The sequence below is a fragment of the Propionivibrio sp. genome (genome assembly GCF_049316945.1).
Classification (GTDB): Bacteria; Pseudomonadota; Gammaproteobacteria; order Burkholderiales; family Rhodocyclaceae; genus Propionivibrio.
The window spans coordinates 1-43,820 of record NZ_JBMOJE010000031.1; the positions used below are offsets into that span (position 1 = coordinate 1).

Annotated in this window: 48 protein-coding genes, 2 tRNA genes and 1 pseudogene; 21 read left to right on the forward strand and 30 right to left on the reverse strand. The window is 59.1% G+C overall.

The features are described from left to right. The first annotated feature begins 131 nt into the window (after window positions 1-131). A tRNA-Arg gene (locus tag ACOYNV_RS09185) sits at window positions 132-206 on the forward strand. 110 nt (window positions 207-316) lie between these two features. Here the strand turns inward: ACOYNV_RS09185 and ACOYNV_RS09190 are convergent. The 13 genes from ACOYNV_RS09190 to ccmA form a co-directional block, all read right to left on the reverse strand. Further along, window positions 317-1,306, reverse strand: a complete 990-nt coding sequence (locus tag ACOYNV_RS09190; RefSeq protein ID WP_422899465.1) for a hypothetical protein — start codon at window positions 1,304-1,306, stop codon at window positions 317-319. 171 nt (window positions 1,307-1,477) lie between these two features. Continuing rightward, window positions 1,478-1,873, reverse strand: coding sequence for a hypothetical protein (locus ACOYNV_RS09195; protein WP_422899466.1), 396 nt, complete (start codon window positions 1,871-1,873; stop codon window positions 1,478-1,480). A gap of 257 nt (window positions 1,874-2,130) precedes the next feature. Further along, window positions 2,131-2,772: a c-type cytochrome gene (locus ACOYNV_RS09200; protein ID WP_422899467.1), complete on the reverse strand. Its 642-nt coding sequence runs from the start codon at window positions 2,770-2,772 to the stop codon at window positions 2,131-2,133. 92 nt (window positions 2,773-2,864) lie between these two features. Beyond that, the gene (locus ACOYNV_RS09205; RefSeq protein WP_422899468.1) at window positions 2,865-3,206 is read right to left on the reverse strand and encodes a zinc ribbon domain-containing protein YjdM; all 342 of its coding nucleotides are present in this window, start codon (window positions 3,204-3,206) and stop codon (window positions 2,865-2,867) included. 18 nt (window positions 3,207-3,224) lie between these two features. Further along, window positions 3,225-4,460 carry a c-type cytochrome biogenesis protein CcmI gene (gene ccmI / locus ACOYNV_RS09210; protein WP_422899469.1) on the reverse strand — a complete coding sequence of 412 codons (1,236 nt, stop codon included), beginning with the start codon at window positions 4,458-4,460 and terminating at the stop codon, window positions 3,225-3,227. Further along, window positions 4,460-4,903, reverse strand: a complete 444-nt coding sequence (locus ACOYNV_RS09215) for a cytochrome c-type biogenesis protein (RefSeq protein ID WP_422899470.1) — start codon at window positions 4,901-4,903, stop codon at window positions 4,460-4,462. Before ACOYNV_RS09215 ends, ccmI begins: the two co-directional genes overlap by 1 nt. A 113-nt stretch (window positions 4,904-5,016) precedes the next feature. Next, window positions 5,017-5,601 carry a DsbE family thiol:disulfide interchange protein gene (locus ACOYNV_RS09220; RefSeq protein ID WP_422899471.1) on the reverse strand — a complete coding sequence of 195 codons (585 nt, stop codon included), beginning with the start codon at window positions 5,599-5,601 and terminating at the stop codon, window positions 5,017-5,019. Window positions 5,602-5,610: 9 nt separating this feature from the next. After that, window positions 5,611-7,602 (reverse strand): heme lyase CcmF/NrfE family subunit, encoded by a 1,992-nt coding sequence (locus ACOYNV_RS09225; RefSeq protein ID WP_422899472.1) that lies wholly within the window; start codon window positions 7,600-7,602, stop codon window positions 5,611-5,613. 231 nt (window positions 7,603-7,833) lie between these two features. Next, entirely contained in the window at window positions 7,834-8,313 is a 480-nt protein-coding gene (gene ccmE / locus ACOYNV_RS09230) for a cytochrome c maturation protein CcmE (RefSeq protein ID WP_422899473.1), read from the reverse strand. 3 nt (window positions 8,314-8,316) lie between these two features. Beyond that, entirely contained in the window at window positions 8,317-8,514 is a 198-nt protein-coding gene (gene ccmD, locus ACOYNV_RS09235) for a heme exporter protein CcmD (protein ID WP_422899474.1), read from the reverse strand. Between the two features lie 3 nt (window positions 8,515-8,517). Beyond that, on the reverse strand, window positions 8,518-9,276 hold the full coding sequence (locus ACOYNV_RS09240; RefSeq protein WP_422899475.1) for a heme ABC transporter permease: 759 nt from the start codon (window positions 9,274-9,276) through the stop codon (window positions 8,518-8,520). Then, entirely contained in the window at window positions 9,276-9,944 is a 669-nt protein-coding gene (ccmB, locus tag ACOYNV_RS09245; protein ID WP_422899476.1) for a heme exporter protein CcmB, read from the reverse strand. Before ccmB ends, ACOYNV_RS09240 begins: the two co-directional genes overlap by 1 nt. Window positions 9,945-10,092: 148 nt before the next feature. Next, window positions 10,093-10,719, reverse strand: a complete 627-nt coding sequence (gene ccmA, locus ACOYNV_RS09250) for a cytochrome c biogenesis heme-transporting ATPase CcmA (RefSeq protein ID WP_422899477.1) — start codon at window positions 10,717-10,719, stop codon at window positions 10,093-10,095. A gap of 209 nt (window positions 10,720-10,928) precedes the next feature. Between ccmA and ACOYNV_RS09255 the strand changes: the two genes are divergently transcribed. From ACOYNV_RS09255 to ACOYNV_RS09285, 7 genes are all read left to right on the forward strand, one after another. After that, a complete protein-coding gene (locus tag ACOYNV_RS09255) occupies window positions 10,929-12,986 on the forward strand; it encodes a cache domain-containing protein (RefSeq protein ID WP_422899478.1) in 2,058 nt (685 codons plus the stop codon). Beyond that, on the forward strand, window positions 12,986-13,636 hold the full coding sequence (locus tag ACOYNV_RS09260; protein ID WP_422899479.1) for a response regulator: 651 nt from the start codon (window positions 12,986-12,988) through the stop codon (window positions 13,634-13,636). The genes ACOYNV_RS09255 and ACOYNV_RS09260 overlap by 1 nt, the downstream gene beginning before the upstream one ends. Window positions 13,637-14,019: 383 nt before the next feature. Continuing rightward, entirely contained in the window at window positions 14,020-14,364 is a 345-nt protein-coding gene (locus ACOYNV_RS09265) for a c-type cytochrome (protein WP_422899480.1), read from the forward strand. A gap of 30 nt (window positions 14,365-14,394) precedes the next feature. Then, window positions 14,395-14,985, forward strand: a complete 591-nt coding sequence (locus ACOYNV_RS09270) for a NapC/NirT family cytochrome c (RefSeq protein WP_422899481.1) — start codon at window positions 14,395-14,397, stop codon at window positions 14,983-14,985. 34 nt (window positions 14,986-15,019) lie between these two features. Further along, window positions 15,020-15,490, forward strand: coding sequence for a hypothetical protein (locus tag ACOYNV_RS09275; RefSeq protein WP_422899482.1), 471 nt, complete (start codon window positions 15,020-15,022; stop codon window positions 15,488-15,490). 221 nt (window positions 15,491-15,711) lie between these two features. Beyond that, the gene (locus ACOYNV_RS09280; RefSeq protein ID WP_422899483.1) at window positions 15,712-17,013 is read left to right on the forward strand and encodes a c-type cytochrome; all 1,302 of its coding nucleotides are present in this window, start codon (window positions 15,712-15,714) and stop codon (window positions 17,011-17,013) included. An 83-nt stretch (window positions 17,014-17,096) separates the two neighbouring features. Continuing rightward, window positions 17,097-17,594, forward strand: coding sequence for a formate dehydrogenase subunit gamma (locus ACOYNV_RS09285; RefSeq protein ID WP_422899484.1), 498 nt, complete (start codon window positions 17,097-17,099; stop codon window positions 17,592-17,594). A gap of 246 nt (window positions 17,595-17,840) precedes the next feature. Here the strand turns inward: ACOYNV_RS09285 and ACOYNV_RS09290 are convergent, their stop codons facing one another. Then, entirely contained in the window at window positions 17,841-18,677 is an 837-nt protein-coding gene (locus ACOYNV_RS09290; protein ID WP_422899485.1) for a PA4780 family RIO1-like protein kinase, read from the reverse strand. Between the two features lie 56 nt (window positions 18,678-18,733). Further along, complete coding sequence (locus ACOYNV_RS09295) at window positions 18,734-19,237, reverse strand: hypothetical protein (protein ID WP_422899486.1); 504 nt, start codon at window positions 19,235-19,237, stop codon at window positions 18,734-18,736. Between the two features lie 130 nt (window positions 19,238-19,367). On the opposite strand from ACOYNV_RS09295, the gene ACOYNV_RS09300 reads away from it, so the two are divergent. Next, window positions 19,368-19,532 (forward strand): hypothetical protein, encoded by a 165-nt coding sequence (locus tag ACOYNV_RS09300; RefSeq protein ID WP_422899487.1) that lies wholly within the window; start codon window positions 19,368-19,370, stop codon window positions 19,530-19,532. 69 nt (window positions 19,533-19,601) lie between these two features. Here the strand turns inward: ACOYNV_RS09300 and ACOYNV_RS09305 are convergent, their stop codons facing one another. From ACOYNV_RS09305 to ACOYNV_RS09365, 13 genes are all read right to left on the reverse strand, one after another. After that, entirely contained in the window at window positions 19,602-20,630 is a 1,029-nt protein-coding gene (locus tag ACOYNV_RS09305; protein ID WP_422899488.1) for a class I SAM-dependent rRNA methyltransferase, read from the reverse strand. A gap of 215 nt (window positions 20,631-20,845) precedes the next feature. Beyond that, a tRNA-Arg gene (locus ACOYNV_RS09310) sits at window positions 20,846-20,922 on the reverse strand. 30 nt (window positions 20,923-20,952) lie between these two features. Then, window positions 20,953-21,369: an ACT domain-containing protein gene (locus tag ACOYNV_RS09315; RefSeq protein WP_422899489.1), complete on the reverse strand. Its 417-nt coding sequence runs from the start codon at window positions 21,367-21,369 to the stop codon at window positions 20,953-20,955. After that, entirely contained in the window at window positions 21,369-22,673 is a 1,305-nt protein-coding gene (locus ACOYNV_RS09320) for a phenylacetate--CoA ligase family protein (protein ID WP_422899490.1), read from the reverse strand. The genes ACOYNV_RS09315 and ACOYNV_RS09320 overlap by 1 nt, the downstream gene beginning before the upstream one ends. 210 nt (window positions 22,674-22,883) lie before the next feature. Beyond that, entirely contained in the window at window positions 22,884-23,357 is a 474-nt protein-coding gene (gene ubiT / locus ACOYNV_RS09325) for a ubiquinone anaerobic biosynthesis accessory factor UbiT (protein WP_422899491.1), read from the reverse strand. A 65-nt stretch (window positions 23,358-23,422) separates the two neighbouring features. After that, the gene (locus ACOYNV_RS09330; protein WP_422899492.1) at window positions 23,423-24,337 is read right to left on the reverse strand and encodes a U32 family peptidase; all 915 of its coding nucleotides are present in this window, start codon (window positions 24,335-24,337) and stop codon (window positions 23,423-23,425) included. A 75-nt stretch (window positions 24,338-24,412) separates the two neighbouring features. Further along, a complete protein-coding gene (gene ubiU / locus ACOYNV_RS09335; protein ID WP_422899493.1) occupies window positions 24,413-25,426 on the reverse strand; it encodes a ubiquinone anaerobic biosynthesis protein UbiU in 1,014 nt (337 codons plus the stop codon). A 218-nt stretch (window positions 25,427-25,644) separates the two neighbouring features. After that, on the reverse strand, window positions 25,645-26,436 hold the full coding sequence (locus ACOYNV_RS09340) for an SDR family oxidoreductase (protein ID WP_422899494.1): 792 nt from the start codon (window positions 26,434-26,436) through the stop codon (window positions 25,645-25,647). Window positions 26,437-26,449: 13 nt separating this feature from the next. Further along, complete coding sequence (locus ACOYNV_RS09345; protein WP_422899495.1) at window positions 26,450-27,103, reverse strand: thiol:disulfide interchange protein DsbA/DsbL; 654 nt, start codon at window positions 27,101-27,103, stop codon at window positions 26,450-26,452. Between the two features lie 10 nt (window positions 27,104-27,113). Further along, on the reverse strand, window positions 27,114-27,740 hold the full coding sequence (locus ACOYNV_RS09350; protein ID WP_422899496.1) for an SPOR domain-containing protein: 627 nt from the start codon (window positions 27,738-27,740) through the stop codon (window positions 27,114-27,116). Window positions 27,741-27,782: 42 nt separating this feature from the next. After that, window positions 27,783-29,564, reverse strand: coding sequence for an arginine--tRNA ligase (gene argS, locus ACOYNV_RS09355; protein ID WP_422899497.1), 1,782 nt, complete (start codon window positions 29,562-29,564; stop codon window positions 27,783-27,785). A gap of 57 nt (window positions 29,565-29,621) precedes the next feature. Continuing rightward, complete coding sequence (locus tag ACOYNV_RS09360) at window positions 29,622-30,257, reverse strand: response regulator transcription factor (protein WP_422899498.1); 636 nt, start codon at window positions 30,255-30,257, stop codon at window positions 29,622-29,624. Further along, window positions 30,257-31,720, reverse strand: a complete 1,464-nt coding sequence (locus ACOYNV_RS09365; protein WP_422899499.1) for a sensor histidine kinase — start codon at window positions 31,718-31,720, stop codon at window positions 30,257-30,259. Before ACOYNV_RS09365 ends, ACOYNV_RS09360 begins: the two co-directional genes overlap by 1 nt. Window positions 31,721-31,984: 264 nt before the next feature. On the opposite strand from ACOYNV_RS09365, the gene ACOYNV_RS09370 reads away from it, so the two are divergent. From ACOYNV_RS09370 to ACOYNV_RS09385, 4 genes are all read left to right on the forward strand, one after another. Continuing rightward, window positions 31,985-33,154 (forward strand): sodium ion-translocating decarboxylase subunit beta, encoded by a 1,170-nt coding sequence (locus ACOYNV_RS09370; RefSeq protein ID WP_422899500.1) that lies wholly within the window; start codon window positions 31,985-31,987, stop codon window positions 33,152-33,154. Window positions 33,155-33,245: 91 nt separating this feature from the next. Then, a complete protein-coding gene (locus ACOYNV_RS09375; protein ID WP_422899501.1) occupies window positions 33,246-33,620 on the forward strand; it encodes a hypothetical protein in 375 nt (124 codons plus the stop codon). A 113-nt stretch (window positions 33,621-33,733) separates the two neighbouring features. Beyond that, complete coding sequence (locus tag ACOYNV_RS09380) at window positions 33,734-33,889, forward strand: hypothetical protein (RefSeq protein ID WP_422899502.1); 156 nt, start codon at window positions 33,734-33,736, stop codon at window positions 33,887-33,889. 1,010 nt (window positions 33,890-34,899) lie between these two features. Beyond that, window positions 34,900-35,133 (forward strand): ATP-binding protein, encoded by a 234-nt coding sequence (locus ACOYNV_RS09385; protein ID WP_422899503.1) that lies wholly within the window; start codon window positions 34,900-34,902, stop codon window positions 35,131-35,133. Window positions 35,134-35,174: 41 nt separating this feature from the next. Here ACOYNV_RS09385 and ACOYNV_RS09390 read toward each other — a convergent pair whose 3' ends face one another. Then, on the reverse strand, window positions 35,175-37,412 hold the full coding sequence (locus ACOYNV_RS09390) for an NADP-dependent isocitrate dehydrogenase (protein WP_422899504.1): 2,238 nt from the start codon (window positions 37,410-37,412) through the stop codon (window positions 35,175-35,177). A 24-nt stretch (window positions 37,413-37,436) separates the two neighbouring features. Further along, on the reverse strand, window positions 37,437-37,715 hold the full coding sequence (locus tag ACOYNV_RS09395; RefSeq protein ID WP_422899505.1) for a hypothetical protein: 279 nt from the start codon (window positions 37,713-37,715) through the stop codon (window positions 37,437-37,439). 363 nt (window positions 37,716-38,078) lie between these two features. On the opposite strand from ACOYNV_RS09395, the pseudogene ACOYNV_RS09400 reads away from it, so the two are divergent. The 8 genes and pseudogenes from ACOYNV_RS09400 to ACOYNV_RS09435 all read left to right on the forward strand — a co-directional run. Next, window positions 38,079-40,014: pseudogene (locus ACOYNV_RS09400) on the forward strand (type I restriction-modification enzyme R subunit C-terminal domain-containing protein). Between the two features lie 125 nt (window positions 40,015-40,139). Further along, on the forward strand, window positions 40,140-40,265 hold the full coding sequence (locus ACOYNV_RS09405; RefSeq protein ID WP_422899506.1) for a GIY-YIG nuclease family protein: 126 nt from the start codon (window positions 40,140-40,142) through the stop codon (window positions 40,263-40,265). Window positions 40,266-40,680: 415 nt separating this feature from the next. Beyond that, window positions 40,681-42,141: an N-6 DNA methylase gene (locus ACOYNV_RS09410; protein WP_422899507.1), complete on the forward strand. Its 1,461-nt coding sequence runs from the start codon at window positions 40,681-40,683 to the stop codon at window positions 42,139-42,141. A gap of 24 nt (window positions 42,142-42,165) precedes the next feature. Continuing rightward, window positions 42,166-42,423: a DUF4160 domain-containing protein gene (locus ACOYNV_RS09415; RefSeq protein WP_422899508.1), complete on the forward strand. Its 258-nt coding sequence runs from the start codon at window positions 42,166-42,168 to the stop codon at window positions 42,421-42,423. A gap of 4 nt (window positions 42,424-42,427) precedes the next feature. Next, window positions 42,428-42,718: a DUF2442 domain-containing protein gene (locus ACOYNV_RS09420; RefSeq protein ID WP_422899509.1), complete on the forward strand. Its 291-nt coding sequence runs from the start codon at window positions 42,428-42,430 to the stop codon at window positions 42,716-42,718. After that, complete coding sequence (locus tag ACOYNV_RS09425) at window positions 42,715-43,059, forward strand: hypothetical protein (protein WP_422899510.1); 345 nt, start codon at window positions 42,715-42,717, stop codon at window positions 43,057-43,059. The genes ACOYNV_RS09420 and ACOYNV_RS09425 overlap by 4 nt, the downstream gene beginning before the upstream one ends. Window positions 43,060-43,082: 23 nt before the next feature. Beyond that, a complete protein-coding gene (locus ACOYNV_RS09430) occupies window positions 43,083-43,400 on the forward strand; it encodes a HipA family kinase (protein ID WP_422899511.1) in 318 nt (105 codons plus the stop codon). Further along, window positions 43,397-43,820: DUF3037 domain-containing protein (locus tag ACOYNV_RS09435; RefSeq protein ID WP_422899512.1), on the forward strand; the 424-nt coding region annotated here is incomplete at its 3' end. The genes ACOYNV_RS09430 and ACOYNV_RS09435, both read left to right, overlap by 4 nt.

Consider the following 43,820-nt stretch of genomic DNA (forward strand, 5'->3'; position numbering starts at 1 on the left):
CGCTGGCACCATTAGGCCGCGATTCGGTGGCTCCAATGGGGCGAGATTTGTCAGCACAGGCATATCATCCGTCTTGTGCCTTGTCAGGATGGACGCCGTGAAGCAAACCGGCTATTCTTCACCCCCTCATCGCGCCCGTAGTGAAATGGATATCACGAGAGTTTCCGAAACTTTTATTGCAAGTTCGATTCTTGCCGGGCGCACCAGCCACACATGAAAAAGGGCACTTCTCCGGAAGTGCCCTTTTTCCATGCGAAGGACTCTGACCTCAACGATTACGCTATCGATGAGTTGCGCCGGTGCTCTCCAGCGCTTGTTAAACCGCCAGATCGACCTGCTGGAGCGATCCCGCGCCGCCGTCTTCACGCAGGTAGATGCCGCTGGCGCGGATTTGAGCGAGCACCCGGTTGTCGGTGTCGGTGAGTGAGAAGGGCGTCTCCGTCGAGCCCAGATAGAGCGCGCCGATGCCCTTGTCGCGCAGGCTGCTCAGGCTATCCTGGCCGTCGGCATTGCGCTGCCAGATACGCAGGTTGTCGAAGGCCGGGTCAGCTTCGTCCAGCCAGTGGTTGCCGTCGCCATCGAGCTTCGCCAAGTCGGCAAAGCCTTTGCCGGAGCGGGTGCCGAACAGTTCGCTGCCATCGTTGATGCGGCCATCGGCATTGTTGTCGATGGCCAGATAGCCGCTGCTGTTGCCCAGGCCAGTGATCGATTCGGTCTTGCCGTCGGCGTCGAGATCAAACTCGAAACGCTTCCCCGAAAGCTCGGCGGCCTTGCCGTCAAAGTTGATGAGCAGCGGGTCGCGTAACTCCACCTTGCCGCTTTCAATTGCCTTTCGTTCGCACGCGAAATCGCGGCACATGGCGAGTTCGAGTTTGAAGTCGAGTGAGCGGCCATCCGCCGTCCGGATTTTCCCCGTTGAGGCGAAATCAGTGCTTTCGTGTTCGCGGATGGTCTCGGTTACCTCGCGCTTCCATTCCATCTCGGCAACCCGCGCCGGATGGCCGGCGCTTTTTTCCGGTAACGCCGCCGTATCCGTTTTCAATACCTCGCGCAGATCCGTCACCTGCGCATCCTGGGGGCCGGAAAGCAACTGCAGCATGCGCGCAATCAAGTCTTCAAGCATCATCAACACCCGGGTTTCCCGGTCTGCTCCGCTGCTGGCGCTGACAGGGGGCAACTCCCCGGCCTGTGAGACTCCGTCGAATACGCTGCGAAAGCTGATTTCGAAATCGACTTTTACTGCGTATTCACTGGATAACGTGTGACCGGCATTCATCGTCACGGCGGACTGTTCGATCTTCATCATTCGCTCCTTGCTCGTCTAGGGAAACAAGCTGTCGCAAGGCGCGTGCCATCGCGTGGAGGATCGAACAATCAAGGCATCAGGAAAACAATGCGGCAACAACCGGCAAAGTCCGCCGATCAAGCGGCAAGAGGCGGCGAAGGTGATCCAGGAAAAACGCCAGACCTGGCTGAATCAGTCCGCGAGCAGCCCTTCGGTATTCAACTGCTGGCGCGTTTTATTGAGCACTTTGGTCACATGTATCCGCTGGAAAAGGTAGGCGACCAGCGACCCCGTTGCAACGACGGCCACGGCCAGCCCGCCCTGCCATTCCGCCGGCCAGGCATTCAATCTGCTCTCGTTGATGCCGAACGCGGTCAGCGCTGCTACACATGCACCCAGGCCCAGCACCATCCCGGCTAATCCTGTCGCCGTGGCGCCCCGAGTCCGGGTAAGGGCGCCCGGCGCATTGAGCGCTATCGCCTCACTGCAGGCAGGGCACTTTTTCAGGAAATGCGCTCGGGCAATTTCCTGATCGGACAACTGGTGTCCGCAGCGGTGACAAGAACAGGCAGTACGAACAATCGGCATCAGCTTGAGTCCGGCAGATGAATACTCGCCGCAGAATGCCGGATAGCGATGGCAACCTTGGCGGCATTATGGAAAAGAGCGATTTGTTGATGATTTGCGATGCATAGCCTGAAGGTGTCCGTATTCATTGGCTTGCAGCGCATGTGCGTTCAACGGAGTCAGAAACCATGGGTTCGAATAACAAAACGGATAGGATCGAAGCGATCCAACCCGTTTTTTCTTCAAGCCGCTTTGGGCCGGCTATAGGGTGCCGTCACTCACTTCAACGAATTGGCCGTGGCCTGATTGGCCATGTAGGAAACGGCGGCCTTCATGTCGGCATCGCTCAGGTTGTTCATGCCGCTGCGCGCCGGCATGGCCTTGTGTCCACGAATGGACGACTGGACGAGGACATCAAGGCCCTTATTCAGGCGTGGTGCCCAGTCGGTCAAATTCCCGATACGCGGGGCTCCGTCCATGCCGCTGGCGTGACAATTCTGGCAATGCGTCTTGACCAGTTCCTCGCCGGTTATTTGCTGGGGCGAACTGTAAGCCTTGTTCGGGTCAGTTGCCGCGCCGCCGCTCACCATGTAGGAAACTGCCCGGCTGATTTCCAGATCGGTCAGCGCGCCCTGCCCACCGTGCCCCGGCATTTTCCCGACGCCGGTAATGGCATTGCGCGTTATCGAATTCAGGCCCTGCGCGGCACGCGGGGACCACTCGGCGGCATTGCCCATGCGTGGCGCACCGTCCTTGCCGGGGCCATGACAGGTAACACAGACGGCCTCAAAGACTTCCTTGCCGGAACGTTCCGGCGCTCCGGCCGCCAGTGCTATTGCGGGAAGGCCGAAGAGCACAGTGATCAACGCCGCAGAGATAGTGCGCCTGGAAAAAATGGATACTAGCGGTTGACGATTCATGGAGTTCTCTCAAGTTGCGATGTTTGTCAATTTACCAGAAAAGGATAGTCCAATGCAGCAGAAACCTTTGCCCATGGCGTGAATTCAGCGTATCAGGCTTTTCTCAGGAAGCACGCTTTCAGCATGAAGCTGCCGGCGTCCATCTTGCAGTCCACCTCGTGGTCACCCCCCACCAAACGGATGCTTTTGACCTTGGTGCCAACCTTGAGGGTGATCGACGAACCCTTGACCTTCAGATCCTTGATCAGCACCACGGCGTCGCCGTCGGACAGCACATTGCCGTTGGCGTCCTTTACGGTTGCCGAAGTGTCTCTATCAATCTCACCAGTTCCCACCAGCGGCCATTCAAAGCCACAATCGGCACAAACGTAGTTGTCGCCGTCCGGGTAGGTGTTTTCCATGGTGCATTGAGGGCAGGCGGGGACAGTGGACATGGTGTCTTTCAAGGGGGGTCAGGGCTGAACCTGGTCAATCACCAGTTTGATGTTCTTGCTGCCGGGTTTGATGCTCTTGAGGCTGCCGATGAGGTCGCCGCTTGAACTTTGCGCCTGGCCGGACTTGGCTACACGCGCTTCGATGTTGACCGTCTTGAAGTCGGAAATCTTCTTGCCGCCGGGCAAGGCCATTGAATCGTCAAAGCGGAATGTCAGTGGCAGGTTCGCCACCTGCGTACGCACCACGGCGAGCGGCATGCGCGAGCCTTCTTCGGCGCGTACAAAAACGAAGAGCAGGTCTTCGGGCTTGGCTTGCGAAGCGATATTGCCGCTGATCGTCACTGCGCCGCTGATCGATTCAGCACCGACGGCTACGGCGCTGGCAACGGCTTTCTTGCCCGGCTTGACGCCACTCTGCGCGACGATCTCGCGTGCCTTGGCTACCGCTCCTTCCACCGACCGTGCCTCTTCCGAGCCGGGTTCGAGTTGCAGCAGCAGCCGCCCCCAGTAATCGGCAACCGCAGAAAAGTCCTTGCGGTCGGTTGCCGCCGCACCAGCCAGGAACAGCGCCTGCGGTTCGTTCGGGTCAATCTTCAGCGCCCTGGCGATCAGTTCGTCCGGTTTGCCCTTGAAACTGCCGCCATTGACTCGCGCCAGCACCTCGGCGTAGTCCGCCAGCAGCACCGGCTCGGCGTCGAGCAGTGCGCCGCCGTGGCTATACGCCTCGGCTGATTCGGCAAAACGCCCCAGCGCCTTGTAGGATCGAGCCAGCATGACCCAGCCCTTGGTGTCGTCTGGATTGGTCTTGAGCTGGTCGACCAGCTTGCCAAGCATTTCCTCGATCTGCGGCGTGCTCATGCGCGCCTGGGTCTGCAGCGGATCAAGGGCGCGCGGGTTGCCGAGCATCAGGTAGCCGACAGTCGTGGCCAGCGGAATGGCGATGAGCAGGGCCAGTGCCGTCTTGCGCCCACCCTTTCCTTGCTGAGTTACGGCGACGGCCTCGGGCTGGACTTCTTCGAGCAGGCGGCGCTGCAATTCGCTCCGGGCCTGTTCGAAATCGGCTTCGGCCAGCGAGCCTTCGCTGCGATCGCGCTCGAGTTCGCTCAGCTGATCACGGAATATTTCCAGATTGGCTTCACGTCGGTCAATCGCGCTGGAGGGTTTGGCACCACGCAACAGCGGCGGCAGCATGATGGCCAGAGCGGCGACCACCAGCAGGGCGGCGGCGAGGATGAAAACAGTGATGGGAGTCATTATTGAGGTTCTTTGACGTTGAGCAGGCGATCGGCCTGCTGCTGCTCTGCGGCACTGAGTGGCGTGTCCTTGATGGCCTTGTTGCGGCGGCGCAGGTAGAGAACCAGTGCGCCAAGGGCGCCGACAAAAAGCAGGGCCGGGCCAAACCACAGCAGCAGAGTTGTTCCCTTGAGCGGCGGCCGGTAGCGCACAAAATCGCCATAGCGGCTGACCATGAATTCCATGATCTCGCTATCGCTCTTGCCATCCTTGATCAGCGTGCGGATCTCGCGGCGCAGATCAATCGCCAGTTCGGCGTGGGAACCGGACAGCGATTCGTTCTGGCAGACCAGGCAGCGCAACTCGGAGGAGATCGCCACCAGGCGATTTTCGGTGGCCTCGTCCGTTTCCAGCGGCGCGGCCTCCTTGGCCATAGCGGCGCCGGTGAACAGAATAAAAAGCATAATCCACCGCAGAGCCGCAGAGCCGCAGAGACGACGCAGAGAAAACCAGGAGAACTGCTTTTCTCCGCGAATCCTCTGTGGCTCTGCGTCTCTGCGGTTGCTGTTTGAGTAATTCATTTGCTCAACTCCGCAACCAGCGGCAGGATCTTGCCGGAGAACACATCGGGGCTGATCGGGCCCGTATGCTTCATGCGGATGATCCCGGCCTTGTCGATAATGTAGGTTTCCGGAACGCCATAAACACCGTAGTCGATGCCGACGCGTCCGTCGAGGTCAAGCACAGAGAGGGTGTAAGGATTGCCGTGCTGTTTCAGCCAGGCGTTGGAACGCTGAAGCGCCAGCTTCTTCTCGGCGTCTGGAGCCATCTTGTCCGAATCCAGCCCGCCATCGCCACGCACTTCCTTGTAGTTGAGGCCGATCAGCGTCACCGTTTTGCTTTTGGCGATTTCGACCAGCACCGGATGCTCCTGCCGGCAGGACACACACCAGGTCGACCACACGTTGAGCAGCCATACCTTGCCCAGCATGTCCTTCGGCGAGAAATTCTGCTCCGGGGCATCCAGCTTCGGCAGTGAAAACAGCGGTGCCGGCTTGCCGACCAGCGGCGACGGCACGTCGCGAGGATTGAGGTTGAGCCCGACGGCGAGCAGGATAACGAGAACGACAAAGCCGATCAACGGCCAGAGAAAACGGTTCATGAAATGTCCTTACGCTTTCTGGGCCAGTGGCACGGCAACACTGGCCGCAGCGCGCGATTTGATGCGGTAGCGGCGGTCTGTAATGGCCAGCAGGCCGCCGAGCGCCATCAAGACACAGCCGCCCCAGATCCAGTCCACGAAGGGTTTGTGATAGACACGCACGGCCCAGGCGGCATCCGGATGGGCCTTGTCGATCGGCTCGCCGAGCGAGACGTAAACATCGCGCAGGAAGCCGGTGTCGATCGCCGCTTCGGTCATCGGCATCGAAGACGAAACGTAGTTTCGCTTCTCCGGATTCATTTTACGGAGCACTTTATCGCCTTTGAGCAGATCGACGTCGCCGACCAGCGCCATGTAGTTCGGCCCCTTTTCCTGCCTGACGCCATTGAAGCGGAAGGTGTAGCCGCCGACGGCAACGGTGTCGCCGACCTCCATCTTCACGTCCTTTTCGGCCTGATAGCCATTGACCATGGTGACGCCGACAACAAAGACGGCAATGCCGACGTGCGCCGTATGCATGCCGAAAAAGCTGCGCGGCTGCTTCAGCGCGGCGGCCAGGAAGGACTGGCCGGCACGTGTCGATTGCACGCGCTCGACAAAGTTGAGCGATCCCGAAAGAACGATCCACGCGGCCAGCAGCAGGCTGAAAGCGACCAGCGGTTTCCATTCGCCGAAAAAGAACGGCGCCACAATGCCAACCACGGCCGCCACGACAAAGGCCCAGCGCAAGGTGCGCGCCAGTTCGCCGAAACTCGCCTGCTTCCAGCGGGCAAATGGCGCTACCCCCATCAGGAACAGGGCCGGGATCATCAGCGGCGCAAAGACGGAATCAAAGTAAGGCGGGCCAACCGACAGTTTGCCGGCGCCGAGGGCGTCGATGAGCAGCGGATAGAGCGTACCGAGCAAGACCGAGGCGCAAGCGACAACCAGCAACACGTTGTTGGTGAGCAGCAGCGATTCGCGCGAGAGCAGGGAAAACCGCCCGCCCAGGCCGACCTTGGGCGCCCGCCAGGCAAATAGTGCCAGCGAGCTGCCGATCACGGCGACGAGAAAAACGAGGATGAAGATGCCGCGGCGCGGGTCGGTGGCAAAGGCATGCACCGAGGTCAGCACGCCTGAGCGCACGAGGAAGGTTCCGAGCAGCGAGAGCGAGAAGGCGGAGATGGCCAGCAGCACCGTCCAGTTCTTGAAACTGCCGCGTTTTTCCGTGACCGCCAGCGAGTGGATCAGCGCGGTGCCGACCAGCCACGGCATGAACGAGGCGTTTTCCACCGGGTCCCAGAACCACCAGCCGCCCCAGCCGAGTTCGTAATAAGCCCACCACGAGCCGAGCGCGATGCCCAGCGTCAGGAAGATCCAGGCGGCAGTCGTCCATGGCCGCGACCAGCGCGCCCAGGCGGCGTCAAGCTGGCCGGAGAGCAGGGCGGCGACGGCAAAGGCGTAGGCCACCGAGAAGCCGACATAGCCCATGTAGAGCATCGGCGGATGGATGATCAGGCCGGGATCCTGCAGTAGCGGGTTGAGGTCGCGTCCTTCCTCGGCACCCGGCAGCAGGCGATCGAAGGGGTTGGAGGTGATCAGGATGAAGAGCAGGAAACCGGCTGTGACCAGGCCGAGCACGCCGATGACACGGGCGGTCATGTGGTCGGGCAACTGCTTCGAGAAGACGGCGACGGCCAGCGTCCACATGGACAGCATGACCACCCACAGCAGCAGCGAACCTTCGTGCCCGCCCCACACCGCGGCCACGCGATATTCCAGCGGTAGCAAGGTATTCGAATGCTGCGCCACATAGACGACTGAAAAATCGTTCTGCACGAAGGCGGTGATCAGGCAAGCAAAAGCCACCGCCATCAGCAAGGCTTGCGCCATTGCGGCCGGACGCGCCAGTGCGATCCATCCCGGCCGTTGCTGGTGAGCGCCGACCAGCGGCAGGATGCCTTCTACGAATGCCACGCAAAGCGCGACGATGAGAGCGAAGTGTCCGATTTCGGGGATCATTGGTTTGTAGCCTGGTGAGGAGTGAAGAGTGAAGAGTAAGGAGTCGCACCGAGTGATGACTTCCCTCTCTTGGAATGCTCAGAGGCTGCGAAAAAACACCTGGCCCCCACCGCAGAGCCGCAAAGGCGCAGAGGTTTCGCAGAGAAAACCTTTAGAAACAATGGGGTTCCTCTGCGTTTCCTCTGCGCCTTTGCGGCTCTGCGGTGGATTTTTGATATTTTCACAAGCTCTTCACTGCTTTACCGTTTTGGAAGTTGCTTCCAACGCCGCCTTGTTCGCGGCAGCCCGCTCTTGAGCGTCTGCGATGGCTTTGGTGGCTTCTGGCGGCATGTAGTTCTCGTCGTGCTTGGCGAGCACTTCACTGGCGATGAAAACGCCGTCATCGCCGAGTTTGCCTTGGGCCACCGCGCCTTTGCCTTCCTTGAACAGGTCGGGGAGGATTCCCTTGTAGGCGACGATCATGTCCTTCTCGGTGTCGGTCATGACAAAGCGCATGGTGACGCCGTCGGCTTCGCGTTTGATCGTGCCTTCCTTGACCAGGCCGCCAATGCGGAATGACTTGCCCTTGGGCGCCTCGCCTGCGGCCACCTGCGTCGGTGAGAAGAAGAACACCAGATTGCTCTGGAAGGCGTTGAGTACCAGGGTGACGACGAGGCCGAGAACGGCGAGGCCGCCGAGAATCAGCGCGATACGCTTGTGACGTGTTTTCAAGGCTTACCTTCGGGGTTGGGTTGTGCGATCGATTTTCTCGGCGCGGAACTGGCGCTTGAGACGAGCCACAAGGCTCTTATGACCCTGAACCAGCAGAACCGGTTCCAGAATCATCGCGATGGCCATGACACCGACCGAGCCCCAGACGTAGATGCCGTGGGTGCCCATGGCCAGAAAATCGGAAAAGCTGTTCCAGTACATGCCCTAATCCTCGCCGGTCAATTCGCACAACTCGGCACGCACCCAGTCGGTGTGTCGCTCACGCTCCAGCATGATGGTGCGCACCCGCATCAGCGCTACGGCGATAGCGTACATCCAGCAAGCCAGGGCGCAGAGCAGCATGCCGAGGAGCATGGTCATGGCCATCGAGGGCGATTTGGTCAGGCTGACCGACGAGCCCTGATGCAGCGTGTTCCACCACTTCACCGAGAAATAGATGATCGGAATGTTGACCACGCCGACCAGCGCCAGGATGGCACCGGCCTTGTCGGCACGGCGCGGGTCGTCAATCGCCGACTGCAGGGCGATGAAGCCGACGTAGAGAAAGAGCAGGATCAGCTCCGAAGTCAGGCGCGCATCCCACACCCACCAGGCGCCCCACATCGGCTTGCCCCACAGCGCGCCGGTCCACAACGACAGGAAAGTGAACAGCGCGCCGGTCGGCGCCAGCGCCGAGGCCATCATGCCCGACAGGCGGAAATTGAAGGCCAGCCCCAGCCCGGCCCAGAAAGCCATGACCAGATAGATGAACATCGACATCCACGAAGCCGGCACGTGCAGAAAGATGATGCGGTAACCCTCGCCCTGCTGGGCGTCGGTAGGCGCCACCAGAAATCCTACGTACAGCCCGGCGATGCCGAAGAGGGCAGCCAGCGCCCAGAACCACGGAATCATCTTGCCGGCGAGCGGGTAGAAGGCTTGCGGGCTGGCGAACTTGAACCAGTTGATCGTTGCGTTACTCATTATTCCAAAGCTATCCGTAAGGCGGCCGCCGTGGGCCACGGGGCAAAAAAGACGCCGCCCAGGGTCAATGCGCCAAGCAGCGACAGATGGGCTTGCGCCCCGAGTCCGGTCACGGTTGCATCGACCGCACCAGCACCAAAAATAAGAACCGGAATATACAGGGGAAGCACCAGCAGCGACAGTAGCACGCCACCGCCGCGTACACCCAGCGTCAGCGCCGCCCCGATGGCGCCGATGCCGGACAAGGCGGGAGTGCCGATCAGCAGCGAGAAGGTCAGCACCCACAGGGCATCGGTGGACAGGTCGAACTGGAGGCCCAGCACCGGCGCCAGCAAGGCCAGTGGCAGACCCGAAACCAGCCAGTGGGCCAGCACCTTGCCGAGTACGATCAGGCCCAGCGGCTGCGGAGCCAGTGCCAATTGCTCCAGCGTGCCGTCGCGATGGTCGTCGGCGAACAGGCGCGGCAACGAGAGCATGGTGGCGAGCAGGGCAGCCACCCACAGCACGCCCGGCGCCAGCTTGCGCAGCAACTCCGGCTCCGGGCCGACGCCGAGCGGAAACAGGCTGACCACGATGATGAAAAAGAACAGCGCCGAAACGATGTCGGCCCGGCGACGCATGGCCAGGCGAAGATCGCGGCTGATGATGGCGCAAATGAGGTTCAGCATCCGCTTAGCTCAGAAATCGTGAAAAAACGGCTAAACCCTACCGCAGAGGCGCAGAGGCGCGGAGAAAACGCAGAGGAAACTCTTTGATCTCGATCTGTTTTCTCTGTGCAAGCTCTGCGCCTCCGTGTCTCTGCGGTGGGTTTTGAAATCATTTGCGACTGCCTTCGAGTACCAGTTCGCGAACCGTTGCCGCGGCGACCGCAACCGCTTGATGCGTGGTCAGCACCGCCAGTCCGCCGCGTTGCAGATGCGCACCGATCAATCCGGCGACCAGCTCGACCGCGGCGCTATCCAGCGCCACGTAGGGTTCGTCGAGTATCCACAGCGCGCGCCGCTCATTGACCAGCCGCGCCAGGGCGACACGGCGTTTCTGCCCCTGTGACAGGTAGCGGCAGGTCAGATCCTCGCGCCCGGCCAGACCGACCATCTCCAGCGCGTCAAGTGCCGCGCCTTCTTCGAGGGTTTCATCGGCCAGCCTGGCCGAGGCCAGCAGGTTTTCCAGCGGCGTCAGTTCTTCCTTGATGGCGTTGTGGTGTCCGAGATAGCACAACTCGCGGCGATAGTCCTCGCCGAGCTTGCCGATTAACTCGCCACGCCAGCGAATCTCGCCTTCCTCTGCTGGAGACAGCGAACAGAGCATGCGCAGCAGGCTGGTTTTCCCGGAGCCATTGGTGCCCTGCAAATAAAGCATCTCGCCGGCGTCCAGCCGAAACCCGACGCCCGCGAACAGGCGACGTTCGCCGCGAACGCATTCAAGGTTGGAGACTTCGAGCATGCCGGGGGAAACCAAGGAGATAGGAAATTGCCGATGGCGAATTGTGCAGGCGCAAGTTTAGCCGGGGATTGATCAGAGTCAAAGAAAATGAAGGAAAAGGCGCTCTGAGCGGGTGATAAGATGACAGTTCGTGACGTGGCAGCAGCGCAAAATAGCGCTCCACCTGCTGATTTGGCCCACCGGGTCATGGGTGTCTGGAAGGGAGCAGTTTGGTTTTTCGAGCGATTGGCCTGCGCGGTATCCTGAGGTCGAGCCCGTCGGTAAAGGCGGTGCTCTTGCTGTCATTGGTGATGATCCTGGCGACGGTCATTTCGGCCACGGTGGTACTTGTTGATCTACGCCAGAAAGAGCTGAATCATGCCGAGGGCGAGATTATCAGTCTGGGCGAAATTCTCTCCGACCAGACGGCGCGCACCTTCGACGGCGTGGTGTTGATGATGCGTGGCGCCAGGGAACGCCTTTCCGATGACATTGGCCGTGGTTTCAAGCTCGACAGCGACCCTGTCCGCCTGTTGTTGCAGGCGCGCATCGCCGGTTTGCCGCAGGTCAAATCCCTGTTTCTGATTGATAACCAGGGACTTGGCGTCAATTCATCGCGGGCGGATTTCATTCGGAATCTGTCGATGGCTGACAGGGAGTTTTTCAGTCACTTCGTTGATGGCGGAAGCGACGAGATATTCATCAGCCGGCCCGAAAAGGCGCGCGTCGATGGTCAATGGGCGTATTACGTCAGTGTTCGTCTGCTCGATGTCTCGGGGCAGTTACGCGGCGTTCTGGTGGCATCGATCAACATCGAGTATTTCGAATCGCTGTACGAGAACATCACGATGGAGTTTGCCACGCGCATCCTGCTGCTCAATCATCAAGGAATACTCCTCGCCGGCAAGCCCCATAACGAAGCGATGTTCGCCAAGCTGGACGCCAATCCTGCCGCCTTGAAGGAATTGCTTGACCATCCGGCTGGCCATGTGGTGATGGATAGCGAAGCCCTGGCCGGGGGAAAGCGCTACGTCGCCTACCATCAGGTGGCCAAATACCCCTTGGTGATCAGTGTCGCCGTCGATGAAGACGATGCCCTGACCCCCTGGCACCGCGTGGCGCGCCCGATCGCCGCCAGTGCCATCCTGGTCGTTCTCTTCGTGTTGCTGGCGACCTTCCTGATGGCCAGAAATCTCTTGCGTAAAAGCCTTCTGGAGTCATCGCTGAAGGAAAACGACGATCAACTGCGGCAGATGGTGCAATCGGTCCGGGACGCCATCGTGACTATGAATTCTGCAAGAAGCGTTGTCCTGTTCAATGGCGCTGCCGAGCAGATGTTCGGCATCCAGGCCGACCAAGCGATAGGCAGCGAGATCGGGGCGTTGTTGTCGCGTTGCCTGCACCAGCCGCAACTGGCGAGCCTTTTGAGCTATCTGGAAGAAGGCTGGCGGTCGCCGGCTGGTATGGCGCTGCTCGGCAGCGTTGAATTGTTGCGCGATGAGCAGCCGTTCCCGGTGGAATTGAGCTTGTCGACGACGACCTTCCGTGGCGAAATTCTGCTCACCGCCGTATTCCGGGATTTGACAGAAAGCCAGCGCGCCGAACGCGAGTTGCTGGAAACCAACCGTCAACTCAAGGAACTGTCGGCTTCCCTGCAAAATGTTCGCGAGGAAGAGCAGGCACGGATTTCCCGCGAGTTGCACGACGAGTTGGGCCAGTTGCTCACCGGTATCCGCATGGAAGTGTCGTGGCTCGGTGGGCGTCTGCTGGCTGAACAGCAGGTGCTGGTGAGCAAGGTCGGTTCGATCAAGGGGCAGATCGACCAGACGATTGCCTCTGTGCGTCGCATTTCCTCCGAGTTGCGGCCGCTGGTGCTCGACGACCTCGGGTTTGCCGCCGCCGCCAGTTGGTACGTCGATCAGTTCTCGGCGCGTACCGGCTTGCCCGTTGCGCTGGTTCTTTCTGACGACGATCCGCAACGGGGTGACCCCACAGCGACGGTTCTCTTCCGGGTTTTGCAAGAGTCGCTGACCAACGTCGCACGCCATGCGGGAGTAACGAAGGTGGAAGTCCGGTTTGGCTTCCGGGACGACGGCTGGACTTTATCGATCAGCGATGACGGCGCTGGTTTTGTGCTGGATGCCGCTACGCGTGGTGGCCTCGGTCTGGTCGGAATGCGCGAGCGTGTGCAGATTCTGGGCGGGCAGTTCGCCTTGACGACTGCTCCTGGCGAAGGCACGCTGGTCGAGGTTGTCGTACCCTCAGGTAAAATACGAGAAGGGCAGTGATGGAAAAATTCAGGGTTTTGCTGGCCGACGATCACGCCATCATTCGCGACGGCTTGAAACAGATCCTGGCCGATACCGATGACCTGGTCGTCGCCGGCGAGGCGGCCAATGGTCTGGAACTCATGCAACTGGTGCGCGAGAAGGATTGGGATGTGCTGGTCCTCGATATTTCGATGCCCGGGCGTAGCGGCCTCGAACTGATCCACATGATCAAGGATGAAAAGCCCCAGCTTCCCATTCTTGTCCTCAGCATGCACCACGAAGAACAATACGCCGTGCGTGCGCTGCAGGCCGGCGCCCAGGGTTATCTGACCAAGGAGAGCGACGGCGAATTGCTGGTGGCCGCGATCCGGCGGGTAGCCTCCGGCGGCGTTTATATCAGCGACAAAGTGGCGGAAATGATGGTGCGCGGTATCCGCCCGGCCCATGAGACTTTGCCGCATACCCTGCTGTCGGACCGGGAGTTTCAGGTTTTCAACATGCTGGTCAAGGGCCTGGGATTGACCGAAATAGGCGCCGAACTTTCGCTCAGCGTCAAGACCATCAGCACCCACAAAACCCACACCCTGCACAAGATGAATCTGGCCAACAGCGCCGAACTCATACGCTACGCCGTGGCTCACGGCTTGGCCGACCCCGCCGAATTCTGAAATCCGGCCACTTGGCAGACCGATCAGCAATCCTCTTAAGGCATTCAGACTTTCAATGCCAATCGCTGCGAGCCTCGCCAAATGGCGTTCTACAGACTATCGTCAATAAAAGCCAATAAATACCGGCATCTACAAGCATATAACTTGTAGATCGCCTATCCATCAGGCTTTGAAGCATATACCACGGACTAAGTACAAGATTTTTCCGTGCCGGATGCGATAAACAATGACCGCTATAGGAATTATCCTATGCCTTTTATCATCCCCTTACTGATATTAAGGCGATGAAAAATTCCTTAGAATTCGAAGTCGGGCCAGCCCTCAAGGGGTGGCTTGAGACAAGGGAACGCTGTGTTCCCCATCTTTGCTAAGGAATAGTAACAATGAAATTTCGGTCTGCTCATCCTGCTCTGCTCGCCGCCTCTGTCGCAGCACTTCTGTTTTCCACGATGGCGGGGGCTGCCGTTGATGAAACGGCTGCCGAGGCCTTGTCGAAAAAGAGCAATTGCACCAAGTGCCACTCGGTTGACAAGAAAAAAGACGGCCCGTCATTCAAAGTAACGGCCGCCAAATACAAAGGCAAAGCCGATGGCGAGGCCAAAGTTTTCAAGCACATCACCACCGGCCCCAAGATCAAGATTGACGATGTTGAAGAAGATCACCAAATTGTCAAATCCAAGGACGACGCAGAAATAAAGAACCTGATTAATTACATTTTGTCGCGCTAAGCGGGAGCCTGCCGAACCGGGACCGTCGTCATGAATCTATTGCAAAAATTGCGCGCGCGCTGGAAGTTGGTCCTCGGACTCGCCGTACTGGGTTTCATCGCCTCAGTTACGCTGGTTATTGGCGGCGCTGCCGGTCTGGCCTTCACCAGTACAGAAGAGTTTTGTATTAATTGCCATGAAATGAAAAATAATGTTTACGCCGAGTACAAGGGGACGATTCACGATCAGAACCGTACCGGGGTAAGGGCCATTTGTACCGACTGCCACGTCCCACGTCAGCCAGTGGGTCTCATCTTGCGCAAAATCCAGGCCACCGGCGATCTTTACCACCACTTCATTACAGGCTCAATCAACACCCGGGAGAAGTTCGAAGCCAAGCGCTACGAATTGGCGACGCATGTCTGGAAACGCATGAAGGAAACCGATTCGATTGAATGCCGAAACTGCCACAACGCAGACAAGATGAGTACCGATTTGCAAACACCTAGAGCGCAAACGCGGCATGCCAAGGCCAAGGCCGAGAATCTGACCTGTATTGATTGTCACTTTGGAATCGCGCATCAAGAGCCAGACGGGCCTGGGCCGCAAGAGTTGTTCCCAAAAGCCAGCAAAACCGAGTAGTTCAACTTTTCAAACTGAGTTAGAGGGTAAAACCATGAAACTGAAACTCTTAGCCACACTGGCTTGCGCGACGTTCGTTATCCCTGCCATCGCCGCCGATGTAACCTATCGCAATGACATCAAACCACTGATCAAGGCTCAGTGCGGTGAATGCCATGGTGACGATGCGCCCACACTGGCCGAGTTTGATCTGGACAAGGAACGGTACAAGAAAGACAAGTTGGGCCCGCGCACCAGCACCTATGAAACGTTGCTTATATTGGTTGGCTGGCCCGACACGGGGGCACTGATGCGACGCCTGGATGATGGGTCCAGCAATGCGGATAAAAAGCCGGGCAATATGTACAAGAACCTTGGCGAAACCGATGAGCAGCGTGCAGCCAATCTCAAGATAGTCAAGGCGTGGGTGGGTGAGGAAGCCTGGAACCTGAATCGTTGGGCGAAGCGGGGCGACGTACCCGGCATTACGAAAGAACAACTGGACAAACTGCAACTCAAGTATTGATCTATTTCAATGCCCGCTTTCTCCGAAATCCAGTCTTCCAAGGGCTGCTCAAGATGGCCAGTACGCTTGGCAGGCCGGAGAAATGGCACAAACACAGTCTTCTATACAGATGACCAGTCAGCTACAAACCATAAAAAATGTCGATTGTTGCGCTAGTTCCAGTTCTAATCTCCCGATGCTCAAAAGCGTTCGCAGATAACGGGGTACTCGGAGGAATAGGTATGAAACGGTTGCTGTTGGCCGCTCTGGCGGCGTTAATCGGCAGTCTTGCTTCAGGGGTGTCAGTCGCTGCCGACGAAGTATCCATCGTCCGCGGAGGTCGTCTGTACGACGACTGGAGCCAGGAATCGAAGGAAAGGCTCCCGAGCGAGCCACACCCGTCCTTCCCCGCCAGCATTGGCGGTGTCCCGGCGGCGGATACGTGGCGCTGCAAGGAATGCCACGGGTGGGACTACAAGGGCAAGCACGGCATCGTCGGCATCCGCAGTCGCCACGGCGATGATCCGGCAGCCATCGTCGCGGTGTTGAAAAATGCCACCCACCAATACAATGAAATCATTCGGGATAAAGACTTGCTCGACTTGGCTAACTTTGTTACCCACGGACAGACCGACATGAAATCCGTCATTTCGTCGGCGCCGCTTTCAAAGGCAGCCACGCTGACCTACGAGAAGTACTTTGGTACGATCTGCGCCACCTGCCATGGTCTCGACGGTAGCAAATTGCGCACGGTGTCGCCGCTCGGCGATGCCGCGCGGCAGCGTCCGAGTGCGGTTCTGCATGTCATCATCAACGGCCATCCCGGTGGCGGCATGCCGGCGCTAAGCGCGCTGGGGACGAATGTCGCGGCACAGATGCTGTCATTCCTGCAAACTCTGCCGAAGCTGAATCTTCCAGCCTCGATCGCCCACGGCGGCCTTTTATACGACGACTGGCAGTTCGAGGTGGGTGCACGCAAACAGTCATTGCCGCATCCGGCCTACCCAAAAACTGCTTTCTATGTCAACGACGCATCATTGACCTGGCGCTGTACGGCCTGCCATGGCTGGGACTATCAAGGCAGCCAGGGCTACTACGCCAGCGGGCGCCATGCGACGGGCATCAAGGGGATTCGTGACATGGCGAATGCCGACCCGGCTCGAGTCGAGGCGGTCCTGCGCAACGCGACGCATCAATTTGGCGCCGTGCTGAAGGCGCGCGACTTGCAGGATCTGGCGAATTTCGTCAGTTTCGGACAAGTTGACATGGATAGCGCGATTGATCGCCAGAGCCTGCGTATGCGCGGCAACCCCGAGCGGGGCAAAGCGTATTTTCGCAGCATCTGCGCAGGGTGCCACACCACAGATGGTCGGCGCATGGCCACGCCACCGCTTGGACGCCTGGTCAGAGCGAACCCATGGGGAAGCCTGCATACGATCCTCAACGGCCATCCTGACGAAAAGATGCCGGCGCTACGAGAACTTGATTTTCAATTGCTGATCGACATTCTGGCGCATGTGCAGGAGTTACCTGATACGCGATAGTTTTGGCTAATCAACCTGAAAACCTCAGCGGCTCACCTTTGTGGTGAGGTTTTCAGGCTCATGCATTTTTTGACATCATCGCCATGTTCAAGTGGTTCTTCGGCATGACGCCACGGCCGGTGTTCGACCGCTGGACCTACTGGGAGAAGTTCGACTACTGGGCACCGTTCTGGGGAGTGACGATCATCGGCGTCAGTGGCCTGATGATGTGGCTGCCGCAGTTGACGGCGCAGTACCTGCCCGGCTGGGTGTTCAACGTGGCGGCTATCTTCCACGGTGAAGAAGCCTTCCTGGCGGTGGTCTTTCTGTTCACCGTGCATTTCTTCAACAACCACTTCCGTCCGGACAAATTCCCACTGGAACTGGTGATGTTCACTGGCACCGTTCCGCTGGAGGAGTACAAACGCGATCATCCGCTGGAGTATCAGCGCCTGCTGGATTCGGGTGAACTGGAGAAGCATCTGGTCGATGCACCGTCGCAGCCGATGACGAAAGCTTCGAAGGTTCTTGGCTTCACCTTGATCGTGATCGGTCTGACCCTGCTGACGCTGGTGGGGGTGAGATTCTTTACGAGCTTCTAAGCTTGTATCAGGAGAATGTGGTGCAGGCGGCGCCCGGAATTCCCGGGTGCCAGTTCGCTCGCAAGGAATTAGCCGCCGGGGGCCATTCAACAAGCCTTGGCCGTCAGCAAACCGTCCCACTCCGTTGTGTGCCTCGGCGACAGATGCCCCGTTTCATTTGCTTCATCTTAATGGTGGCGGCATGCCTGGAAGAAGGCAGACGTAACATGGGAAACACAGTCAAGTGGCCGCCCGTGAGGAAAAGGCTTACTCGCACATGCGGCGAATTTCATTTTCCTTGATGGCCATCTCGACCTGGAGCAGAACGGCGTCAACGTCGGCAAGTCGTTCGTCGAGTACAACGTGGCCGGTCAGGGCCAGTTCCGGGGTCAGCAAACCGCTTTCAAAGTGCGCCCAGATTTCCTTGCCGAACTGGGTGTCCTTTAGGGTCGGGGCGAAGGCGCTGAAGTAGGTTCTCAGGTTGATCACGTCGCGCTCGAACATTTCGGCGGCGTTGCTGTTGCTGGCGGCATCAATGGCTTGCGGCAAATCGATGATGACCGGTCCACCTTCGCCGACCAGGATGTTGTATTCCGAAAGATCGCCGTGAATGATGCCGGCGCACAGCATGCGCACCACCTGGTTGATGAGCATGGCGTGAAATTCCAGCGCCAGACTCTCGCTCAGTTCGACATCGTTGAGCCGCGGTGCCGCATGGCCCTCGGTATCGACCACCAGGTCCATAAGCAACACCCCCTCGAAACAAAGGTGCGGCTGCGGAACCCGCACCCCGGCGGCGGAAAGCCGATACAAGGCGTCGACCTCGGCGCTTTGCCAGACTTCTTCCTGCATCTTGCGACCATAGCGGCTGCCTTTTTCCATGGCGCGCGCCTGCCGGCTATTTTTTACCTTGCGGCCTTCCTGGTAGGAAGCATTCTTGCGGAAGCTGCGTTGATTGGCTTCCTTATAAACCTTGGCGCAGCGGATGGCTTCGCCGCAGCGAACAACGTAGACGGTGGCTTCCTTGCCGCTCATCAATTGGCCAACCACCTCGTCAATGAGGCCTTCTTCGACGAGTGGGACGAGTCTTTTCGGGGTTTTCATGTGTTCGTTACGTTTTCGTTTGCTGGGTGGGTCGTTCTGAAAAATGCGCGAAAGGTTCAGCGGGGCTTGCGGAAGTCATCCTCGATCCATGCGCTCGCGCTGGCCATGCTCAGTTTGAACCCAGGCGCCACGCGCAGTTGCGCCAGCGCTTCGCCGAGGGCGTCGTGTGCGGCCAGCAGGGCGTGAGGATCATCTTCGTCGGGGACGATGTCGAGCGTGACGCTGATTCGCCCGGACTGGGTGCTCACGGTGATGCTCTTATGGTGCTGAGCGTGCAGTTGCTGCTCATGACGGCGCAGGACTTCCGCGGCGGTCTTGACCAGTGTGTTGAAGGCCGAGACGTCAAGCGGCTTCGGGTTCTTCTTGTCACGCCCCATGGTCCACGGGCCGACCAGTGCCGGTTCTGGTTCGCCGTCCTTGATCATCTCCACGGCCCAGCCTTCATCGTCTTCATTCTTGATGACGCGGGCGGTCCACCCGTTGTTGATCCACAGTCGGGGCTCATTCACTGCGGCGGGGGTGTCTGACTCAATCTCTGCGTTTGTCTCGTTCGATTTCATGGGCGAATTGTACTTCCCGACGCGTGTCGCAAGTTGGCGTTCCTCAATGCACCCGGAACAGTGGCTGTTCAGCGCCAATTAATGTCAGCGCATTAAACTGGAGTTGTTCAATCAACAAAGGATAAATCCAATGAAAACCCAAAAGACAATCACCGCCAGCCCGTTTCAGAAATTCGTCAGTGTGATTTTTGTGACGATGACCCTGGTGTTTCTGACCGTGCCTTATGCAATGTCCAGGCACCCCGGCGAACCACTGCAACAACCAGTGATCGTACAAATCCACCACCTTGATTGACCGGTTTGCGTCAGGAATTTTCAGGGCATGCCCATCAGTTCGCCAGCCTCGACGGGCAAGCTCGGTGAATCAAACCCGCAGCAGCGCAATCTTTAGCGGCGCTTGCCCGTCGCGGCTGGGGAAATCAGCCTCTGGAGCGATCCACTCGACTTCTCGAATTCCGCGCCCAGCCTTGCGCGCGCTACGTTCGAGCAGGTCCAGCCAAGCCTCGCGCTCGACTTCGGCGACATTGTTGCAGCAGATCATCGTCCCGCCTTCTGCGGTGCACAACAGCGCCGGCTTGAACAAAGCGGCGTAGTCATTGACCAGATCAACCACGCCAAACGGGCTTATTGCGTGGCGCGGAGGGTCAAGGAAAACGACATCGAACTGGTGCGGCTCCAGTTTGGGAAAGGGAGGCATGCGTTTACCGCGCACCATCTGCGCTTGCCCCTGCCCGGAGAACTGGCGCAGGGCGGCAAAGGCGTCGCTCTTGACGAAGCGCACGCGAATCGGCAGATCGTTAATACGCGCATTTTCCTTGCCGATGGCGATGTTCGATTCGGAAAAATCGACATTCACTACGTGCCGCGCACCGGCCTTGGCGGCGGCAATGCCGACGCCGCAGGTGTAGGCGAAGACGTTGAGCAGCGATTTTTTGGCGATTTCCTGCATCACGCGGCGACGCCCGGCACGCATATCGAGGAACAGCCACGGGTCCTGCCCGGCATGGCGCGCCTGAAAGCGGTAATTGACACCCATCTCCTGAATTTGGCTCAACTCATGGGCGGTGGCAATCTGCTCGGGCGGTAGCGCATTCGATATTCTGGAATTGGACTGGCTGCGGTCGTTATAGAACACCAGCAGGCCTGGAAATGCACTGGCGTAGAAAGCTTCGATCGCCGCCAGTTGATCCGGCACCAGCGAGCGGTGAAAGGTTTGCACCAGCAGCGCGTCGCCATAGCGATCAACGGTCAGCCCCGGTTCCCCTTCGACACTGCCATGAAAGAGACGGTAGGCGTTGGTTTGTTCGGCGTGCAGTTGCTCAATCAGGGGCTGGCGCGCAGAAAGAGCGGCAGCCAGGAGATTGGTCAAATTCGCGTTGAAATTAGCAGGCATCTTGATTCCTCAGTGGCGAGCCGGGGTTGACTGCGCCGGAGTTTCCGCCTTGGTGGCAGGGTGCGACATGATACAGGCCACAACAACGGTCTGCTCGCCTGAATGCGTCAGGCGAGCGCGACACCGAGCGAAGCACCACGGTAGCGCCGACGAACCATAGAGAAAATCATTCAAACCGCACTCGTGCCTAAGCGGTTGTTCATTATACTATATTCTGGTCCGCCCGGACCGAATCGAACGGCCTACCCCTTGGTTCGAAGCCAAGCGCTCTATCCAAATGAGCTACGGGCGGTTTTGACTATTCAGATGCTGACGAAAACAATCAAAAGGTCGGAATCGTCGAAAACCCGTGCTTTTCAAGCATCGCCAGCCCAGCGTTGATGTCGTCGACCTTGAGCACGATTACCGCCTTGTCTTCCTTGTGTTCGAGCGAGGCATACAGGTACTCGATGTTGACGCCTTCGTCGCGGAAGAGGGCCATGATGCGGGCCAATTCACCGGGGTGATCGGGGACTTCGACGCCAATTACGTCGGTTTCGCGGGCGGTGAAACCGGCATCCTTGAGTAGCTTGACGGCGGCATCGGGCTGGTCGGCGACCATGCGCAGGATGCCGAAATCCGTGGTGTCGGCGATCGAGATGGCGCGCAGGTTGATACCGGCTTTGGCCAGCAGGGCGGTAATGTCGGCCAGCCGACCCGTGCTGTTTTCCATGAAGGTGGAAATCTGTTTGATGATCATCAGATGCTCCTCTTGTCGATGATGCGCTGGGCCTTGCCTTCGCTGCGCGGGATGGAGCGCGGCTCGACCAGCTTGATGTGGGCGCTGATGCCCAGTTCGCTCTTCAGTTCGTCGTGAATGCGCTTTCTCAGCCGCTCCATGGTGCGCGTGACGTCGGAGAAGACGGCTTCTTCTACCTCGACCTTGATCTCGATCTCGTCGAGGTGCGTGGCGCCGCGGTCGATGATGATCTGGTAGTGCGGCTGCGTACCTTCGATGCGCATCAGCACGTTCTCGATCTGCGACGGGAAGCAGTTGACGCCGCGAATGATCATCATGTCGTCGGTACGCCCGAGCAGCCGATGGATACGAACCGAGGTACGGCCACAGGCGCAAGGTTCGCGCATCAGGTAGGTGATGTCGCGCGTGCGGTAGCGCAGCAGCGGCGTGCCCTCGCGCTTGAGGCTGGTGATGATCAGTTCGCCCTTCTCGCCGTCGGGCAGGACTTCGCCGGTTTCGGGGTTGACGATCTCGGGATAGAAATAATCCTCGTTGAAGTGCTGGCCGTTCTTGTGCTCGCATTCCGAGGCCACGCCGGGGCCGATCAGCTCGGTCAGGCCGTAGATGTCGTGCGCGCTGATGTCGAGTTTGCTCTCGATCTCGACGCGCATGTTCTCGCTCCACGGTTCGGCGCCAAAGCAGCCGGCCTTGAGCGGCAGTTCGTGGAAGTCGATGCCTTCCTCCAGCGCGGCTTCGGCGAGGAACAGCGAGTAGGAGGGCGTGCAGGTCAGCAGCGTGGTGCCGAAGTCGCGCATGATCATCAACTGGCGCCGGGTATTGCCCGACGAAATCGGGATGATGTTGGCGCCGATGCGGCGCGTGCCGTAGTGCACGCCAAGACCGCCGGTGAACAGGCCGTAGCCGTAGCCGTTCTGCACCGTGTCGCCCTTCACGCAGCCAGCCATCGACAGCGTACGCGCCATGACGTCCGACCACATGTCGATGTCGGCTTCGGTGTAGGCGCCGACCACCGGGGTGCCGGTGGTGCCCGACGAGGTGTGGATCTCGACCAGATCGGCCTGTTTGCAGGCCAGCAGGCCGTAGGGGTAGGTTTGCCGCAGATCGTCCTTGCTGGTGAACGGCAGCTTGGCGATGTCTTTCAGGCAGGTGATCGAATCGGGATTGACGCCGGCCCGGTCGAGCCGCTCGCGGTAGAACGGCACGCGGGAGTACACCCGCTCAACCGTTTCTTGCAGCCGCTCCAGTTGCAGTTTCGTTCGCGCCTCGCTTGAGGCGCACTCGACTTCCTTGTTCCAGATGGGCATGCGGCTGAACTCCTGAGTTAGTGTAAAAGTCGCGCCAGCGACTCTCGAACCTCCCCTCGCCCTCCGGGAGAGGGGAGGGGGGCGAGGTTGGGAATTCGCGGAGCATGGCTCCGCGCCAATCGAGCGATTCCGGCTGCCAAGCCGGAATGCGCCCTGCAAGGGAGGGAAACGGGTGGGCCAGAGAAGTCCATTATTTGGAGTAGCGCTGGATTAGTTTCGAAAAGAGAGGATTTTTGGAAACTTCGGCAGTTCCGGCCATTCCACCGCGTCGAGCATATTCTTGACGATGAGACCGAGTTCGGTGTCGCCCTCGATGGAGAGCTCGCGGTTGAAGAACAGCGTATCCGGGTCTTCCTGACGGGCCATCAGTTGCAGGAAGGCCGACAGGTTGGCGCTGAACGTGAGGTCGGGCGTTGCCGGCAGGCTGAACAGCGGGCGGAACAGGCCGCCGCGATAGGTAAAGCAGGCGCGCCCACCGGTATCGAGCACATCGACGAGGAAACTGCGCCCTTCAAGCAGTTCAAGGCTGTCTTCCGGTAACAGCTTCATCTTGACCACGGCATTCAGGGCGGCGGTCAAGACCAGAGAATGTGGCCATTGCGGCAACTTGTTACCGATCGCAGAAACGAAGCTCGGGAGCTTGAAGCGGGGAATGCTGAACGATTTCAGGAAGCTTTCGGACATGTTCAAACTCCTTGGAGTGGTGTCAATTACCTTGTGTCAATTACCTTGGTGTCAATTATTTCGCGTCACTGCTGCTGTGCCATCTGCAACTGGGCGAGCGCCGCCTGATGGTGCGTGTTGATTCCGGGTTCGCCGAACCAGTAGCCATCGACCATGCCTTCGGCCGCCCAGCCGGTGGTGTCGGGCTGCACAATTTCGCCGCGTCGCGCTGCATCAAAAGCCGCGATGATGGCGGGCATGTGTGCCGGTTGCGGGCTGATGCGCAGGATGTCGATGCCCATTTTCAGCATCTCGGGCACTTCGGCGAGCAGGTTATAGGTCTGTGCCGACATCGTCTGGATGCCGTTGATGGCCAGGAAAGGCTGGCCTTCCCTCGTTTTCAGCGTCATCCCTTCGGGGTGATCCAGGCACTTGAACTGACAATCGTCCTTGTTCAGGTCGTAATGGCGGGCGGTGAAGCAGCGCGCCGAGAAGGCCAGCGGCAGCTTGCCAAAAACGAAGACCTCGGTCTCGATACCTTCCGGACGGCTCTTGTGCAGCATTTCGATGAGCCGGCGATCGGCTTCCAGTGGCGGCACCCAGCGCTGCATGCCATAGCGGACGAAAGTCGCCAGCGACGCTTCGTTGTAGATGTTCAGATGCGGCCCGGCGACAAACGGGCGTCCGGCGGCAATATTCACCGCGCCCAGATCGTTGGCCTCGACCTTGCAGCCGCCCTCATCAATCAGGCGGCGCAAAGCCTTGAGATCGCTTTCCGATTCGAGCAGGGCTTGCGCGGAAACGACGACTTCCTTGCCGGCGTCGGACAAGTCGCGCGCCAAGGCGATCCAGTCGGTCACGCGCAATTGCTGACGACGCGAACAAACTACTTCGCCGACATAGATGATGTCGATGGCGTCGATCTGCACCATCTCGGCATAGAATTCGAGCACTTCGTGTTTCGGCCAGAAGTAGAGCAGTGGGCCGAGCGCAAGTTTCATGGATAAACCTTTTTCGACAGGAAAATCACTTCGGGAAATACAGAGAAAACTCTGCGCTTTGTGCGCTTCAAGAACTTAACGCCATGGCCGATTGTAAGCACCGAGGGTTGCCTGGTTGCCTTCGGAAACCTTGGCCAGATCGGCTTGCCAGGCCGGCTTCACGTGGTAGCGCTCACTATCGCTGGCGAGCGCATCCAGCGCTGCACGCAGCGTTCGGGTGACTTGTGCGACGTAGGCCGGGCTGCGCTGCCGCCCTTCGACCTTGATCGCCGAAATGCCGATGCGGGCAATCTCCGGCAGAATTTCAAGTACGTTCAGGCTGGTCGGTTCTTCCATCGCGTAATAGGTTTCACCGTTGACCTCGAAGCGCCCCTTGCATAGCGTCGGGTAACCGGCAGACTCGTCGTCGCCGTAGCGGTCGATCAGGATGCCGTTAAGGCGCGTAGACATCTGACCCGGCGACTTTTCCCATTTCACGTATTTGGCCGGCGAGCAGGCGCCGACAGTGTTGGGCGACTCGCCGGTGGCGTAGGAGGAGAGCCAGCAGCGGCCCTCGTTCATCACGCACAGGCTGCCGAAGCCGAAGACCTCGATTTCGACCGGCGTGTTATTGATTACCTGCTCAACCTGCGCCAGCGTCAGCACGCGCGGCAACACGGCACGTTTCACGCCGAACTCGCGATGGGCGAAATTCACCGCTTCATAGCTGGTCGCCGAGCCTTGCACTGAAAGGTGCAGACGCAGATCGGGGTGGCGTTTGCAGGCGTAGTCGAGCAGCCCGATGTCGGCCAGGATGACCGCATCGACGCCCAGATCGGCCGCGCCATCCACCGCCCGGTGCCAGTCCGCTTCACGCCCCGGCTGCGGAAAGGTGTTGATCGCCATCAGCACGTGCTTGCCGTGCGAATGGGCGTAGCGGATGCCCTCGACCATCGCCTTCTGGTCAAAGTTGAGGCCGGCGAAATTGCGCGCGTTGGTGTCGTTCTTGTAGCCGAGATAGACCGTGTCGGCGCCATGATCGACCGCCGTCTTGAGCGCAGGCAGGCTGCCGGCAGGGCAAACAAGTTCGGGTATTTTCAGGTACTGCATGGAAATTCTCTTGGTTCGAAGCCGCAAGTATAGCGAGCGGGCGCCCAAACCGCATGATTTTCATCAATTTCGGGGCGGTTTTCCGGGTTGGTTTTAACACCTGATTTCCGAAAAAAAGGCTGCACACCGGTCAAATCGAAAGGCTGGAAGGCGCATGGATAGGCAATCTACAGGGCATACCCTGAAGGCAGGCATGAGGCGTGCTGTAGCCGGGCCTTTCAGACAGATCGCGGTTTGCGCGGCGCGTTGGCGAACAACCGGTCGTAGAGTACGTTCGGCAGCAAACGGAGAAATTTGGCGACGATGCCCATCTGCCAGGGAATCACGGTGTAGCTGGTGCCGCGCTCGATGGCCCGCGCAAAGCGCCGCGCCGCTTCGTCGGCCGGTAGCAGAAAGGGCATGCGGTAAGGGTTGATCGCCGTCATCGGCGTTTCGATGTAACCGGGGGCGATGGTTACGACCTTGACGCCGGAGTCGCGCATTTCGAGGCGCAGGCTTTCAAGGTAGGTGATCGCTGCCGATTTCGAGGCGCTGTAGGCTTCGGCGCCGGGCAGGCCGCGAATGCCGGCGACCGAAGCGATGCCAACCAGCCGCCCTGGTTTGCCAATGATCGCGGCTTTCCGCATGGCGGCAATGAACGGCGAAAAGGTGGCGGCCATGCCATAGACGTTGATTTCGAAAATGCGCCGGATGACTTCCAGGTCTTCGGCGCACTCGGTCAGCGTGCCGGAAGATACGCCGGCATTGGCGATGACGATGTCGGGCGACCCATTGCGGGAAATGAAGTCTTCTGCCGCTGCACGTTGCGCGGCCGCATCGGTGACATCTAGGGGATAGCAGGAAACCTGTTTCGCGCCCGCGCTGGTCAGCGTCTCGGCCAGCGAGGCGAGTTGCTCGCCCCGCCGGGCAGCGATTCCGAGAATTGCGCCCTGTTGCGCGTAATGGCTGGCCAGCGCGCTGCCGATCCCGGACGAGGCGCCGGTGATGAAGACTTTCGGCGCGGTGGGCACAGCTTGAATGCGCTTACTTCTTTTTCAGGTTGCGTTCGCTGCGCGCCTTGTCGATGACCTTGTCGGTCAGCGCCAGGAGATCAGCATGGGATTTGATTTCCTGCCCGACGACCAGATAGCGGCCGTCGACGACGAGCGCGGGTACGCCACGAAGCTTGGATGCCTGGGCCATCTGGTCGGCGCGCTTGACCTTGGTCATGACACCGAAGGAGTTGTAGGCATCGGAGAATTTTTTAGCATCAACCCCTTGCCCGGTAACCCATTCGAGGACGCTTTTATCGTCGATCAGTTTCAGCCCCTTTTCGTGGATGGCGTTAAACACGGCACCATCCAGCTTTTGCAGTTCGCCCATGGCTTCCAGTGCGTAATAGAGCTTGGCCATCAACTGATAGAAGGGGCTGTTGAAGCTGACCGGTACGCGCTTGAAGGCGACATCGGCCGGGAGTTTGGCTGCCCATTTGATGATGTACGGATTGAGGTCGCTGCAATGCGGGCAGGCGTAGGAGAAAAACTCGATAACCTCGATTTTGGCCGGATTGTCGGTTCCCTGCGCCGGGTCGATGACCGTGTAGTCCCGTCCGACGGCGAGTTGCGCCTGTACCGGCAAGGCGACCGAGAGCAGGGCGAAAGCGATGGCGGCAAGCCATCCGTTCAGGTGCTTTTTCATGATTGTTTCCTTAGTCCTTCTTGACTACGTTGGCTTCGACACCCTGCCTGGAGAGATCGGAGCGCATGTTATTCAATTCATCCATCTTCTTGAACGGCCCAAGGCGAACGCGATACCACACCTTTTCCTGCAGCATGACTTGCTGAACCGAGGCCTCAACACCCATTAACGCAAGTTTGGCTTTCTGGTTGTCAGCGTCACCGGCATTCTGGAAAGAACCCGTCTGCAAATAGACCGGCTCCTTGAGCGCGCTTTCCTTTTCCTTTTCGTTCTTGCCTTTGGCCGCGTCGGCCTGTTTGGGATCAGCCGGTTTCGGGTCGGGAATGGCATCGGCATTGCCGGGCAGTATCTTGTAGAAATCAAAGCGCGGCTTGTCGCCATTCTGCGGGATCGGATCACCCGGTTTGCCCGGCAGCGCCATCGGTGCCGGGGGCGTGCCCGGCTGCTGTCCGGCGACTGGAGGCGGTGTTGGCGAGGGCTGGCTCTTGTTGGTAAAAGGAGGGGGCGTTTTGTAGATGTACCAGACCACGCCCGCCGCACAAAGTACGCCCAGAACCAGGCCAAGGAAAAGGCCGACCAGCATGCCACCGCCGGTTTTTTTTCTGGTTGGCGCATTGCTCTGTCTGCGGGGTTTCATATCACGACTCATGACCGTCTCTCTGATTCATTGGTTCAATAATTACATCGATTGCGGGCAACTGACGCCGAGAATGGCCAAGCCATTGCGGATTACCTGCCGCACCGCAACCGCCAGCGCGATACGTGCATTCTTCAGCGCGGCATCTTCGACCAGCATGCGCTCCGCATTGTAGTAGCTGTGGAATTCTGCGGCCAGATCCTTCAGGTAGAAGGCGATCATGTGCGGCGCCAACTCCCTGGCAGCGGATTCGATGATTTCGGGGAACTCGTTCAGCTTGGCGGAAACCGCCAGTTCATGCGGGTTATCGAGCAGCGCCAGGTCAGCATTAATGAATGCAGCTTCGGTGCTCGCATCGCTGCCCGATTGCGCCAGCAGCGAACAGACGCGGGCGTGGGCGTACTGGATGTAATAGACCGGGTTTTCGTTGGTCTGGCTTTTTGCCAGGTCGAGGTCGAAGTCGAGATGCTGATCCGACTTGCGCAGCACATAGAAGAAGCGGCAGGCATCGTTGCCAACTTCCTCGCGCAGCGTGCGCAGCGTGACGAATTCGCCGGAGCGGGTGGACATCGAGGCCTTCTGGCCGTTGCGGTAAAGCACGGCAAATTGCACCAGCGCCACGTCGAGAACGTCCGGGTCAAGGCCAATCGCTGCCAAGGCACCTTTCACGCGCGGGATGTAGCCATGATGGTCGGCACCCCAGATGTTGATGATACGTTCGAAGCCGCGTTCGTATTTGTTCAGGTGGTAGGCGATGTCGGAAGCGAAATAGGTGTAGAGACCGTTGTCGCGCTGCACGACGCGATCCTTCTCGTCGCCAAAGGACGTGGACTTGAACCACTTGGCGCCGTTCTGGATGTACAGGTGGCCGGCCTTGTCGAGTTGCTCGACGCAGCGGGCAACGAGGCCGGTATCGAACAGCGATTTTTCCGAGAACCACACATCAAAATGAACGCCGAATTCTTCGAGATCACTGCGACCATCGCCGAGTTGCTCGGTCAGCACGTGGTTATGCACGTAGTTCCAGTCCTCGCCGAGCAGCGTCTTGGCATTGGCGATCAGCGCATCGAGATGCGTCTCGCGTTGCGCCTTGGCTTCATCGTCGGCACGCTCGGCGTCGGGCAGTCCGGGTGTGTCTTGGAGCACGGCAGCGGCCGGGCGAACGTACTTGCCATCATGGGCGATTTTCATCTGCTCGGCCATGTCGCGCACGTAATCGCCCTTGTAGCCATTCGGCGGGAAGCTGACGCCGCCATCCGCCCCGGCGTAGAGTTCCAGATAACGCAGCCAGGCCGAGAGGGCCAGAATGTCCATCTGCCGGCCGGCGTCATTCACATAATATTCGCGGGTTACATCCCAGCCGGAGTAAGCCAGCAGGTTTGAGAGGCTGGCGCCGTACGCCGCGCCACGGCCATGGCCGACGTGCAGCGGGCCGGTCGGGTTGGCCGAGACGAATTCGACTTGCAGCTTTTTCTTGCCACCCAGCGTCGAGCGGCCAAATGACTCGCCTTGATCGAGAATGCTGCGAATCACTTCCAGCTTGGCCGACGGCAGCAGGTGGAAGTTGATGAAGCCGGCACCGGCAATTTCGGTCTTGCCAACGAAGGGTGATTTCGGGATTTCGGAGAGCAGCAGCTGCGCCAGTTCGCGCGGATTCCGCTTCATCGGGCGCGCCAGTTGCATCGCCAGATTGCATGAGAAATCGCCATGCGAAGCCTGCTTCGGACGTTCCAGAATGATGGCGGTGTCCGCCTGATCCGGCACGACGCTTAACAGCGCAGCGCGCATCAAGTCGGTCAGATGGGTCTTGATATCGTGAGTCATCGTGGCGCTTTATCTTGTAAATAGGGCAAGGGGCCGATTATACGATGCCCGTCTGCATCAAGCATCGCCCTCTGACGGTATGAACAGGCTGAACAACTGTGCTTGCGTTGCGACGCCAAGCTTCTCCCTGATGTTGGCGCGGTGGAATTCAACGGTCTTGACACCGATGTGCAACTCGTCGGTGATCTGCCGTGTCTGCTTGCCCTCCAGAATCCGGTCCAGTACTTCGCGTTCGCGCTCGGAAAGTGTTGCCAGCCGGGTCGCCAGGTCAGCGGATATATCGTCATGCCGGTTGGCCTGTTTGCGCCGCTCCCCGTCCATGCGCAACGCGTTGAGCACGGACAATACCAGCCGCTCCTCCTCGTGCGGCTTCTCGATGAAATCGACGGCACCCTTCTTCAGCGCGCGTACCGCCATCGGAACATCGCCATGTCCGGTGAGAAACACGATCGGGATCGCAATTTTGCGCTTGTGCAATTCGTCCTGCAGATCCAGACCGCTCATGCCCGGCATGCGGATGTCGAGCACCAGGCAACCCGTCTGGCCCGGGCGTAGCGCCTTCAGGAAAGCGGCGGCGGAGCGGAAAGTCTCAACCTCCATCCCGGCCGACTGCAGCAGCATACCAAGGGCATCGCAAACGGCCGCATCGTCGTCGACGACAAAGACCGTGAGCCCGGTTTCACAAGCGTTCATCAATCGATCTCCGGGGGCAGGGTGAAGTGGAAGGTGCATCCTCCATCCGGGTTGGTGCTGTGCCATATGCGGCCACCGTGCGCTTCCAGGACGGAGCGGCAAATGGACAGCCCAAGGCCGAGGCCATGGGACTTGGTGCTGAATAAGGGCGTGTACAACCGTACGCTGATGGCTTCGGGAATCCCCTCACCCTGATCGGCAATCGATACGACGATGGCACCGTCTGCGGCCTTGGCCGTCGACACCCCTAGCCGCCGGCTGGATGGCGGTGATTTATCCATGGCATCGATGGCGTTCTGCACCAGATTCACGATGACCTGAATCAGCAGGGTCCGATCGGCATGGGTCATTGGTAGCCCCTCGGACAAAGACAACTCGGCAGTCACTGCGCTGTCCTCCAGTTGATTTTCCAGAAGTTCCAGCGATTCCCGCACCAGTGCATTGATATCAAAGTGGGTAGGACTGGGGCGCTTGCTGCGTATGAAGTCACGAACGCGACCGATGATTCTTCCGGCCCGCAGAGCCTGCTCGCGGCTGCGCTGCAGGGCGGTGACGACTTGTGCCTTGTCGAAAACGGGCGCTGCCAGCAGGCGAAGGCAAGCGTCGTTGTAACTCGCGATGGCCATCAGCGGCTGGTTGACTTCGTGGGCGAGTGAAGTGGCAATCTCGGCCAGTGCGGCCAGGCGGGCGGTCTGGTGCAGCATATCCTGGTGTTGCTGTTTCAAGGCTTTCGCACGTTTCTTTTCTGAAATATCGGTGATTACCTGGACGCTGACACTGCGGCTGGATTTCCACGGAATCGGAACCACCTGCACCTGGTACCAGCGGCCGCTCATCGGGTCGCGCACTTCGCGCGAAACGAATTCGGCGTCGATCAACTCCTTATGTTCGCCGAGCACGCTCTCGGTTGTGACTTCGCCAAGACCAAAGCGTTTGCCCAGATCTTCTGCGCTAAGAGTGCGAGGATCTGTGTCGATCATGCGCGCGAGACTGCGGTTGGCATAAAGGATTCGGCCGCTGTCCTGGTCGGCGACATAAACAGCGGCATGCAATTCCTCGAGAACACGCACGAAGCGCTCGTCGGCGCGGGTCAAGGCGAAACGCAGGCGCGCCAGCAGCAGAACGAAGGCGATGTCGATGACCACCATCGCCACGCCTTCCCAGTAAAAGAAAAAATCGCCTTTATACGGGTGTGTGGAGCCAAAGCTCACCAGCCAGAAAAGGCTGGATACGGCAACAATCGCTACGCCCGCCCGCAAACCTCCGGCCCACGTCGCAAGGGCAATCGGAACCAGGTAAAGGATGGCGAAGCGCAACTCGTAACCGGTAGCTTGGTCGAGCGTTGCGACCAGAGCCACCAGTACCAGGGCCAAACCCGAGGCGGCGACAGGGCTGTTGGTGGCCCAGCGGGTAAAGGCGGCCGCCCATGGCAGCGGCTGCTGTGGCGCTGCCCACAGCTTCACTTCGTGCGCCTCTGAGCGCACCCGTTACGCGAAAAAACTGAACCTTTCAACGCTTCATTCCTGTCGAATTTGAAGACCAGCCTGCACCTTAGCATGACCAGGCGGCGTGCATGAAGACTAGGGGCAACCCTAGTTCCTGCTGCGCTCAGGCCGCGTATGCTGCAACGACTCGAAAAAACCCCGAGTCCCAGCCATTTGTCATTAATGACGTTAAATCATAATCGATAGCCTGCTGACGCAGACGTCGTTGAAAGAAGGTGTAACTTGCTGGACCAGATACCAATCTTTTTGCAGGCACTCCTAGACCAGACCGGGGCGGTTAACTTTTCCCTTGGCAACCTGTTCATGATCATCATTGGCGTGATCATGATCTACCTGGCGATCTCCAAGCACTACGAGCCCTTGCTACTCGTCGGCATCGGGTTTTCCTGCATCGTGGCCAACGTGCCCGGGCCACCGGACGTTCCCGGTGGGCCCGCCATATCGGCGCTGCTCTATGCAGTGAAGGATGGCGGACTGTTCCACTATGCCTACATGGGTGTGGAAAAGCTCATCATCCCGCCGCTGATTTTCCTCGGTGTCGGAGCGATGACCAACTTCGGGCCGATGATCGCCAATCCCAAGCTGGTACTCCTCGGGGCGGGAGCGCATCTGGGCATTTTTGTAGCGCTGATTCTCGCCAAGATGCTCGGCTTCACGCTGAGTGAAGCGGGCGCCATCGGGCTCATCGGCGGCGCTGACGGGCCGATGGCGATTTTCGTCGCGGTCAAGCTGGCGCCGCATCTGCTCGGGCCAATCTCCGTCGCGGCCTACTCCTATATGGCGCTGATGCCGATGATCCAGCCGCCGGTGATGCGTTTGTTGACCACCAAGGCGGAACGTGAAATAGGCATGGCGGAATCACGCAAAGTGACCAAGCTGGAAAGAATCGCCTTCCCCCTCGTCATCGCCATTATCGTCAACCTGTTCTTTCCGCCGGTAGCCCCGCTGATCTCCATGCTCATGCTCGGTAATCTGCTCAAAGAGGTTGGTGTGACGGATCGTCTGTCGAAGACTGCGGCCGGCGGCTTGATGAACGTCATCATCATCATTTTGACCGTGGCCATTGGCTCCACCATGGCGGCCGAGAAATTCCTCACTTTCCAGACGCTCCAAATCGTCATACTCGGCCTGATCGCATTCCTCTTCGGTACCGGCTCCGGTGTGGTTACGGCAAAAATCATGAATCTGTTCCTCAAGGTAAAGATCAATCCGCTGATCGGGTCGGCCGGTATCGCTTCCGTCCCCATCGCGGCGCGCGTCGCGCATATCGAGGCGTACAAGGCGAATCCGAAAAATCTCCTGATTTACCATGCCATGGGACCCAATCTCGCCGGTGTTTTCGGAACGGCCATCTCGGGCGGTATTCTGCTCGCCCTGCTGGGAGCGAACTGAGCATGAAACACGTGATCCCCTGTTTCATTGCAGCGTCCATGGTGCCACCTGGTGCTCATTCTCTTGCTATAACCATTGAGGCGAGGCCGTCATGACCGCTCTTGTTCCGGATACGCTCCAGGGGGCGATAATTGTCAGCGTTATCGACTTCTTTCTCAGCTTCATCATTATTAGTGGCATCGGCGTCGTGCTGTCGTTTTTTCCGCTGCTCAATCGCGTGGCTTTGTTCTTGAAGCCAGCGCCTAAGGCCACGCACGACAAAAAAGTTGGCCACGCTGAAAAAGCCATCCCCGACAACAGACCCGACATGGTCGCCCTGGACGATATCGCCGCCATCGCGGCAGCAGTCTTTGTCGTCATGGATGGATCGCCGCATCGCATTATCAACATCCAGCCCTCGCAACGCAGCGCCTCGTGGGCAGCCGAAGGGCGGATTGCCCAGCACGGTTCGCACACGGTGCGCTAGAACATGGCTATGCCAGGAGTTTGAAGGAGCCGACCTCCATCATCATTGCCCCAGGCGCAGATCCCACTCCTGAACGATTGGACCGTGGTTTCCCTGGGTTGAAGGCAACATCCTTGATCGAGAGCAAGACTATCGACAAGGAGTGCTTCTTCGCCTGCAAATCCACGTTCAGCACACCCGTCGGGGTCATCGAAATTTCCACCGGAGCGGCTAGCGAGCATGTGGTTGTGTTGAATTGGCCGCCCGAATCGGCAGACGATTCCTTGTGAAAGCTGTCCCATTGCGCGATCAGGACACTGGCGGCTGGCGCTTCGCCGCTGAGAAATTCGGCTGAGATGGAGGAATTGTCGCGTTCGGTGACCGGCAGGTTGACCTTGACTGTCGCCCTGGAGGTCAGCCTGAGATTCGGACGACTCAGGGTTTCGGAAACAGCGATGCTGCCACTGTAGGTGCCAAGCTTGCTCGATTGCGCCTGCGCGCTTGAGATGTTGCAGGCGCAGATCAGAGCCGCGGTGGCGAGAGTGCAGACAGAAAATTTATCATTCAGGAAGTGGCCCGAGGCGAATTGCTAACGGTGAATGTAATGGCTGTAATGGCACATTTTCTGTTTCCTCAAAGGATTGGAAGTTCACCGGGCCCTTCGCAAGCAAGGCCGAAGCTGGGGGCCGCCGCCAATCTTCACCGATTTCGCGCCGGCATGCACCGCGATTTACAGAAAGCCCTTCCGGATTGCCCCCAGCTTTGGGCCGGAAAGTAGCCGCAATGTGCATAGGTGCGGCACTCAGAAACACCACGAAACTGTTCCAACGGAAAATAAAGAATGACTGCGTTTTCGATGAAAACACCTCTTTGTTCCACTCGCAATTCCGACACTCTGGAAAGACGCAATTCGGCTAGGAGGGGCCGTAGAGGTCTTCGAAAATCGATATGCATCAACGGCAGGTAACTCATCAGTTACCTGCCGTTCGACCTTATTGGCTGTCAGTCCGCTCGTCGGCCTGAACTGCCGTTGGCGCTCTGTGCTGACTAGGTCAGCTTTGCGGCCCTTAACTGCCGATCAGTCCAAAATTGACCGAGGAGCCGCATTTCGATACCGGGTTATGAACGGCGGCTCTGCTCAGTTACCTGCTATAGAGCGCCGAAGCTGCAATCGCCGCCCTGGGTGCGCCAGAAATGGGCACCCGGCGCCGAACCACCGACAAGCCCGACGCGCCGGATTGGCTCCGGATGTAAAGTGGCCATCTTTCCACGCACTCAAGCCGCTAAACCCCGATCTGAAATGCCCGCCGGTCGCTGTGAATTATTGCCCTGGATCGACGCTGCCCGTTGCACCGGATGCGGCTGGTGTGTGGCGGCTTGCCCGTTTCATCTGCTGAGCCTGGAACTGAAGGACTGGCGCAAGACCTCGGTGATCAGCGATCTGGACGCCTGCACCGGATGCAGGAAATGCGAGCCGAAGTGTCCCTTCAACGTGATCAGCATGGTCCATCGCGCCCCGCCAACCGCCGAATAGCCTGACGGGGTGACGAGGCGCGGCGTTGCCGCCGCTGCTGCTCAGGCCTGCGCAGCCGCCAGCACGGCATTCAGCGTCGGGCTCGGCCGCATCACGGTTTCGAGCTTGGCGAAATCGGGCAGGTAGTAGCCGCCAATGTCGACCGGCTTGCCCTGCACCGCTGCGAGTTCGGCCACGATGGTCTGCTCGTTGTCGGCGAGCGCTTTAGCCAGCGGGGCAAACCGGGCGGCCAGTGCGGCGTCTTCAGTCTGCGCGGCCAGTTCCTGAGCCCAGTACATCGCCAGGTAGAACTGGCTGCCGCGGTTGTCGAGCTGACCGGTCTTGGGCGAGGGATTCTTGTTGTTGTCCAGCAGCTTGCCGGTGGCGGCGTCCAGCGCACCGGCCAGGATCTTGGCCTTGTTGTTGCCGGTCTTGATGCCGAGGTCTTCCAGGCTCACAGCCAGCGCCAGGTACTCGCCCAGCGAATCCCAGCGCAAGTGGTTTTCCTCGACCAGTTGCTGCACGTGCTTGGGCGCCGAGCCGCCGGCACCCGTTTCGTACATGCCGCCACCCGCCATCAGCGGCACGATGGACAGCATCTTGGCGCTGGTGCCCAGTTCCATGATGGGGAACAGGTCGGTCAGGTAGTCGCGCAGGATGTTGCCGGTGGCGCTGATGGTGTCCAGGCCGCGGATCACGCGCTCCAGCGTGTAGCGCATGGCGCGCACCTGGCTCATGATCTGGATGTCCAGGCCGGCGGTGTTGTGCTCGTGCAGGTACATCTTGACCTTGGTGATCAGCTGCGCTTCGTGCGGGCGGTAGACATCGAGCCAGAACACGACCGGCATGCCGGAGTTGCGGGCCCGCGTGACGGCCAGCTTGACCCAGTCGCGGATGGCGGCGTCCTTGCACTGACACATGCGCCAGATGTCGCCGGCTTCCACGTCCTGGCTCAGCAGCACTTCGCCAGTGTCAATGTCAGTGATGTTGGCCACGCCGTCTTCGGTGATCTCGAAGGTCTTGTCGTGCGAGCCGTATTCCTCGGCCTGCTGCGCCATCAGGCCAACGTTGGGCACGGTGCCCATGGTCTTGGGATCAAAGGCGCCGTGCCACTTGCAGAAGTTGATGATCTCCTGGTAGATGCGGGCAAAGGTGCTCTCGGGCATCACGGCCTTGACGTCCTTCAGCCGGCCATCAGCCCCCCACATCTTGCCGCCATTGCGGATCATCGCGGGCATCGAAGCGTCCACGATGATGTCGTTGGGCGAATGGAAATTGGTGATGCCCTTGGCGGAGTCGACCATGGCCAGCTCGGGGCGGTACTCGTGGCAGGCGTGCAGGTCGCGCTTGATCTCGTCCTGCTTGCTCTGCGGCAGTGTGGCGATCTTGTCGTACAGGTTGGCCATGCCGTTGTTGACGTTCACGCCCAGTTCGTCGAACAGTGCGCCGTGCTTGGCGAAGGCGTCCTTGTAGAAGATTTTCACGCAGTGGCCGAACACGATGGGGTGCGAGACCTTCATCATCGTGGCCTTGACGTGCAGCGAGAACATCACGCCGGTCTTGTACGCGTCTTCAATTTCCTGCTCGTAGAAGTCGCACAGCGCCTTCTTGCTCATGTACATGCTGTCGATGACCTCGCGGTCCAGCAGCTTGGTGAGGGCTTTCAGCACGATGGTCTTGCCGCTTTTTGTGAGCAGTTCCATGCGCACGTCGCGGGCCTTGTCGAGCGTCATCGACTTTTCACCGTGATAGAAGTCGCCGCGGTGCATGTGCGAAACGTGCGAACGCGAAGCCTGGCTCCAGTCGGCCATGCTGTGCGGGTTCTTGCGGGCGTATTCCTTCACCGCACGAGGGGCGCGGCGGTCCGAGTTGCCTTCGCGCAGAACCGGGTTCACGGCCGATCCGATGCATCGGGCGTATCGCGCCCGGATGGCCTTTTCCTCGTCGGTCCTGGGCGCCTCGGGATAGTCGGGGATGGCGTAACCCTTGGACTGCAGCTCCTTGATGGCGCTGATCAGCTGGCCCTGGGAGGCGCTGATGTTGGGCAGCTTGATGATGTTGGCTTCGGGCTTGAAGGTCAACTGCCCCAGCTCGGCCAGGGTGTCGGGCACACGCTGCGCTTCACTCAGGCATTCGGGGAACATGCTCAGGATGCGCGCAGCCACCGAAATATCACTGGTGGTCACGTCGATGCCGGCCGGCGCGGTGAAGGTGCGGATGATGGGCAGGAAGGCGCTCGTTGCCAACAGCGGTGCCTCGTCGGTCAGGGTGTAGATGATGGTGGGTTTTTGCTCGCTCATCGCTTATCTCAATTGATTGAATGGTTATAGGGAACGCACCTGCTGCGCAACAGGAAAACGGTCGTGCGGGATGTTGGCTGAATTTTTTTCTGCGGTAAGTAAAGGAAATTCAACCACCTTCCCGGAAGTATCCATGCACCTTCCGTCTATCGTCAACTGTAATTTCCCGCCAGTTTTCCCGCCTGGTTCGTCAGATCTATCCTGAAATCCGTGTGTGTTGATGTGCGTATGGGTGTGTGTTCCGCCATCTGTTTCCGGCAGGCTTTCCCGCAAACCTTGTTCGATGCTGTGCAGCAAACGCAATCGACACATCTTTTACACCAACGGCCGCTGACCAACACATTGTAGCCGTTCGTGGCACCGCCCTCCAACGGCCGGATTGGCCGACGAGCTGCCCGACATTAAATATCTGTGACAGGCAGCTTTACCATCAGTTAGCTGCCATTGTGATTTCTGTGCGTCTGCTTCCCGCGTTTGCCTACTGAACGCAGATTGAACCAAGGTGAGAGATGGGGAAGAGAATCTGTATGATTTTCTAAAAGGGAAAGCACACAAGCCGAACTGCTGCGCGCCATCTTGCCATGCCATTGGCCGGTGCTTTATCCGCGCCGCCGTCTGGATTCGTTTATCATGACCGTTCTGCCCTGCCGGGCTTGCGACGACGCCATGCCCAAACTCTCCGAACGCGACGTTTGCACCCGATTCATCACGCCGGCCCTGGTTTCCGCAGGCTGGGACTTACCTACCCAGATCCGTGAGGAAGTCAGCTTCACCAAGGGCCGCGTCATCGTCAGAGGCAAGCTGCACAGCCGGGGCAAGGGCAAGCGCGCCGACTACATCCTGTACTTTCACCCCAACCAGCCTATCGCGCTGATCGAGGCCAAGGATGCCAACCACAGCGTCGGCGCCGGCATGCAACAGGGGCTGGACTACGGCGAGACGCTCGACATTCCCTTCGTCTTCTCCAGCAACGGTGACGGCTTCCTGTTTCATGACCGCACCGGCAACGCGGCGACGACCGAAACGGTGCTGACCCTCGCGCAATTCCCGTCGCCCGCCGAACTCTGGCAGCGCTACTGTGCCTTGAAGGGGCTGGTCGGCGACGCCGTCGCGACCATCGAGACGCCCTACTTCGACGATGGCTCAGACCGCGTGCCGCGCTATTACCAGGTGACCGCCGTCAATCGCACGGTCGAAGCCGTCGCCCGCGGACAGTCGCGCATCTTGCTGGTGATGGCTACCGGTACTGGCAAGACCTATACCGCCTTCCAGATTATCTGGCGCTTGTGGAAAGCCAGGATCAAGAAGCGCATCCTGTTCCTCGCCGACCGCAACATCCTCGTCGACCAGACGCGCACCAACGGCTTCAAGCCGTTCGGCCAGGCCATGACCAAGATCGGCAAGCGCCAGGCCAACAAGGCATTCGAGATCTACCTGTCGCTCTATCAGGCGTTCAACCGATCCCTACGCCAAGACCATCGTCTTCTGCGACGACATCGACCACGCCGAGCGCATGCGTCAGGCGCTGGTCAATCTCAATCCGCAGCGGGTCAAGGAGAACCGCAAGTACGTGATGCGGATTACTGGCGACGAGCAGGAGGGCAAGGCCGAGCTCGACAACTTCATCGACCCGGAGAGACGCTACCCGGTGATCGCCACCACCAGCAAGCTGATGACGACCGGCGTCGATGCCCAGACCTGCAAGCTCATCGTTCTCGACCAACGCATTCAATCGATGACCGAGTTCAAGCAGATCATCGGCCGTGGAACCCGCATCAACGAGGACTACGGCAAGTTCTGGTTCACCATCATGGACTTCAAGAAGGCGACTGAACTCTTTGCCGATCCGGCCTTCGACGGCGATCCGGTGCAGATCTATGAGCCCGGCCCGGACGACCCGGTCGTGCCACCCGACGAACCCGAGGATGTGGATGGTGAGCCGGTCGATGGCGAAGGCGGCGAAGGTGACGATGAAGAGCCGCCGCCAGTCTTCCCGCCCGACGTCGAGGGCGCCAAGCGCATCAAGTACGTGGTCGGCGGCGAAGTGACGGTGTATGTCGTCGCCGAGCGTATCCAGTACTACGGCCCGGACGGCAAGCTGATCACCGAATCGCTCAAGGACTACACGCGCAAGGCGGTGCATAAGGAGTTTGCCTCGCTCGACGACTTCCTGTGCCGCTGGAGCGCCACCGAGAAAAAACAGGTGCTGTTCGACGAGCTGGCCAACCAGGGCATCCTGCTCGAAGCGTTGGCTGAAGAGGTCGGCAAGAGGCTTGGCAAAGGCGCCGACAAGGTCTTTGACCCCTTCGACCTGATCTGCCACGTCGCCTTCGACCGCCCCGCGCTGTCGCGCCAGGAGCGCGCCGACCAGGTCAAAAAGCGCGACGTATTCGCCCGCTATGGCGATCAGGCCCGTCCCGTGCTGGATGCGCTGCTCGACAAGTACGCGGACTCTGGTATCGAGAGCATCGAAGATATTAAAATCCTGACCCTCGACCCTTTCTCGCGCCTCGGTACCGCGCCTGAACTGATCAACTCCTTCGGCGGCAAACCGGCCTATCTCAAGGCGGTGCAGGAGCTGGAACAACAACTCTATGGATGAAATTCGGCCCAATCCGCCTCACCCCAAGACCGTCATTCCGGCGAACGCAGGAATCCAGGTTTTTGGATCGCCGACTGGGTCCCGGCTTTCGCCGGGACGACGATATTCAATGGCCGGGTTAATCAATGAAACAACCGTGCGTCTATCTGCTCGCCAGCCGCAGGAACGGAACGCTCTACGTCGGCGTCAGCTCCAATCTCGTGCAGCGTATCTGGCAACACAAGAATGATCTGGGAGAAGGTTTTTCCTAGAAGTACGGTGTTCACACCCTGGTCTGGTTCGAGCAGCACGTGACGATGGAGTCAGCCATCACGCGGGAAAAGGCGATCAAGGAATGGCGCCGCGCCTGGAAGCTTGAATTGATCGAGGCAACAAACCCGGAGTGGCGAGACCTGTACGATGAAATTGTCTGAAGCGCCTGATCTGATAGCCTGTCATCTTGAAACGAATAGATTCACAAACCCCGTCATTCCGGGCTTGACCCGGAATCCAGTTCGTCTATCAAAAAAAGGTCTTTCAACATCATGATCAGATGTACGAATCTGGGTCCCGGCTTTCGCCGGGACGACGACGGACCTGAGTCTCACCGCCTGTCGTTCCGGCGAACGAACGTCACCCCGGAATCCAGTAAGCACGGTAAATCCTGACCCTTTACGAAAAGACCTCATGTCCATCAGCTCCACCATCAAATCAATCCAGGACATCATGCGCAAGGATGTCGGCGTCGATGGCGACGCGCAGCGCATCGGCCAGCTGGTCTGGATGTTCTTCCTCAAGATCTACGACGACAAGGAAACTGAGTACGAGCTGCTGGCTGACGACTATCGCTCGCCGATTCCCGACGCGTTGCGCTGGCGCAACTGGGCGGCCGACCAGGAGGGTATGACCGGTGATGAACTGCTCGACTTCGTCAATAACCAGCTCTTCCCGACCCTGAAAGACCTGCAGCCGGCTGGCGGCGACAAGCGCGGCTACGTCATCCGTGGCGTCTTCGAGGACGCCTACAACTACATGAAATCCGGCCATCTGATGCGGCAGGTGATCAACAAGATCGTCGACGGGCTCGACTTCAACAAGGCGCAGGACCGCCACCTGTTCGGCGACCTCTACGAGCAGATCCTGCGCGACCTGCAGAACGCCGGCAACGCGGGTGAGTACTACACGCCACGGCCGGTCACGCAGTTCATGGTCGATATGGTCGCGCCGCAACTCGGCGAAAAGATCCTCGACCCGGCCTGTGGCACCGGCGGCTTCCTGACCTGTGCCATCGAAACCGTGCGCAAACAACAGGTCAAGACCGTCGATCAGGAGCAGCTGTTGCAGGATTCGATCTTCGGCGTTGAGAAGAAACCGCTGCCACACCTGCTGTGCACCACCAACATGATCCTGCACGGCATCGACGTGCCGACTAACGTGCGCCACGACAACACCCTGTCGCGTCCGCTGCGCGACTATGGCCCACGCGACCGTGTCGACGTCATCCTGACCAATCCGCCGTTCGGCGGCATGGAGGAGGACGGCATCGAGAACAACTTCCCGGCGACCTTCCGCACCCGCGAAACCGCCGACCTGTTCCTGGTGCTGATCATGCACCTCCTGAAGGATGGCGGCCGCGCCGCGGTAGTGCTGCCCGACGGCACGCTGTTCGGCGAGGGCATCAAGACGCGCATCAATGAACAACTGCTCGAAACCTGCAACCTGCACACCATCGTTCGTCTGTCCAACGGCGTCTTTGCCCCCTACACCGGCATCAAGACCAATCTGCTCTTCTTCACCAAAGGCCAGCCAACAAGGGACGTGTGGTTCTACGAGCATCCCTACCCGGCGGGTGTCAAGAACTACAACAAGACCAAGCCGATGCGCATCGAGGAATTCGAGGTCGAAAAGGCGTGGTGGGGCGGTGTGGAAAGAAGCGACCGCGTCGAGAACGAGTATGCCTGGAAGGTCAGCGCCGACGACATCAAGGGGCGTAACTACAACCTCGACATCAAGAACCCGCACAGCCCGGATCTGGTCGTCCACGACCCGGATGTGCTGCTCGCCGACTACGCCCGGCTTCAAGAGCGCATCGCCGAGACGCGCAACCAGCTCAAGGCCGTGCTGGCGGCCGCGCTGAGTAGCGACTGACGCATTCCCGGAAAGGACTTCGCCATGCCCATCATCAGCCGATTTCTGGGAATTGTGATAAGCATGTTCTGGAATGATCACGCCCCACCGTATTTCCATGCCAAATATAGCGAATACGAAATCACGGTGAATATTCACGACGGTATTGTCGAAGGAAAATTCCCTAAGCGTGCACTGCGACATGTACTCGAATGGTACGGTCTGCACCAGGAAGAGCTGCTGAAGGACTGGGAACTATGCCGCCAATCGCAATTACCAACGCCCATTGAACCGCTGGAGTAAAGCCATGTTCCTGCACATCAAGGAAGCCCGCTATCTGGGCGACTACAAAGTTGCCGTGACCTTCAACGACGGCAAAGCGGGCATTGCCGACCTCGCCGAGGCCCTGCAAGGCGGTGGCGTATTCGAGGCGCTCAAGGACAAGAGCGAATTCGCCAGGCTGACGGTCGATGCCGAGCTCGAAACCATCGCCTGGCCGAATGGCGCAGATCTGGCGCCGGAATTCGTTTACTTCCAGGCCTTCAAGAGCGATCCACAACTCCAGCAGCAATTCAAGACCTGGGGCTATGCGGGATGAGCGCCCGCCTGCCCGAGCATCTCGACCTGATCGTCTCTGCACCGAATGGCATCAAGAAGCTGCGCGGGCTGATCCTGGAGCTGGCGGTGCGCGGCAAGCTGGTGTCGCAGGATGCGGAGGATGAACCAGCGAGCGAATTGCTGAAGCGGATTGTTTTAAAAAGGTCCGGCCATAAATCGAAACCAATCGTTTCATTAAACGATGGTGTGCGTCCTTTTGACGTGCCTGATAGTTGGCAGTGGAGGCGTTTTGAGTCTGTTTTTTCGCTTGAATACGGAGGCAACCTGCCCGCCCCGAAACGAAGTAATTCAGGTGGCTACGCAACGAAGATCGTCACCTAACCGAGTTCGGCGGCAACCCCAATTTGCTGTGGAACATGAAGTCCGGGCAACTGGCGGTGATCGACCATAACCAGGCCTTTGATCGCAATTTCAATGCAGCGCATTTTTTCGATTCCCACGTCTTCGCGAGCTACTGGAGCCGAGTCTTTGACGATCATGCCGAACGAGAGCGCTATCAAGCCAGGATGAATGCCGTGCTTTCAAAGCTTGACGACATCCGTGTTAGCGCCCCCGATTCTTGGTGGCATTTCGCAGAGGGTGTCCCAGCCGATGTGACTTGGGACGAAATTGTTCCTTGCCTGGAACGTTGCCACCGGGAAGATTTCTGGAATACACCATGAAAAAGTTTGCCTGCCAATATGCCCTGCTCCGCTTCCGCCCGTTTGTTGAAACGTGCGAGTTCGCCAACGTGGGCATCGTCCTGATGGCGCCTGATGCACGCTTTTTCGGCTTCCGCCTGCTCAAGCAGTATGGCCGCATCACGCAGTTTTTTCACCAGATTGATCGTAAGATTTATCTGGATGGTCGTGACCTGTTCAAGGAAGAACTGGAACGCTTTGCCGGTGATTTACGGCGCCTGGCGCTCGATGGCAGGAAGACGCAGCCCGACCTGGCGCTGGCCCGCAACCTGTTTGCTGAACTGGTTCGTCCGCGCGAGGCGATGCTGCAGTTTGCCGATCAGCGGATTGCGCTGGCCGATGATCCTAAGGTCAGATTTCTTCTGTTAGGACCCAATTGGTTTGGCACTTTTCACACCAGCG

What these genes read in the sequence shown, in the direction of transcription:
- ACOYNV_RS09190 (WP_422899465.1), bottom strand. Translation starts at nt 1,306, where the DNA reads ATGATGAAGATCGAACAGTCCGCCGTGACGATGAATGCCGGTCACACG.
- ACOYNV_RS09195 (WP_422899466.1), bottom strand. Translation starts at nt 1,873, where the DNA reads ATGCCGATTGTTCGTACTGCCTGTTCTTGTCACCGCTGCGGACACCAG.
- ACOYNV_RS09200 (WP_422899467.1), bottom strand. Translation starts at nt 2,772, where the DNA reads ATGAATCGTCAACCGCTAGTATCCATTTTTTCCAGGCGCACTATCTCT.
- ACOYNV_RS09205 (WP_422899468.1), bottom strand. Translation starts at nt 3,206, where the DNA reads ATGTCCACTGTCCCCGCCTGCCCTCAATGCACCATGGAAAACACCTAC.
- ccmI (WP_422899469.1), bottom strand. Translation starts at nt 4,460, where the DNA reads ATGACTCCCATCACTGTTTTCATCCTCGCCGCCGCCCTGCTGGTGGTC.
- ACOYNV_RS09215 (WP_422899470.1), bottom strand. Translation starts at nt 4,903, where the DNA reads ATGCTTTTTATTCTGTTCACCGGCGCCGCTATGGCCAAGGAGGCCGCG.
- ACOYNV_RS09220 (WP_422899471.1), bottom strand. Translation starts at nt 5,601, where the DNA reads ATGAACCGTTTTCTCTGGCCGTTGATCGGCTTTGTCGTTCTCGTTATC.
- ACOYNV_RS09225 (WP_422899472.1), bottom strand. Translation starts at nt 7,602, where the DNA reads ATGATCCCCGAAATCGGACACTTCGCTCTCATCGTCGCGCTTTGCGTG.
- ccmD (WP_422899474.1), bottom strand. Translation starts at nt 8,514, where the DNA reads ATGTACTGGAACAGCTTTTCCGATTTTCTGGCCATGGGCACCCACGGC.
- ACOYNV_RS09240 (WP_422899475.1), bottom strand. Translation starts at nt 9,276, where the DNA reads ATGAGTAACGCAACGATCAACTGGTTCAAGTTCGCCAGCCCGCAAGCC.
- ccmB (WP_422899476.1), bottom strand. Translation starts at nt 9,944, where the DNA reads ATGCTGAACCTCATTTGCGCCATCATCAGCCGCGATCTTCGCCTGGCC.
- ccmA (WP_422899477.1), bottom strand. Translation starts at nt 10,719, where the DNA reads ATGCTCGAAGTCTCCAACCTTGAATGCGTTCGCGGCGAACGTCGCCTG.
- ACOYNV_RS09260 (WP_422899479.1), top strand. Translation starts at nt 12,986, where the DNA reads ATGGAAAAATTCAGGGTTTTGCTGGCCGACGATCACGCCATCATTCGC.
- ACOYNV_RS09265 (WP_422899480.1), top strand. Translation starts at nt 14,020, where the DNA reads ATGAAATTTCGGTCTGCTCATCCTGCTCTGCTCGCCGCCTCTGTCGCA.
- ACOYNV_RS09270 (WP_422899481.1), top strand. Translation starts at nt 14,395, where the DNA reads ATGAATCTATTGCAAAAATTGCGCGCGCGCTGGAAGTTGGTCCTCGGA.
- ACOYNV_RS09275 (WP_422899482.1), top strand. Translation starts at nt 15,020, where the DNA reads ATGAAACTGAAACTCTTAGCCACACTGGCTTGCGCGACGTTCGTTATC.
- ACOYNV_RS09280 (WP_422899483.1), top strand. Translation starts at nt 15,712, where the DNA reads ATGAAACGGTTGCTGTTGGCCGCTCTGGCGGCGTTAATCGGCAGTCTT.
- ACOYNV_RS09285 (WP_422899484.1), top strand. Translation starts at nt 17,097, where the DNA reads ATGTTCAAGTGGTTCTTCGGCATGACGCCACGGCCGGTGTTCGACCGC.
- ACOYNV_RS09290 (WP_422899485.1), bottom strand. Translation starts at nt 18,677, where the DNA reads ATGAAAACCCCGAAAAGACTCGTCCCACTCGTCGAAGAAGGCCTCATT.
- ACOYNV_RS09295 (WP_422899486.1), bottom strand. Translation starts at nt 19,237, where the DNA reads ATGAAATCGAACGAGACAAACGCAGAGATTGAGTCAGACACCCCCGCC.
- ACOYNV_RS09300 (WP_422899487.1), top strand. Translation starts at nt 19,368, where the DNA reads ATGAAAACCCAAAAGACAATCACCGCCAGCCCGTTTCAGAAATTCGTC.
- ACOYNV_RS09305 (WP_422899488.1), bottom strand. Translation starts at nt 20,630, where the DNA reads ATGCCTGCTAATTTCAACGCGAATTTGACCAATCTCCTGGCTGCCGCT.
- ACOYNV_RS09315 (WP_422899489.1), bottom strand. Translation starts at nt 21,369, where the DNA reads ATGATCATCAAACAGATTTCCACCTTCATGGAAAACAGCACGGGTCGG.
- ACOYNV_RS09320 (WP_422899490.1), bottom strand. Translation starts at nt 22,673, where the DNA reads ATGCCCATCTGGAACAAGGAAGTCGAGTGCGCCTCAAGCGAGGCGCGA.
- ubiT (WP_422899491.1), bottom strand. Translation starts at nt 23,357, where the DNA reads ATGTCCGAAAGCTTCCTGAAATCGTTCAGCATTCCCCGCTTCAAGCTC.
- ACOYNV_RS09330 (WP_422899492.1), bottom strand. Translation starts at nt 24,337, where the DNA reads ATGAAACTTGCGCTCGGCCCACTGCTCTACTTCTGGCCGAAACACGAA.
- ubiU (WP_422899493.1), bottom strand. Translation starts at nt 25,426, where the DNA reads ATGCAGTACCTGAAAATACCCGAACTTGTTTGCCCTGCCGGCAGCCTG.
- ACOYNV_RS09345 (WP_422899495.1), bottom strand. Translation starts at nt 27,103, where the DNA reads ATGAAAAAGCACCTGAACGGATGGCTTGCCGCCATCGCTTTCGCCCTG.
- ACOYNV_RS09350 (WP_422899496.1), bottom strand. Translation starts at nt 27,740, where the DNA reads ATGAAACCCCGCAGACAGAGCAATGCGCCAACCAGAAAAAAAACCGGC.
- argS (WP_422899497.1), bottom strand. Translation starts at nt 29,564, where the DNA reads ATGACTCACGATATCAAGACCCATCTGACCGACTTGATGCGCGCTGCG.
- ACOYNV_RS09360 (WP_422899498.1), bottom strand. Translation starts at nt 30,257, where the DNA reads ATGAACGCTTGTGAAACCGGGCTCACGGTCTTTGTCGTCGACGACGAT.
- ACOYNV_RS09375 (WP_422899501.1), top strand. Translation starts at nt 33,246, where the DNA reads ATGACCGCTCTTGTTCCGGATACGCTCCAGGGGGCGATAATTGTCAGC.
- ACOYNV_RS09385 (WP_422899503.1), top strand. Translation starts at nt 34,900, where the DNA reads ATGCCCGCCGGTCGCTGTGAATTATTGCCCTGGATCGACGCTGCCCGT.
- ACOYNV_RS09390 (WP_422899504.1), bottom strand. Translation starts at nt 37,412, where the DNA reads ATGAGCGAGCAAAAACCCACCATCATCTACACCCTGACCGACGAGGCA.
- ACOYNV_RS09405 (WP_422899506.1), top strand. Translation starts at nt 40,140, where the DNA reads ATGAAACAACCGTGCGTCTATCTGCTCGCCAGCCGCAGGAACGGAACG.
- ACOYNV_RS09410 (WP_422899507.1), top strand. Translation starts at nt 40,681, where the DNA reads ATGTCCATCAGCTCCACCATCAAATCAATCCAGGACATCATGCGCAAG.
- ACOYNV_RS09415 (WP_422899508.1), top strand. Translation starts at nt 42,166, where the DNA reads ATGCCCATCATCAGCCGATTTCTGGGAATTGTGATAAGCATGTTCTGG.
- ACOYNV_RS09420 (WP_422899509.1), top strand. Translation starts at nt 42,428, where the DNA reads ATGTTCCTGCACATCAAGGAAGCCCGCTATCTGGGCGACTACAAAGTT.
- ACOYNV_RS09425 (WP_422899510.1), top strand. Translation starts at nt 42,715, where the DNA reads ATGAGCGCCCGCCTGCCCGAGCATCTCGACCTGATCGTCTCTGCACCG.